The organism is Curtobacterium sp. APC 4022 (assembly GCF_030407555.1).
Classification (GTDB): Bacteria; Actinomycetota; Actinomycetes; order Actinomycetales; family Microbacteriaceae; genus Curtobacterium.
Window position 1 is genome coordinate 1 of the sequence record NZ_JASDDD010000016.1, and the last position, 56,980, is coordinate 56,980.

56 protein-coding genes (1 of these 56 cut by a window edge) are annotated in these 56,980 nt (G+C 71.3%); 10 read left to right on the forward strand and 46 right to left on the reverse strand.

Annotated elements, in window-relative coordinates:
* Positions 1–258 precede the first annotated feature (258 nt).
* Complete coding sequence (glgB, locus tag QL987_RS07175) at positions 259–2,382, forward strand: 1,4-alpha-glucan branching protein GlgB (RefSeq protein ID WP_290156975.1); 2,124 nt, start codon at positions 259–261, stop codon at positions 2,380–2,382.
* Positions 2,383–2,469: 87 nt separating this feature from the next.
* On the opposite strand, the gene QL987_RS07180 is transcribed toward glgB, so the two are convergent.
* Positions 2,470–3,492, reverse strand: coding sequence for a tetratricopeptide repeat protein (locus QL987_RS07180; RefSeq protein WP_290156941.1), 1,023 nt, complete (start codon positions 3,490–3,492; stop codon positions 2,470–2,472).
* On the reverse strand, positions 3,489–5,231 hold the full coding sequence (locus QL987_RS07185; RefSeq protein WP_221850123.1) for a hypothetical protein: 1,743 nt from the start codon (positions 5,229–5,231) through the stop codon (positions 3,489–3,491). The genes QL987_RS07180 and QL987_RS07185 overlap by 4 nt, the downstream gene beginning before the upstream one ends.
* A 183-nt stretch (positions 5,232–5,414) precedes the next feature.
* Here QL987_RS07185 and QL987_RS07190 point away from each other — a divergent pair, with 183 nt between their 5' ends.
* Positions 5,415–7,256, forward strand: coding sequence for a hypothetical protein (locus QL987_RS07190; RefSeq protein WP_290156944.1), 1,842 nt, complete (start codon positions 5,415–5,417; stop codon positions 7,254–7,256).
* A gap of 62 nt (positions 7,257–7,318) precedes the next feature.
* Here QL987_RS07190 and QL987_RS07195 read toward each other — a convergent pair whose 3' ends face one another.
* The 10 genes from QL987_RS07195 to QL987_RS07240 all read right to left on the reverse strand — a co-directional run bounded on the left by QL987_RS07195 (position 7,319) and on the right by QL987_RS07240 (position 16,119).
* Entirely contained in the window at positions 7,319–8,089 is a 771-nt protein-coding gene (locus QL987_RS07195; protein ID WP_290156945.1) for an alpha/beta family hydrolase, read from the reverse strand.
* Complete coding sequence (locus QL987_RS07200) at positions 8,086–8,391, reverse strand: hypothetical protein (protein ID WP_290156946.1); 306 nt, start codon at positions 8,389–8,391, stop codon at positions 8,086–8,088. The genes QL987_RS07195 and QL987_RS07200 overlap by 4 nt, the downstream gene beginning before the upstream one ends.
* A gap of 12 nt (positions 8,392–8,403) precedes the next feature.
* On the reverse strand, positions 8,404–9,249 hold the full coding sequence (locus QL987_RS07205; protein ID WP_258376751.1) for a lytic transglycosylase domain-containing protein: 846 nt from the start codon (positions 9,247–9,249) through the stop codon (positions 8,404–8,406).
* Between the two features lie 233 nt (positions 9,250–9,482).
* Positions 9,483–10,031: a DivIVA domain-containing protein gene (locus tag QL987_RS07210; RefSeq protein WP_290156948.1), complete on the reverse strand. Its 549-nt coding sequence runs from the start codon at positions 10,029–10,031 to the stop codon at positions 9,483–9,485.
* 103 nt (positions 10,032–10,134) lie between these two features.
* Positions 10,135–11,076, reverse strand: a complete 942-nt coding sequence (locus QL987_RS07215; protein ID WP_253463416.1) for a phosphatidate cytidylyltransferase — start codon at positions 11,074–11,076, stop codon at positions 10,135–10,137.
* 50 nt (positions 11,077–11,126) lie between these two features.
* A complete protein-coding gene (gene frr / locus QL987_RS07220; protein ID WP_111043857.1) occupies positions 11,127–11,681 on the reverse strand; it encodes a ribosome recycling factor in 555 nt (184 codons plus the stop codon).
* 54 nt (positions 11,682–11,735) lie between these two features.
* Complete coding sequence (pyrH, locus tag QL987_RS07225; protein WP_111075577.1) at positions 11,736–12,455, reverse strand: UMP kinase; 720 nt, start codon at positions 12,453–12,455, stop codon at positions 11,736–11,738.
* 105 nt (positions 12,456–12,560) lie between these two features.
* A complete protein-coding gene (gene tsf / locus QL987_RS07230) occupies positions 12,561–13,388 on the reverse strand; it encodes a translation elongation factor Ts (RefSeq protein ID WP_111075578.1) in 828 nt (275 codons plus the stop codon).
* Positions 13,389–13,478: 90 nt separating this feature from the next.
* A complete protein-coding gene (gene rpsB, locus QL987_RS07235) occupies positions 13,479–14,405 on the reverse strand; it encodes a 30S ribosomal protein S2 (protein ID WP_221852369.1) in 927 nt (308 codons plus the stop codon).
* A gap of 271 nt (positions 14,406–14,676) precedes the next feature.
* The gene (locus tag QL987_RS07240) at positions 14,677–16,119 is read right to left on the reverse strand and encodes a sugar porter family MFS transporter (RefSeq protein ID WP_356840205.1); all 1,443 of its coding nucleotides are present in this window, start codon (positions 16,117–16,119) and stop codon (positions 14,677–14,679) included.
* A 425-nt stretch (positions 16,120–16,544) separates the two neighbouring features.
* Here QL987_RS07240 and QL987_RS07245 point away from each other — a divergent pair, with 425 nt between their 5' ends.
* A complete protein-coding gene (locus QL987_RS07245; protein WP_290156977.1) occupies positions 16,545–17,132 on the forward strand; it encodes a M23 family metallopeptidase in 588 nt (195 codons plus the stop codon).
* On the opposite strand, the gene QL987_RS07250 is transcribed toward QL987_RS07245, so the two are convergent.
* From QL987_RS07250 to rplS, 9 genes are all read right to left on the reverse strand, one after another.
* Positions 17,117–18,106: a tyrosine recombinase XerC gene (locus QL987_RS07250; RefSeq protein ID WP_290156949.1), complete on the reverse strand. Its 990-nt coding sequence runs from the start codon at positions 18,104–18,106 to the stop codon at positions 17,117–17,119. The two genes, QL987_RS07245 and QL987_RS07250, sit on opposite strands and share 16 nt — an antisense overlap.
* Positions 18,107–18,122: 16 nt before the next feature.
* Positions 18,123–19,454, reverse strand: a complete 1,332-nt coding sequence (gene dprA, locus QL987_RS07255; RefSeq protein WP_290156950.1) for a DNA-processing protein DprA — start codon at positions 19,452–19,454, stop codon at positions 18,123–18,125.
* Entirely contained in the window at positions 19,451–20,974 is a 1,524-nt protein-coding gene (locus QL987_RS07260) for a YifB family Mg chelatase-like AAA ATPase (protein WP_290156952.1), read from the reverse strand. The genes dprA and QL987_RS07260 overlap by 4 nt, the downstream gene beginning before the upstream one ends.
* On the reverse strand, positions 20,971–21,375 hold the full coding sequence (locus QL987_RS07265) for a YraN family protein (protein ID WP_290156953.1): 405 nt from the start codon (positions 21,373–21,375) through the stop codon (positions 20,971–20,973). Before QL987_RS07265 ends, QL987_RS07260 begins: the two co-directional genes overlap by 4 nt.
* Positions 21,376–21,560: 185 nt before the next feature.
* A complete protein-coding gene (locus QL987_RS07270) occupies positions 21,561–21,911 on the reverse strand; it encodes an Lsr2 family protein (RefSeq protein ID WP_110902043.1) in 351 nt (116 codons plus the stop codon).
* 78 nt (positions 21,912–21,989) lie between these two features.
* Positions 21,990–22,313, reverse strand: coding sequence for a DUF2469 family protein (locus tag QL987_RS07275; protein WP_110826150.1), 324 nt, complete (start codon positions 22,311–22,313; stop codon positions 21,990–21,992).
* A 116-nt stretch (positions 22,314–22,429) separates the two neighbouring features.
* Entirely contained in the window at positions 22,430–23,125 is a 696-nt protein-coding gene (locus QL987_RS07280) for a ribonuclease HII (protein WP_290156954.1), read from the reverse strand.
* On the reverse strand, positions 23,122–23,871 hold the full coding sequence (gene lepB, locus QL987_RS07285; RefSeq protein WP_221852354.1) for a signal peptidase I: 750 nt from the start codon (positions 23,869–23,871) through the stop codon (positions 23,122–23,124). Before lepB ends, QL987_RS07280 begins: the two co-directional genes overlap by 4 nt.
* Positions 23,872–24,030: 159 nt before the next feature.
* A complete protein-coding gene (gene rplS / locus QL987_RS07290) occupies positions 24,031–24,384 on the reverse strand; it encodes a 50S ribosomal protein L19 (protein WP_110826147.1) in 354 nt (117 codons plus the stop codon).
* A 164-nt stretch (positions 24,385–24,548) separates the two neighbouring features.
* On the opposite strand from rplS, the gene map reads away from it, so the two are divergent.
* Positions 24,549–25,331 carry a type I methionyl aminopeptidase gene (gene map, locus QL987_RS07295; RefSeq protein WP_111075586.1) on the forward strand — a complete coding sequence of 261 codons (783 nt, stop codon included), beginning with the start codon at positions 24,549–24,551 and terminating at the stop codon, positions 25,329–25,331.
* Between the two features lie 91 nt (positions 25,332–25,422).
* Here the strand turns inward: map and trmD are convergent, their stop codons facing one another.
* The 5 genes from trmD to QL987_RS07320 form a co-directional block, all read right to left on the reverse strand.
* Entirely contained in the window at positions 25,423–26,109 is a 687-nt protein-coding gene (gene trmD, locus QL987_RS07300) for a tRNA (guanosine(37)-N1)-methyltransferase TrmD (RefSeq protein WP_290156955.1), read from the reverse strand.
* A 3-nt stretch (positions 26,110–26,112) separates the two neighbouring features.
* A complete protein-coding gene (gene rimM, locus QL987_RS07305) occupies positions 26,113–26,721 on the reverse strand; it encodes a ribosome maturation factor RimM (RefSeq protein WP_290156956.1) in 609 nt (202 codons plus the stop codon).
* Between the two features lie 19 nt (positions 26,722–26,740).
* Positions 26,741–26,977: an RNA-binding protein gene (locus QL987_RS07310; protein ID WP_111075589.1), complete on the reverse strand. Its 237-nt coding sequence runs from the start codon at positions 26,975–26,977 to the stop codon at positions 26,741–26,743.
* A 3-nt stretch (positions 26,978–26,980) separates the two neighbouring features.
* Entirely contained in the window at positions 26,981–27,391 is a 411-nt protein-coding gene (gene rpsP, locus QL987_RS07315; protein WP_111075590.1) for a 30S ribosomal protein S16, read from the reverse strand.
* A 184-nt stretch (positions 27,392–27,575) separates the two neighbouring features.
* A complete protein-coding gene (locus QL987_RS07320; protein ID WP_290156957.1) occupies positions 27,576–29,690 on the reverse strand; it encodes an FAD-dependent oxidoreductase in 2,115 nt (704 codons plus the stop codon).
* Positions 29,691–29,784: 94 nt separating this feature from the next.
* Here QL987_RS07320 and QL987_RS07325 point away from each other — a divergent pair, with 94 nt between their 5' ends.
* Positions 29,785–30,915, forward strand: a complete 1,131-nt coding sequence (locus tag QL987_RS07325; RefSeq protein WP_221852347.1) for a glutamate--cysteine ligase — start codon at positions 29,785–29,787, stop codon at positions 30,913–30,915.
* Positions 30,916–31,027: 112 nt separating this feature from the next.
* Here the strand turns inward: QL987_RS07325 and ffh are convergent, their stop codons facing one another.
* From ffh to ftsY, 5 genes are all read right to left on the reverse strand, one after another.
* On the reverse strand, positions 31,028–32,581 hold the full coding sequence (gene ffh / locus QL987_RS07330) for a signal recognition particle protein (protein ID WP_290156958.1): 1,554 nt from the start codon (positions 32,579–32,581) through the stop codon (positions 31,028–31,030).
* Positions 32,582–32,652: 71 nt separating this feature from the next.
* A complete protein-coding gene (locus QL987_RS07335) occupies positions 32,653–33,615 on the reverse strand; it encodes a hypothetical protein (protein WP_290156959.1) in 963 nt (320 codons plus the stop codon).
* Complete coding sequence (locus QL987_RS07340) at positions 33,612–33,983, reverse strand: PadR family transcriptional regulator (protein ID WP_221852341.1); 372 nt, start codon at positions 33,981–33,983, stop codon at positions 33,612–33,614. Before QL987_RS07340 ends, QL987_RS07335 begins: the two co-directional genes overlap by 4 nt.
* 112 nt (positions 33,984–34,095) lie before the next feature.
* Complete coding sequence (locus QL987_RS07345) at positions 34,096–34,263, reverse strand: hypothetical protein (protein ID WP_181439311.1); 168 nt, start codon at positions 34,261–34,263, stop codon at positions 34,096–34,098.
* A 59-nt stretch (positions 34,264–34,322) separates the two neighbouring features.
* The gene (ftsY, locus tag QL987_RS07350) at positions 34,323–35,192 is read right to left on the reverse strand and encodes a signal recognition particle-docking protein FtsY (RefSeq protein ID WP_290156960.1); all 870 of its coding nucleotides are present in this window, start codon (positions 35,190–35,192) and stop codon (positions 34,323–34,325) included.
* 275 nt (positions 35,193–35,467) lie between these two features.
* On the opposite strand from ftsY, the gene QL987_RS07355 reads away from it, so the two are divergent.
* Complete coding sequence (locus QL987_RS07355; protein ID WP_111075596.1) at positions 35,468–36,496, forward strand: TerC family protein; 1,029 nt, start codon at positions 35,468–35,470, stop codon at positions 36,494–36,496.
* A gap of 170 nt (positions 36,497–36,666) precedes the next feature.
* Here the strand turns inward: QL987_RS07355 and QL987_RS07360 are convergent, their stop codons facing one another.
* The 7 genes from QL987_RS07360 to QL987_RS07390 form a co-directional block, all read right to left on the reverse strand.
* The gene (locus tag QL987_RS07360; protein WP_290156961.1) at positions 36,667–40,404 is read right to left on the reverse strand and encodes an AAA family ATPase; all 3,738 of its coding nucleotides are present in this window, start codon (positions 40,402–40,404) and stop codon (positions 36,667–36,669) included.
* A 33-nt stretch (positions 40,405–40,437) separates the two neighbouring features.
* Positions 40,438–41,454, reverse strand: coding sequence for a bifunctional DNA-formamidopyrimidine glycosylase/DNA-(apurinic or apyrimidinic site) lyase (gene mutM, locus QL987_RS07365; RefSeq protein ID WP_290156962.1), 1,017 nt, complete (start codon positions 41,452–41,454; stop codon positions 40,438–40,440).
* 4 nt (positions 41,455–41,458) lie between these two features.
* On the reverse strand, positions 41,459–42,190 hold the full coding sequence (gene rnc, locus QL987_RS07370; RefSeq protein WP_111075599.1) for a ribonuclease III: 732 nt from the start codon (positions 42,188–42,190) through the stop codon (positions 41,459–41,461).
* Positions 42,191–42,203: 13 nt separating this feature from the next.
* Positions 42,204–42,407: a 50S ribosomal protein L32 gene (rpmF, locus tag QL987_RS07375; protein ID WP_110902027.1), complete on the reverse strand. Its 204-nt coding sequence runs from the start codon at positions 42,405–42,407 to the stop codon at positions 42,204–42,206.
* Positions 42,408–42,454: 47 nt separating this feature from the next.
* Complete coding sequence (locus tag QL987_RS07380) at positions 42,455–43,060, reverse strand: DUF177 domain-containing protein (RefSeq protein ID WP_356840250.1); 606 nt, start codon at positions 43,058–43,060, stop codon at positions 42,455–42,457.
* A 68-nt stretch (positions 43,061–43,128) separates the two neighbouring features.
* Positions 43,129–43,617, reverse strand: coding sequence for a pantetheine-phosphate adenylyltransferase (gene coaD / locus QL987_RS07385; RefSeq protein ID WP_290156963.1), 489 nt, complete (start codon positions 43,615–43,617; stop codon positions 43,129–43,131).
* An 81-nt stretch (positions 43,618–43,698) separates the two neighbouring features.
* Positions 43,699–45,900 carry an ATP-dependent DNA helicase RecG gene (locus tag QL987_RS07390; RefSeq protein ID WP_290156979.1) on the reverse strand — a complete coding sequence of 734 codons (2,202 nt, stop codon included), beginning with the start codon at positions 45,898–45,900 and terminating at the stop codon, positions 43,699–43,701.
* A gap of 177 nt (positions 45,901–46,077) precedes the next feature.
* Between QL987_RS07390 and QL987_RS07395 the strand changes: the two genes are divergently transcribed.
* The gene (locus QL987_RS07395; RefSeq protein ID WP_111075601.1) at positions 46,078–46,644 is read left to right on the forward strand and encodes an RsmD family RNA methyltransferase; all 567 of its coding nucleotides are present in this window, start codon (positions 46,078–46,080) and stop codon (positions 46,642–46,644) included.
* Between the two features lie 64 nt (positions 46,645–46,708).
* Here the strand turns inward: QL987_RS07395 and thiL are convergent, their stop codons facing one another.
* Positions 46,709–47,737, reverse strand: a complete 1,029-nt coding sequence (gene thiL, locus QL987_RS07400) for a thiamine-phosphate kinase (protein WP_290156964.1) — start codon at positions 47,735–47,737, stop codon at positions 46,709–46,711.
* A 24-nt stretch (positions 47,738–47,761) separates the two neighbouring features.
* Here thiL and QL987_RS07405 point away from each other — a divergent pair, with 24 nt between their 5' ends.
* A complete protein-coding gene (locus QL987_RS07405; RefSeq protein ID WP_111075602.1) occupies positions 47,762–48,286 on the forward strand; it encodes a DUF3515 domain-containing protein in 525 nt (174 codons plus the stop codon).
* 84 nt (positions 48,287–48,370) lie between these two features.
* Here the strand turns inward: QL987_RS07405 and QL987_RS07410 are convergent, their stop codons facing one another.
* From QL987_RS07410 to leuC, 6 genes are all read right to left on the reverse strand, one after another.
* A complete protein-coding gene (locus QL987_RS07410; protein ID WP_290156966.1) occupies positions 48,371–49,513 on the reverse strand; it encodes a D-alanine--D-alanine ligase family protein in 1,143 nt (380 codons plus the stop codon).
* A 31-nt stretch (positions 49,514–49,544) separates the two neighbouring features.
* Positions 49,545–50,558, reverse strand: a complete 1,014-nt coding sequence (locus QL987_RS07415; protein WP_111075634.1) for an NAD(P)H-dependent glycerol-3-phosphate dehydrogenase — start codon at positions 50,556–50,558, stop codon at positions 49,545–49,547.
* Between the two features lie 106 nt (positions 50,559–50,664).
* The gene (locus QL987_RS07420; protein ID WP_111075604.1) at positions 50,665–51,477 is read right to left on the reverse strand and encodes a lysophospholipid acyltransferase family protein; all 813 of its coding nucleotides are present in this window, start codon (positions 51,475–51,477) and stop codon (positions 50,665–50,667) included.
* Positions 51,474–52,841 (reverse strand): UDP-N-acetylglucosamine 1-carboxyvinyltransferase, encoded by a 1,368-nt coding sequence (gene murA, locus QL987_RS07425; protein ID WP_111075605.1) that lies wholly within the window; start codon positions 52,839–52,841, stop codon positions 51,474–51,476. Before murA ends, QL987_RS07420 begins: the two co-directional genes overlap by 4 nt.
* Positions 52,841–53,437, reverse strand: a complete 597-nt coding sequence (leuD, locus tag QL987_RS07430) for a 3-isopropylmalate dehydratase small subunit (protein WP_221852123.1) — start codon at positions 53,435–53,437, stop codon at positions 52,841–52,843. Before leuD ends, murA begins: the two co-directional genes overlap by 1 nt.
* Positions 53,437–54,888 carry a 3-isopropylmalate dehydratase large subunit gene (gene leuC, locus QL987_RS07435; RefSeq protein ID WP_221852121.1) on the reverse strand — a complete coding sequence of 484 codons (1,452 nt, stop codon included), beginning with the start codon at positions 54,886–54,888 and terminating at the stop codon, positions 53,437–53,439. Before leuC ends, leuD begins: the two co-directional genes overlap by 1 nt.
* Positions 54,889–55,035: 147 nt before the next feature.
* Between leuC and QL987_RS07440 the strand changes: the two genes are divergently transcribed.
* Positions 55,036–56,103 (forward strand): FUSC family protein, encoded by a 1,068-nt coding sequence (locus QL987_RS07440; protein ID WP_290156968.1) that lies wholly within the window; start codon positions 55,036–55,038, stop codon positions 56,101–56,103.
* 40 nt (positions 56,104–56,143) lie between these two features.
* On the forward strand, positions 56,144–56,566 hold the full coding sequence (locus QL987_RS07445; RefSeq protein WP_221852117.1) for a GNAT family N-acetyltransferase: 423 nt from the start codon (positions 56,144–56,146) through the stop codon (positions 56,564–56,566).
* A gap of 68 nt (positions 56,567–56,634) precedes the next feature.
* On the opposite strand, the gene QL987_RS07450 is transcribed toward QL987_RS07445, so the two are convergent.
* Positions 56,635–56,980, reverse strand: partial view of a histidine phosphatase family protein gene (locus QL987_RS07450; RefSeq protein ID WP_290156969.1) — the 3' portion only. Its footprint extends 257 nt past the window's final position; 346 of the gene's 603 nt are visible here — the last part of the coding sequence; its start codon lies beyond the right edge, outside the window; the stop codon is at positions 56,635–56,637.

The window sequence follows — 56,980 nt, forward strand, 5'->3', positions numbered from 1 at the left end:
AACACCTCGGCTCCCGGTGAGGACCTCCCGGGCGCACCGGTCGCCCCGCCCGAGTCCCGCTCCCGCGACGTGCCGGAGTCGGCCACGCTCGCCGGTGGACTGACGTCGGCGACGCCGGACGCGACGGACGAGGCGGAGGCACCCAGCGCCTCCCGGACGGAGGACGCGCCCGAAACGTCCGCGACGTCTGCGTCACCGACGTCTGACGGCACCGCCGTCGCGACGGCCGAGCCCGTCCCCGGCCCCGTCGACGAGTGGATCCGCCAGCAGGTCGCGGAGGGCCGCTGGTCCGAGCCGCACGACGTGCTCGGCCCGCACCCCGTCGCCGGTGGCACGAGCGTCCGTGTGGTCCGCCACCTGGCGACCGCGGTCCGCATCGTCCGACCCGACGGCGACGACGTCGAACTCCGTCACGAGGGCGAAGGCGTCTGGGCCGGCGCGACCGTCGGCGAGCTCGGCCGGTACCGCGTCGAGGCCGACTACGAGGACGACGAGACCTGGACCACCGACGACGCGTACCGGTTCCCGCCGACGCTCGGCGAGCTCGACCTGCACCTGTTCGGCGAGGGCCGCGACGAGCAGCTCTGGCACCACCTCGGCGCGCACGTGCAGACGGTCGACGGCGTCGACGGTGTGGCGTTCGCCGTCTGGGCGCCGCGTGCCACCGCCGTCCGCGTGATCGGCGACTTCGAGGGCTGGGAGGGCCGCACCACCGCGATGCGCCGCCTGAACGACCTCGGCGTGTGGGAGCTGTTCTGGCCGGGCGCCCTCGAGGGGCAGCGGTACAAGTTCCAGATCCTCACCGACAGCGGCTGGGTGGAGCGGGCCGACCCGTTCGCCCGCCGCACCGAGGTCCCGCCGCTCACCGCGTCCGTGATCACGAGCGCCCACCACACCTGGTCGGAGGGCGACGCCCGCTGGATGGCCGAGCGCGCCACCGCGACGACCCACGACGCGCCGATGAGCGTTTACGAGGTACACCTCGGCTCGTGGCGTCCGGGACTGAGCTACCGCGAGGTGGCCGACGACCTCATCGGGCACCTGCAGTACACCGGCTTCACCCACGTGCAGTTCCTGCCGCTCGCCGAGCACCCGTTCGGTGGCTCGTGGGGCTACCAGGTCACCGGGTACTACTCGCCGACCGCCCGCTTCGGCTCCCCCGACGACCTGCGGTACCTCATCGACCGGCTGCACTCAGCCGGTATCGGCGTGATCATGGACTGGGTCCCCGGGCACTTCCCGAAGGACGAGTGGGCGCTGGCGAAGTTCGACGGCTACGCCCTGTTCGAGCACCCGGACCCCCGCCGTGGCGAACAGCTCGACTGGGGCACCTACGTGTTCGACTTCGGGCAGCCGCAGGTCCGCAACTTCCTCGTCGCCAACGCGCTCTACTGGCTCGAGGAGTTCCACATCGACGGCCTCCGGGTCGACGCCGTGGCCTCGATGCTGTACCTGGACTACTCCCGCACCGAGTGGCTGCCGAACATCCACGGCGGTCGCGAGAACCTCGAGGCGATCTCGCTCCTGCAGGAGACGAACGCCACCGCGTACAAGCGCTACCCCGGCATCGTGATGATCGCCGAGGAGTCGACCTCGTGGCCCGGCGTCACGCAGCCGACCAGCGCCGGCGGCCTCGGGTTCGGCCAGAAGTGGAACATGGGCTGGATGCACGACACGCTGCAGTACGTCGAGCGTGACCCGGCGTACCGCTCGTACCACCACGACGAGATCACGTTCTCGTTCGTCTACGCGTTCAGCGAGCAGTTCACGCTGCCGATCAGTCACGACGAGGTCGTGCACGGCAAGGGCTCGCTCTACGGCAAGATGCCCGGCGACGAGTGGCAGAAGCTCGCCAACGTGCGTGCCTACCTGGCCTTCATGTGGGCACACCCCGGCAAGCAGCTGCTCTTCATGGGCCAGGAGTTCGCCCAGCCCTCCGAGTGGAGCGAGGCCAACGGTCTCGACTGGTGGCTGCTCGACGACCCGGGCCACCGCGGCGTGCAGGACCTGGTCGCCGAGCTGAACCGCGTGTACAAGGAGAACCCGGCGCTCTGGACGTTCGACTCCAGCGCCGAGGGCTTCGAGTGGCTCGAGAGCGGCGACGCACCGCACGCCACGCTCGGGTTCCTCCGCAAGGCGGGCGACGAGAAGCTGGCGGTCTTCGTCAACTTCTCCGGCGTCCCCGTCGAGCACCGCTTCGGCCTGCCGACGGCGGGCACCTGGAACGAGGTGCTCAACACCGACGCGTCGGCGTACGGCGGGTCCGGTGTCGGCAACCTCGGCTCGGTCCAGGCCGAGGACGTCCCCTGGGCCGGTCGCCCGGCCTCGGCGAACCTCGTGGTGCCCCCGCTGGGCGCCGTCTGGCTGCGCCTGGCCGAGTAGAACCCACGGGCACGACGGACGGGAGGCCCGGTACCAGCTGGTACCGGGCCTCCCGTCGTGCTCCGTGTCGCGTCGCGCGACCCGCGCTCAGTAGAGCGCGTTGGCGAGCCGCCGCCGGGCGGCGACGACGCGCGGGTCCTCGGCGCCGATCAGCTCGAAGTACTCGACGAGGCGTACGCGGAGCGCTTCGCGGTCGTCGCCGAACACCGTCGGGACGAGGTCGAGGAGGCGTCCGAAGGCGTCCTCGACGTGCCCGCCACTGATGTCGAGGTCGGCGACGGCGAGCTGGGCCGCGACGTCCGCCGGGCCGGCACCGGCCGCCGCGCGGATCTCGTCCGCGGTCTTTCCGGAGAGCCGGTCGAGCAACGACACCTGGGCCAGACCGGCCACGGCCATCTGGTCGTGCGGGTCCTGCAGGATCGCGGTGCGGTACTCGCTGATCGCGGTGGCGTAGTCCCCGGCCTCGATCGCGTCGTACGCGGCCTGGTGGTGCGGCGGCAGGGGCTCCGGTTCCGGCTCACCCTGCTCCGCGTCGTCGGCCTCGACGGCTCCGTCGACCTGGACCCGGCCGGCGACACCGTTCTGCTCCGCCGCCTGCAGGACCTGCTCGAAGACGTCGCGGACCTCGGCCTCGGGCAGGGCACCGACGAACAGCCCGAGCGGACGGCCGCCGATGACGGCCGCGACGGTCGGGATCGACTGTGCCTGGAACGCCTGGACGAGCTGCGGGTTCGTGTCGGCGTCGACCTTCGCCAGGACGATGCGTCCCGCGTACTCCTCGGTCAGCCGCTCGAGGACCGGCGACAGCTGCTTGCACGGACCGCACCACTCAGCCCAGATGTCCACGATGACCGGGACGACGGTGGAGAGCTGGACGATGTCCTGGAAGCTCTGGTCGGTGACGTCCATCACGAGGGACGGGACGCTCAGGACACCGTCCGTGGGCGCGGCACCGGCTGCCGGACCGGCCGTCGCGCCGGCGTTGCCCGGCGTGGCGGGGCTCCCCGCGGGGCCGGCGGCACCCTGCGGCGGACGCTGGGCCCGGTCGACGAGGGACGAGAGGTCGACTGCTCCGCGCAGGCTGGACGGGGTCGGGGGGACGTTGGTCATTGCACCTCACTCGCTGCGATCAGGCCCTGGGTGAACCCGAGGAGTTCTATCTTGTCGTCCGAACCCACCGGGGGCACGGAGAAGAGCAACTGGACGCCGTACGTGGCGGTCACGCCCTTGGTGCTCGAGTCGACGCCGGACAGTGCCTTGACGGCACCCTCGGGGTTGACCTCGGCACCGGCGGCCGTCGGGGTGACCTTCTCGATCTCGTTGAGGTCGACGGAGACGAGCGCACCGGCGGTGTTCGTGGCGAGGGCCAGGGCCGAGTCCTCGGGGACCTCGGACGAGTACTCGATCTTCGCGGTGTCCGGCAGCCCCTTCGCCTTCTCGTCCTTGTACGACTTGCCGATCCGCGAGCGCAGGTCGTCGCCGTCGCTGTCGAACAGGTCGGCGGACTCGCTCGCGGTGTCCTTCGACAGGATGTCGCCGTAGGCCGCGGCGACGGCGTTCGGGGCCAGCGCCAGGAGCTTCGTGTCCGGTGCGAGCTGGGCGGCACCGACGGAGGTCGGCGCGAGCGACGGCAGCTGGGCATCGGCCTCGAGCGAGACAGCGTACTCGACCTTGTAGTCCGAGCGGGCGTCCTGCTGCACGAGGGTCAACGCCTGCGGGGCCGTCTTCTTGTCGGTGCAGTCCGCAGCGACGACGGCGAAGACGGTGCGCGGCCAGGTGTCGGTCTGCTGCGGCAGCGCCACGCAGACGTCGTCGGCGGCCACGGCGGGCAGGGCCTGCGCCTTGGCGTCGCTGTCGCGGATCGTGTAGTTCGCCTTGCGGATCTCGAGCGCCGGTCCGGCGAAGCGGGTCGCGGCGAGACTGGCGTCCTTGTCGGCGTCGGCCTTCTCGGCGACCTCGGCCACGCGGGACACGATGCGGGCGATCTGTTGCTTCGTGGCGGCGGTCGAGGCGTCGGGGACCGCGGCGCCGGTGGCCGTGGCGGTCGGTGTCGGGGTCGCGTCCGCTCCGCTGCCGGTCGGCCAGTACTCCGACGAGCACCCGCTCAGCACGAGGGCGCCGGCGACGAGCACCGGGACGGCGATGATGGCGCGACGACCGCGACGGCTCCGTGCCGGCACCTGGGCACCGGCGGCGGCGGCGCGACGCGAGGCACGCACGCGCGGCGGGCGGCCACCACCGCTCCGACGGCGCGGACCACGGGAGCGGCGCTGGTGCAGGAAGGCCCAGACGAGCATGACCAGGCCACCGAGCACGAAGACCCCACCGGCCGTCAGCAGCGGCCCGACGGAGGGCGTCGCGGTGTCACGCGGCCACGTCACGGAGATGTCGGAGGGTGCGGCGTCCGAGCCGTCGCCCATCACCACGAGCGACACGTCGGCGGGCAGTCGGACGGTGAACTGACGGGCATCGTCGTACTCCTGGTACCAGAGGTCGCTGCCCTTCGGGTCGGGCAGGTCGGAGCCGGATCCGGTGGTGCGGGACTTCAGGGAGGCGTCCTCGGCGTCGTAGCGGAGGGTCGTGTGCTCGGTGTCACCGATCCAGGCGTCGACGTCGGACGTCTTGCCGTAGGCGGCGAACACCTTGCCCGTGCCCGACACGTTGACGCGCTGGTAGCCCGGGTTCGCGTTGAGCACGCTGCCGGGCAGCACGGTGACGGGAGCGGCGTTCGACCCGCTCGTCGCCGCGACGATCGAGGTGGGTGGCGCGAACACGGTCCGCTGCCCGACTCCCAGGCCGACGAGGAGCACCCCGATGACGAAGCTGACGATCGCCAGGACGAATCGCACGGATCTCTCTCCCTCCGCGCCGGGATGGGTGGATCGGCGCAGGACAACGGCCCAGGGTACCCAGGACAGCTGGGAGGCGCATCCCCGGGGTCACTGTCGGCCTCAGGAGCCGTCGCGGACGCACCACTACAATCGGGGTCCGGACTGCACGGGGTGGTCCGGGACGACCACAGGGAGCGACACGTGGCGAACGACGAGGCAGAGTTCGGGACCGAGCTGCGGGGCTACCGCAAGGACGAGGTCGAACGGGCTCTGAACGACCTCCGCCGCGAGCTGATCAAGTCGAACACCGACCGGGCCGAAGCCGCGAAGGAGATCCGTCTCCTGCAGTCCCGCGTCTCGGACCTGCAGGGCGAGCTGGACGAGGCCGGCACGCCGACCTACAGCGGCCTCGGCACGCGACTCGAGTCCACCCTCCGCGTGGCCGAGGAACAGTCCACGCGCCTGATCAGCCAGGCAGACATCGACGCCCAGCGTCTCCGGGCCAGCAGTCGCACCGAGGCCGAGCGCACCCTCCGCGAGGCCCGGGACGAAGCCCAGGTCACCCTCGAGGACGCCCGCACCCGTGCGACCAACGAGCTCTCCCGGGCCCGCGCCGAGTCCGCCGACACCGTCGAACGCGCCCGCTCCGAAGCCGGCATCCTCGTGCAGGACGCCCGCAACGAAGCCGCCGCCGTGCGCGGAGCCGCGGTCACCGAGGCCGCCGAGGTACGCTCGGTCGCCATCCGCGAGACCAACGCCCTCCGCGCCGAGGTCCAGCACGAGGTCGCCGAGCTGCGCGAGGTCGCCCAGCGGGAGTCCGCCGACGCCCGTCGCGCCGCCGCCGACCTCGACCGCGAGACCGAGCACCGTCGCAGCGTGTTCGAGGCCGACCAGGCACGCCGCCTGGAGGACCTCGACCGCGAGGAGAGCACCCGTCGCGAGCAGCTCGACCGCACGCTGGCCGAGGCCCGTACCGCGTGGGAGCGCGAGCACGGTGAAGCCCGCCGCGCTCTCGAACTCGAACTCGAGACCGGCCGCGCCGAACTCGCGGCCGAGGTCGAGCAGCGTCGTGCCGAACTGGCCGCCGAGATCGACGACCGCCGCAGTGCCCTCGACGAGGAACTCGCCGCCGCCCGCGCCGAGTGGGACCGTGAGCTCGCCGTCGCCCGTACCGACCTCGAGCAGGAGATCGCCGCAGCCCGTGCCCAGCTCCGCGTCGACACGGAGCAGACCGCGGCCGAGAACGCCCGGCGCGTGCAGGAGACCACCGACCGCATCGAGCGCGAGACCGCCGAGCACGCCGCCCGCATCGAGCGCGAGCGGGAGACCGCCGCTGCCGAGGCCGAGCGCGCCGCCCGCGAACACGAGAACGAACTCGCCGCACGCCGGGAGCGCGAGCACGCCGAGGTCGACACCGAGATCGCCGACCGTCGCACCGCCGAACTCGACGACCTGTTCGCCGAGCGCACGGCTCTCCGCCAGGAGATCGACACCGCGCGCGCCGGTCTCACCCAGGAGCGCGACGAGGTCCGCGCCGAGATCGCCCGCGAACGGGACGACGCACGTGCCGCTCTCGAGACCGAACTCGCCGCGCGTCGCGACGACGCCGAGCAGGAGTACCTCGACCGGCACCGAGCCACGGTCACCGAGACCCAGAAGTACCTGGACGAGGCGAACCTGCAGCTCGCCGAGGCCACGCGCCGCGCCACCACCGCCCGCGAGACCGCAGACCGCCTCGAGCGGGAAGCCGCCGACCTGGCACGCGAACAGGAGACGGCCGCCCAGGAGCACGCCGCCGACCTGGTGCGTGACGCACAGGAACGTGCGCACCGGCTCGTCGCGGACGCCGAGGACCGCACCGCGGAACTGCTCGCCGACGCCGAGGACCGACTCGGGGCCATCCGGACCGAGCGGGAGGCCGTCGCGGGGTACCTGGAGAACCTCCGGGGTGTCCTCAGCCACGCGGCGGGCGTCATCGACCAGCAGGCACCGGCGCCGGGCGACCCCGTGGACGCCGACGAACCGGACGCGACCGTCCGCTGAGGGGACGCCAGGCCGCTGAGGGCACCCACCCCGTCTCCGGACCGGGTGGCTGCCGGCTGCCGCTACGGTCGCTGGTCCGCCGCGGGCCAGTGCGTCGGCAGCGGCGCACTGCCCGGCACGACGAGGTCGACGATCGTGTCGAGCACGATGCGCACGTACTTCTCCCCCACCCAGAGGTGCTTCGCCCCGGCGACGGGGACGACCCGGACCGTCGGCGCGATGGCGAACCGTCGCGCTGCCTGGTCGGGCTGCAGGAAGTCGTCGTGCTCGGGGACGAGGGCGACGACCGGCACGTCGACCGCGGCCCAGCGGGCGAGCTCTTCGTCCGACGTCCGGTGCAGTGGCGGCGACAGGAGCACCACGCCGGCCACGTGTCCGGCCTCGACGTGCTCGAGGGCGTGTTTCAGGACGACCTCCGTCCCGAAGGACCACCCGACCAGCCACGGCGTGGGGAGCCCCCGGTCGACGACGTCCTGCACGGCGGCCCGGAGGTCGAACCCCTCGGACACCCCGTCACCGAAGAAACCCTCGGAAGTCCCCCGGGGTGAGGTCACCGACCGGAAGTTGAAGCGCAGCACCGCGATGTCGGCCAGGGCGGGCAGACGAGCCGCGGCCTTCTTGAGGACGTGCGAGTCCATGAAGCCCTGCGCCGTCGGCAGCGGGTGCAACGCCACGACGGTCCCCCGCGCGACCCGGTCGAGCGGCTCGGCGAGCTCCCCCACGAGCGTCAGGTGGTCGTCGGTGACCAGCTCGATGTCGGTCCGACGAGCGGGGAGCACGCTGCCCGACCGGATCTCGGCGCTGTCCCCGCCGGAGGTCGGCTCGGACGTCACGCGATGCTCCAGCAGTGGTGGTGCCAGTGACGGCGTGCCGCCAGGTCGGCGGCGTCGCCGAGGACGCCGTCGGCACGCCAGACCACGACGTGGGCGACGCCGGGTTCGATCGTCAGACCGCAGCCGGGGCAGACGTACTCCTTCTGCGCCGACGCAGCGGAGATCGGCTGCACCGACCACTCACGACCACGCCGGTGTTCGCTGCGGCGCCAGCCGTTGAGCACGCGGTCGAAACCGGAGTCCTCCGGTTCGACGTCATGGCCTCGGCCGCGTGGGTTCCGCGGCCGGTTGCTCCGCGGCACCCCGGACGCCGATCAGTACCAGTTGTACGAGACGCTGTGGGCCCAGGCGCCGCACGGGGTGCCGTAGACACCCGTGATGTAGTTGAGGCCCCAGGTGATCTGCGTGGCGGGGTTGGTCTGCCAGTCGGCACCGGCGGACGCCATCTTGCTGCCCGGCAGCGACTGCGGGATGCCGTAGGCACCGCTCGGGTTGTAGGCGTTGACCCGCCAGCCGGACTCCTTGTTCCACAGGGAGACGAGGCAGCTGTACTGGTCGTTGCCCCAGCCGCGGGCGGCGACCATCTGCTGGCCGATGGCCTGGGCGCTGCCCGGGTCCGGCGTCGCGACGGGCGCGACCGGCGTGCTCGCGACGGGCTGCTGGGCGGCGGTGGACGTCGCGGCTGCATCCGTGTCGGTCGCGTCGGCGTCCGGCGTCGCTGTGGGGGTCGGCGTCGGCGTGGGCTTCGGTGCCGGCTTCGTGACGTCGAAGCCGTCGCGGGCTGCGTCGAAGTCGCCGTAGGTGCCGTGGGCCGAGAACTGCTGCGGCACCGAGATCGGCGCCGGGGCCAGGACGGGCGCTGCCGAAGCGGCGTCCGTCTGCATCGGGTTGAAGAGCGACCCGCCGACGAACGCCGAAACGGCGAAGAACGAGAGGACGGGGATGGTCGAGCGCTGCCGCACGAAGCCCCCGAACGACCGCGGGGTCGTCGGCTTGACCGGAGCGAGCGCACGGGTGCGGGCGACGCGGACGACACGCGGCGACTCCGACGTCGGCGCGACCGCAGCGCGGGCCACCGCGGCGTCCGAGACCCGGTTCGCGGCGACGGACACCGGCGCGATGACGGGAGCAGCGTGCTGCTCCGCCTGCGGTGCAGTCACCGGACGGACGACCGTGGTCTCCGCCGTGTCGGTTCGGTTCTTCGCCGCGCGGCGCTCACTGACGATCTGGTGATCGTCCAGTGCGCGGGTTGCGCGGTCGGATCGCTGGTCTGCCGTGTGCCTGCCCATGAGTCTGACCAGGATAACGGAACGATCACGGAAAGCGAAGCACCTGGGGCAGGTGAGTCCGGTCCGTCCGGACGGGAGGCCCGGGTCGACCCCGGTACGGGTCCTCAGCGGACGGCGAGCATGACCTCGATGACGGCGTCGAGCAGGGCGTCCACCTGCGCTTCGCGGTACCCGCCGTGCTTCGGGCGGAACACCGCCGAGCGCACCTCGGTGAGGCTGAGCGGCTTGCCGTCCTTGAAGTACCCGTGCAGTCGACGGGAGAACGCGTCGACGTCTTTCGGGTGGTACCCGGTCGTCAGGAAGCTGACGCGCTGGAACCGCTGGGCGTCCGGACGACCGAGACGCGCGACGACGTCCGAGGCCTTGCCACGGGCCTCCGCGTACCAGGCCTTCTGTCCGACGTCGGCGATCTCGCGCTCGCGCTCCCGGGCGGCGAAGGCGTCCTCGAGACGCTCGAGCGCGGCGTCCACGTGCACCGTGGAGTAGCCGCCCTTCTTCATCGAGAACGCGGTCGCGCGGATCTTCGCGGCCTCGATCCCCGGGGCGCTGTCGTTCGCGGTGTAGGCGCGACGAGCGTCCTCGAGGAATCGATCGACCTCGTCGGAGTCGTAGCCGAGGACCGAGCGGGGGGCAGTCGGGAACGTCGATGGCACGGCGCCATTGTGCCAGGCTCCGACCAGTGCGCCACCTGGACGCGCGGACTCGGCACCTGAGTGCCCGGCGCCTGGTCACACCGGCCCGACCGGCCGAACGAGCTCAGTGGTTGACGACGAGGTACATCAGGTAGGCGATCGCGGCCGACGGCAGGATGCTGTCGATGCGGTCGAGCAGTCCGCCGTGCCCGGGCAGGAACGACGAGATGTCCTTGATGCCGAGGTCGCGCTTGATCATCGACTCGGTGAGGTCCCCGAGCGTCGCCGACCCGGAGATCAGCACGCCGAGGATGATCCCGGTCCACCAGGGCAGACCGAGCATCAGCCAGGTGACGAGGACGCCGACGATGATGCTCGCGCCGACCGACCCCCCGAAGCCCTCCCAGGTCTTCTTCGGGCTGATCTTCGGTGCCATCGGGTGCTTGCCGAGGTTGATCCCGGTGGCGTAGGCCCCGGTGTCGACTGCGACGACCACCAGGATGAACCCGACGACCCACAGCTGCCCCTGCGGCTGTGCTGACAGGAGCACCACGCAGGCGCCGAGGAGGGTCACGTAGGCCTGGACGAACAGCCCGTTCGTCAGGTCACGCGCCACGCTCGAGGCCGGTGGCTTCGTGCGCGACACGGCGACCTCGACCAGGCGCCAGAGCGAGATGAACACGACGCCGCCGAGCAACGTGAACAGCGCCCAGATCTGTCCACCGAGGAACGCGGCCGGCACCGTGGCGATCGCGACCGCGACACTCGGGATCCGGGGGACGTCCCGGCCGGCGAAGCGCATCGCACTCGCGAGCTCGTACACGCCGAGCCCGAGCAGGAACGCCGCCACGATCATGAACGACGGCGTGTACAGCAGCAGCGAGCCGAGCATGACCACCGCGAACGCCAGGGCGATCGCGATGGCCGCCGGCAGGTTGCGACCCGTCCGTGCGGTCAGTGCTTCGTTCCGGGCACCGAACTCTGCTCGGCGCTGCCGGATCTGCGCCTCGAAGTCGTTCCGGGCCGCCCTCGCCCGCGCATCGAAGTCCTGTCGGAACCCCGACATGCGGCGGTCATCAGATGTGGGGCGGTCGTCGCCCTGGTCGGGACGGCGCATCAGACCTCGAGGAGTTCGGCTTCCTTCTTCTTCAGCGCCTCGTCGATCTGGTCGACGTGCTTCTTGGTGAGCGCGTCGAGCTCCTTGTCGCTGCGGGCGATGTCGTCGTCGGACACCTCGCCCTTCAGCGCGTCGAGGTCGTCCTTCGCCTTGCGGCGGATGTTGCGCAGGACCACCTTGTGGTCTTCGCCCTTGCTCTTGACGATCTTCACGAACTCCTTGCGGCGCTCGGCCGACAGCTCGGGGATCGTCACGCGGACGATCTCGCCGTCGTTCGTCGGGCTGGCCCCGAGGTTCGGGAAGGTCGCGATGGCCCGCTCGATCTCCTTGAGCGCCGTCTTGTCGTACGGCGTCACGATCAGCGTGCGGGCTTCCGGCGTCTGCAGGGACGCGAGCTGCGCGAGGGGGGTCGGCGAACCGTAGTACTCGACCGGGATCTTCTGGAAGAGGGCGGCGTTGATGCGGCCGGTGCGCACGGTGCCGAAGTCGTCCTTCGCCACGTCGACGGCCTTGGCCATCTTCTCGGTCGCATCGGTCATGACGTCACTGATCACGGTGGTTCTCCTTCGGTACGGGTCGAGTCTAGTCAGTCGGCGACGAGGCGCCGGTCAGTTGCTGACCACGGTGCCGATGCGCTCACCCTGGATGGCGGCGCGGACGTTGCCCTCGCCCTCCATGCCGAAGACGTGCATCGGCATGCCGTTGTCCATGCAGAGCGAGAACGCGGTGGCGTCGACGACCTTGAGGCCCTTGAGCAGTGCGTCCTGGTAGGTCACGTGGTGCAGCTTCTCGGCGGTCGGGTCCTTCTTCGGGTCCGCGGAGTAGACGCCGTCGACGCCGTTCTTGGCGACGAGCACCTCGTCGGCACCGATCTCGAGCGCCCGCTGCGCCGCGACGGTGTCCGTCGAGAAGTACGGCAGGCCGGCACCCGCACCGAAGATGACGACGCGGCCCTTCTCGAGGTGGCGCTCGGCACGCCGCGGGATGTACGGCTCGGCGACCTGGGTCATGCTGATCGCCGACTGCACACGGGTGGCGGCACCGGCCTGCTCGAGGAAGTCCTGGAGCGCGAGCGCGTTCATGACCGTCCCGAGCATGCCCATGTAGTCGGCGCGTCCGCGGTCCATGCCGCGCTGCGAGAGCTCGGCGCCGCGGAAGAAGTTGCCACCGCCGACGACGATCGCGACCTCGACCTCGTGGGCGGCTGCGGCGATCTGCTTGGCGATGGTGCCGATGACGTCCGGGTTGACGCCCAGGGAACCGGCGCCGAACGCCTCTCCCGAGAGCTTCAGCAGGACTCGTCGGCGTCCGGTCTTCTCGTCGGTCATGTCGGGGCACCCTTCGTCGTGGTCTCGTGGAAATGTACTCGGTGCGCGGGGGCGCACGACAACGGGGCCAGGAACCGGTTGGTTCCTGGCCCCGTCATGGGTTCGTTACGCGCCGACCTTGACGCGGGCGAAGCCCTGGATCGTGATGCCGGCGTTCTCGGCGGCCTTCGCGACGGAGATCTTGTTGTCCTTCGCGTAGTCCTGGTCGAGGAGCGAGATGCCCTTGATGAAGGCGTTCACGCGGCCCTCGACGATCTTCGGGAGCGCAGCCTCCGGCTTGCCCTCTTCGCGCGTGATCGCCTCGACGGTCGCACGCTCCTTCTCGATGGCCTCGGTCGGGACCTCGTCGCGCGTCAGGTACGACGGGTTCGCGAACGCGACGTGCTGCGCGATCGAACGAGCCTCGGCGGCGTTGTCACCCTGGTAGGCGACGACGACGGCGATCTGCGGCGGCAGGTCCTGGCTGGTCTTGTGCAGGTAGATCTCGAAGGCCGAGCCCTCGACACGGCGGACCGTGCGGACCTCGAGCTTCTCGCCGAGTGCGGCGGCGTTCTCGTTGATGACCTCGAGCACCGTCTTGCCGTCGAGCGGCGCGGCGTTCGCGGAGGCGACGTCGGTGGCACCGGCTGCGGCGACCGCACCGAGCACCTTGTCGGCCAGGGTCGTGAACTTCTCGTTCTTGGCGACGAAGTCGGTCTCGCTGGCGAGCTCGACGACGGTCGCGGCGCCGTTGTCGGCGGTGGCGACGACGACACCCTCGGAGGTCGCGCGGTCGTCGCGCTTGGCGACGGCCTTCGCGCCCTTGATGCGGAGCAGCTCGACGGCCTTGTCGTAGTCGCCGTCAGCCTCGACGAGCGCGTTCTTCGCGTCCATCATGCCGGCCCCGAGGTCCTCGCGGAGCTTCTTCACGTCCTGTGCGGTGAAGTTTGCCATTGACAGGCGTCCTTTCTGGACTGTGCGTGTGTGGAGAGTGGGGAGCGAGGCAGGGGCGCCGGACCGATGCCGGTCCGGCGCCCCTGGTGATCACTCGGCGGGAGTGGTCTCCGCGGCCTTCTCGGCCTCGGCGGTCGGCTCGGCGTTCTTGTCGGCGTCGGCGATCGGCTCGCCGATCTCCTTCGCGGCGACCTGCGCGTCGGCGTCGTTCTCCTGGACGGTCGCGCCCTCCGGAGCGGCGTCGGCGGCCGGGGTCGCGCTGTCGCCACCGAGGAGCTCCTGCTCCCACTCGGCGAGCGGCTCGGTGGCCTCGTCGTCGTTGCCGCCGTTGTGGCGGGTCTTCAGGCCCTCGGCCGCGGCGTCGGCGACGATGCGCGTCAGGAGGCCGACGGAGCGGATCGCGTCGTCGTTGCCCGGGATCGGGTACGTGATCTCGTCCGGGTCGCAGTTGGTGTCGAGGATGCCGATGATCGGGATCCCGAGCTTCTGCGCCTCGTCGACGGCGAGGTGCTCCTTCTTGGTGTCGACGATCCAGAGCGCGCTCGGGGTCCGCGTGAGGTTGCGGATACCACCGAGGGTCTTGTGGAGCTTGTCCAGCTCGCGCTTCTTGATGAGGAGCTCCTTCTTGGTGAAGCCCTTCGTCGTGTCGTCGAAGTCGATCTCCTCGAGCTCCTTCATGCGCGCGAGGCGCTTGGAGACCGTCTGGAAGTTCGTGAGCAGACCGCCGAGCCAACGCTGGTTGACGTACGGCTGGCCGACGCGGGTCGCCTGCTCGGCGATGGAGCCCTGCGCCTGCTTCTTGGTGCCCACGAAGAGGATCGTGCCACCGTGCGCGACCGTCTCCTTGACGAAGTCGTACGCGCGGTCGATGAAGGCCAGCGACTGCTGCAGGTCGATGATGTGGATGCCCGAGCGCTCGGCGAGGATGAAGCGCTTCACCTTCGGGTTCCACCGACGGGTCTGGTGTCCGAAGTGGACGCCGCTGTCGAGCAGCTGGCGGATGGTGACGACGGCCATGTGCCGTCCTCCTTCTGTGTTCTCGGCGCACGGCATGGCCGTGCACCTGGTGCGGTTGTGTCGACCACGACCGGAGGTCGTGGTCCCTGGTGCCCTGACACACAGCCGCCCGCTCGCGAGAGCGGGACCGATGACCGTGTGTGCTGCGTGGACACGCGAAGTCAGCGCGCTCGGCGCGCTGCTGGAGAAATGCTAACAGAAGAGAGGCCCGGATCACGTGCGCCGATCGGCGATGGTGATCCGGGCCTCCCGTCCGGTACTGCGGAGGTGACTAGGCCTTGGCGGCGCTGGTCTCCCCCTCGGCGCTGATGCCCATCTCCTCGAGGGAGCGGCCCTTGGTCTCGGGGATCTTCGCGATGACGAAGAAGAACGAGATCAACGCGAACAGGGCGTAGATGCCGTACGTCACCGTGAGGTTGAAGCCGGACAGCACCGGGAACGAGATCGTGACGATGAAGTTGGCGATCCAGTTGGCTGCCGACCCGATGCCGAGCGCGGTGGCGCGGATGCGGTTCGGGAACATCTCGCCGAGGAGCACCCACATGAGCGGACCCCACGTGGCGCCGAACGACACGACGAAGAGGTTCGCGAAGATCAGCGCGATGATGCCCCAGGCACCCGGCAGGCTCGGCTCGCCGTCGACCATCACGGACTGCGAGAACGCGATCGCGACCATCGCCAACGAGACGAACATGCCCGCGGAACCGGCGACCAGGAGCGGCTTGCGGCCGACCTTGTCCACCAGGAAGATCGCGATGAACGTGACAGCGACGTTGACCACCGAGGTGATCGTCGAGATGAGGAACGAGTCGTTCTCCTTGAACCCGACGGCCTGCCAGAGGGTGGTCGAGTAGTAGAAGATCACGTTGATGCCGACGAACTGCTGCAGCACGGCGAGGATGATGCCGACCCAGACGATGGGCTGCAGACCGAAGCGGTTGCCGCGGATCGAGCCCTTCTTCTCGTTGGCTTCCTTGGTGATGCCGTCCTGGATCTCCTCCAGGCTCGTGTTCACGGTGTCACGCGGCACGATCTTCGTCATGACGTCGCGGGCGTCGTCCTTCCGGCCCTTGGTGAGCAGGTAGCGCGGCGACTCCGGCAGGGTGATCGCGAGGATGCCGTAGACGATCGACGGGATCACGCCGACCAGGAACATCCAGCGCCAGGCCGGCAGCCCGGCGACCTCGGCCGAGGCGCTGCCCGCGGTGACGGCGAAGAACTGGTCGGAGAGCAGCGCGGCGAAGATACCGAGCGTGATCGCGAGCTGCTGGAACGAGGCCAGCCGCCCACGGATCGCCTTCGGCGAGACCTCGGAGATGTACGCGGGGGCGATGACCGACGCGGTGCCGATGCCGAGACCGCCGATGAGGCGCCAGAGGACGAAGTCCCACGTGGCGAACGCGAACCCGGAACCGATCGACGAGACGAAGAACAGCACGGCGGCCCAGAACATCACCCGGGTGCGACCCCACCGGTCAGCGAGACGACCGGCGAAGTAGGCGCCGAAGGCACAGCCGATGAGGGCGGAGGCGACCGCGAAGCCGCTGGCGCCCTCGGACAGGTCGAACTCGCCCTTGATGGCCTCGACGGCGCCGTTGATGACGGACGAGTCGAAACCGAAGAGGAAGCCACCGACTGCCGCCGCGATGGCGAACAGTGTGACCTTCCCCTTGAACGCACGGTCTTCGCCGTGTCCGGTGGTCGTGTTCGACACGATGCTCCTGGATTCCCGCCGCCGTGCCGGGTGGTGCACGGTGCCCCGGCGGTCGGCTGGATCGCCGTCCGAGCGGCGTTGCGGTGTCCGGAGCGGCCCCGACAGTACCCCTTCTGCGGCTGGTCAGCACATCAGGTGTGGTCCAGCTGGGCCTGTCCTGCACCGGACGGGAGGCCCGGGGAACTGCCCACAGGTCGGCTCCGGCCCGCCTCGCGGCCGCGTCGGACACGGGAACGTGGGCCCGGGAGGACGGGATGTCGAACGGGTGGAAGTGGCGCGGGTGGACCGGGCGCGGGTGGATGCGCGGCCGGTGGAAGTGGGGCGGAGGGACGTGGGGCGGATCGACGTGGCGCGGTTCGCGACGGGCTCGCGTGCTGGCGTGGCGTGTGGCGGCCCGGGCGAGGCTGGTGCTCGCGATGGTCGTGATGCTGCCGGTCGTGGCGCTACCGGTTCGCGCGCTGCCAGGGCACGCGCTGCCGGTTCGCGCGCTGCCGACGACCGCGCTGTCGGGTTCCGTGCTGGCGGTGTCCGGCGCGCTGCCGGGCGCAACTTCCGCTCACGCCAGGCTCGCGGACACCGAGGCACCGGCGCGGTGGTCGTGGCCGACGTCTTCCCACGTCGTGCTCCGGCCGTGGCAGGCACCGGCGACCGACTACGGGCCGGGACACCGTGGGCTCGACGTGCCCGCCGGCCCCGGGACGCCGGTGACGGCTCCAGCGGACGGCACCGTCGCGTTCGCCGGGCAGGTCGGCGGACGTCCGGTCGTGACGATCGACCACGGCGGCGGATTGGTGAGCACCCTCGATCCGGTCCTACCGTCGGCGTCGGTGTCGGCGGGCACGCTCGTCCGACGAGGCGACCCGGTCGGGACGGTCGCCAGCGGACACTGTCGGGTGGCGGAGCCGTGCCTGCACCTCGGCGCCCGGGTCGACGGCCGGTACGTGGACCCGTTGCCGCTCCTGCCGAGACCCGCATGGCCGGTGCTGCTGCCGGACGCTCAGGCCCGGGGGTGAGCGGTGCGGTAGACCTCGCGGAGGCGTGCTGAGGACACGTGGGTGTAGATCTGCGTCGTGCCGAGGCTCGCGTGCCCGAGCAGCTCCTGGACCGCCCGGAGGTCCGCTCCCCCGTCGAGCAGGTGCGTCGCCGCGGTGTGCCGGAAGGTGTGCGGACCACTCGGGCCCTCGCCGGGCAGAGCCTCGAGCAGCCGGGCGACGATGCGGTACGCGCTCCGGGTGCCGAGTCGGGCACCGCGGTCGCCGAGGAACAGGGCCGCGCCGGCGGGACGCGCGGCAGTGACAGCGGCGGCGGCTCCCGGTCTCCCAGCTGCAGCCGCCGCGGCGAGCGCCGGCCGCCCACGGTTGAGCCACGCCTCGAGAGCGTCGTGCGCCGGGACGCCGAACGGCACCACGCGCTCCTTGCCGCCCTTGCCGAGCACGCGGACGGTCAGGCGGGTCCGGTCGACGTCGCCGAGGTCGAGTCCGACGAGTTCACTCACGCGGATGCCGGCGGCGTACAGCAGCTCGACCACCGCACGGTCGCGGAGCGCCGCCGGGTCGTCGCCGGCGGCGCGGACGGCGAGCCCGTCGAGCATCGACCGCACCTGGTCCTGCGCCACGACGCGGGGCAGGTGGGCGGCGCCCTTCGGAGCCCGGAGGCGCACCCCGGGGTCGACGGCCAGCACACCGGTCTCGCTCGCCCACCGGGTGAAGGCCCGGACCGACGCACTCCGGCGCGCGATGGTCGACCGGGCGAGACCGCGTTCGGTCGCCGCCCAGAGCCAGTCGCGGAGCACCTCGAGCGTGAGACCCGCGGCCGTGACGACCTGCCGCTCGGCGGCGAACGCCACGAGGTCGTCGAGGTCGGCACGGTAGGCCCGGACGGTCTGATCGCTGAGGCCGCGGCCGTGCCGACAGTGGTCGAGGAACACCGGGACGACGGCCGCGAGCGTCCCACCCGCGTGCTGCTGGTCGTCCTCGGTGTCGTGCATGACGCCAGGGTACGGCTCACGTGGTCGTCCATCCCCCGGGGCCCTGCTGGACCAACCCCTGCAGCTCCGCCAGCGCCAGGGCATCGGTGGTGTCGGCGAGTGAGAGCCCGGACCGCCGGGCGACCTCGTCGAGCGGGGTCGGGCGCCGCGCGGCCAGGGCGTCGACGACACGGAGCACCTCGGGGTCGGTCCGCGCGCCGGCGATCGGGACCTCGGCCCCGGCGACGATCCGCTCCCCCGCCCACAGTCGCACCGCCGTCTCGGCCGGGTCGCGCGGTTGCACCACGATCTCCGCCCGCCGGTCCGCGATCAACCGGTGACAGCCGACCGACGCCGACGACGAGTACGGCCCCGGGACGGCGAACACCGTCCGTCCCAGCTGACCGGCGTGGTTCGCGGTGTTGAGAGCCCCGGAGCGGGCACCCGCTTCGACGATGACGGTCGTGGTCGCGAGGGCGGCGATCAACCGGTTCCGGGCGAGGAACCGCCAGCGCGACGGTCGGGTCCCCGGTGGACACTCGGCGAGCAGGGCGCCGTGCTCGGCCACGGCGTGCAGCATCGCGGTGTTCGCGGCCGGGTAGAGCTGGTCGATCCCGCCGGCCAGCACGGCGACCGTCGGAGCGCCGGCGGCCATCGCGACCCGGTGCGCGACGGCGTCGATGCCGTGCGCGCCCCCGGAGACGACGACACAGCCGGCATCGGCGGCGGCGGAGGTGATCTCGGCGGCGGCCTCGGCACCGAGGACCGTGTTCGCCCGCGAACCGACGACCGCGACGGACGGACGTCCGGTGGTGCACGGTGCTCCGCGTCGCCAGAGGACCAGCGGCGCGTGTGGGCCGAGGTCGTCGATCCCCGCGGGCCAGTCCTGGTCGCCGGGCACGACGAGGGCACACCCGACCGCTGACGCTGCCGACAGCACTGCGTCGACGTCGAGCCGGAGCAGCCGGGGCCGCCACCGCGCGAGTGCCGGGACGAGTGCCGTGGCGGCGGACTCCACCAGACGCTGCCGGATCTCGTCCTCATCGCAGGCACCAACAGCAGCCCCCGTCGAACCCCGTACCCGCGCACCCGCACCCGCACCCGCACCCGCACCGACCAGCATCTCCGCCACCTCGAGCGGTCCGGTGTCGAGGGCATCGAGCACGGCCCGGATCGACCGCACCGCTCCGAGGCGCGCGACGAGGTGTCCCGCGTCCGAGTCCCCCGGCTCGACGACGGTCGACCACGCCACCCGCGCCAGGACCTCGTCGTGCTCGTCCCCACCGGTCGAACGGACCGCCGAGTCCCGCAGCCGTCCGAGGACAGTGTCTCGGTCCGACGGCGACCACCCGGCTCCGGTGGCGCTCACAGCGCGGTCCGCAACGCCAGCGCCCGTTCGACGTGCCGCCGCTCCGGTCGGTCGTCGCCGTCGAGGTCGGCCATCGTCCACGCAAGTCGCATCACCCGGTCCCACCCGCGCATGGTCAGTGTCCCGAGGTCGAGGCCGCGGTCGAGCAGGTCCGTCGCACCGTCGGCCGCGCGTCCGTCCTCGCGCAACCACGACCCGGTCACCTCGGCGTTCCGGCTCCACCCGGTCCCACGCAGGCGTGTGCTCATCCGCTGTCGGGCCTCGAGGACCGTCCGACGCGCGGCGGCGGTGGTGGGCGTCGCACCGCTGTCGGCCCGGAGCATGCCGGTCGTCACCCGCGGGACGGCGACCCGGATGTCGATGCGGTCGAGCAGCGGCCCGGACAGCCGACCGAGGTACCGCCGGACCGCACTCGGGACGCACGAGCACCCCGCGCCTCCGCTGGACCCGGCATTGCCGCACGGACACGGGTTCGCTGCCAGCACGAGCTGACAGCGTGCCGGGAACTCCGCAGATCCCCCCGCCCGGTGGACTGTGATGCGCCCGGCTTCGAGGGGCTGCCGGAGCGCGTCGAGCACCACCCGCGGGAACTCGGTCGCCTCGTCGAGGAACAGCACCCCGCGGGTCGCCCGTGACACCGCCCCCGGACGGAGTTGCCCGGTCCCACCGCCGATCAGGGCCGCGGCGGAGGCGGAGTGGTGCGGTGCCTCCCACGGAGGTCGGAGCGTCCACGAGCGCTCCCCGTGGCCGGCGACGGAGCGGACGGCCGCGACCTCGAGCGCGGCGTCCGGGTCGAGGTCCGGCAGCAGGGCCGGCAGGCGTTCGGCGAGCATCGTCTTGCCGGCGCCCGGCGGTCCGAGCAGCAGCACGTGGTGCCCGCCGGCCGCCGCGGCGATGACCGCACGCACCCCGATCGCGTTGCCGACGACGTCCGACAGCTCCAGCGACGGCAGGGTGTCGTCGGGCACGGGCGGCGGCAGGACCGGATCGGCGAAGCCCGCGGGCAGGTCGGCCCCCGCGTCGATCGCCGCGGAGCGGAGCGAGTCCACGGCGGTGAGCGCGATGTCCGGGACCGCCCGCGCTTCGGTGAGGTTGCCCACCGGCAGCACGACCCGTTCGATCCCGGCGGCCCGCGCGGCCAGGACCACGGGGATGATCCCCGGCACCGGTCGGACCCGCCCGTCGAGCCCGAGTTCCCCGACGTAGACGACCCCGCGATCGGCCCCGGGTGCGGTGCCGGCAGCGGCGAGCACGGCCATCGCGATCGCCAGGTCGAAGCCGGAGCCGCGCTTCGGCACACTCGCCGGGGTGAGGTTCACCGTGATGCGTCGCGCCGGCAGCGGACAGTCCGCCATCGCCGCGGCGGACCGGACCCGTTCGCGGGCTTCGCCGAGCGAGGTGTCCGGCAGCCCGATGATGCTGAACGTGGGCAGCTGGCTGGTGAGGTGCGCCTCGACCTCGACGAGGCTGCCCTGCACGCCGACCAGCGCGACCGCCGAGGTCCGTCCGATGTCGCTCACCCGAGCGCCTCGACGTGCTCGATCGCGACGTGGTCCGCGATCATCGTCACCGCGATGCAGTCGATCCGGATCGCATGCGCCGTCTGGTCGCGGTGTGCATGGAACCAGGCCGGCACGAGCTGCCGGATGCGTGCGAGCTTCCGGGGCGTCACCGCTTCGAGCGGATGTCCGGTCGTCTGCCCGGTGCGGGTCTTCACCTCGATGAAGACGATCGTGTCACCGTCCCGCGCGACGATGTCGACTTCGCCGCGGGCGCATCGCCAATTCCGGTCGATGATCGAGAAGCCGTGCCGCTCGAGCCATTCCACCGCGTGGTCTTCTCCGACATTGCCCGTCGTCCGGCGCGGATCACGTCGGGGAAGAGCGCCGCCGACGTCCGGTCGGTCTGCACGATTCGTCATGGAGCAACGATGAATCACCGAGCGAAACGACCGGGCCGGTACCCGCAATCTGGGGACAACAGGGCAGAACGACCGTCCTGTGCAGGAAAGGGCCGGAAATGTTGCCGCACATGACAAAAGCCGGACAATTCCTCACGGAATGTCCGGCTCGTGCCGTGACCAGCGCTGATGCGCCGGTCGGATGCTCAGTGTGCGGCTGCGTACGCTTCCTGCACCTGCGTGGAGATACGGCCGCGAGAAGAGACCTCGTAGCCGTTCTCCTTGGCCCACTCGCGGATCTTCCCGAGTTCCTCGGAGTTCCCCCGCTTCGGGGCGGACGGGCTCTTGCCCGTCGAACCGGTGCGACGACCGGCGGTCTTGCGCGCTGCGGCGATGTAGTCCGAGATCGCGTCCCGGAACTTGTCGACGTTGTCGTTCGACAGGTCGATCTCGTACGACGAACCGTCGAAAGCGAACTCGACCGTTCGGCCATCGCCAGCGGCGATCGGCGAATCGTCGAGATCGTCGACGAGCTGGACAGTGACCTTCTGCGCCATCGTGCACTCCTTCAGAGTCGTTATTGCAACTCAGAGTATCGCAGCACAATGCGGAACGGTCGAATCACCCGGCGCGCCTCATTCGTCGAGTGCGAGTTCCTTCGGCAGTTCGAGTTCACGCGCGGTGAGTTCTTCGACGTTCACGTCCTTGAACGTGAGCACCCGGACCGACTTCACGAAGCGGTCGGAACGGTAGACGTCCCAGACCCACACGTCGTTCATCGTCAATTCGAAGTAGAAGTCGTGCTCGGTGTCCCGGCGCACGAGTTCGACCTCGTTCGCCAGGTAGAACCGCCGCTCGGTCTCGACCACGTACCGGAACTGCCCCACGACGTCGCGGTACTCGCGGTACAGGGCCAGTTCGACCTCGCGGTCGTAGTCGTCGAATTCTTCGTCATCCATGGCCCGCTCAGTCTAGAGCGACCGACACTCCAGAGCGACCACGGCCTCCTGACCGTCCGACCGCGGAGAACCGCCGAGAACCGCCGAGAACAGGGGCGAACCGCGCAGGACCGCACTCACCCGCCGACGGCGTCCAGTCCCTCGAACCCGTCCAGGGCGACACTCGACGCCGCGTGCAGCCAGGTCTTCCGGTGCAGCTCGTGCGGTCCGACCGTGCGGATCGCGTCGTAGTGCGCGGTCGACCCGTAGCCCTTGTTCGACGCCCATGCGTAGTGCGGCGCGTCGTCGTGGGCGGCGATCATCAGGTCGTCTCGAGCGACCTTGGCGACGACCGAGGCCGCTGCGACCGACGCGCAGTCCCGGTCGGCCTTCACCCGCACCTGGACGTCGAGCGGCCGGTGTTCGGCCGGCAGTGCGCGGGTGAGCCAGTCGAACGACCCGTCGAGCACCACCACGGCACCCTCGAGTGCAACACCGCCCTGCACGAGTGTCCCGATCGCCCGGGCCCCGGCCAGTCCGAGCGCGGCGACGATGCCCTGTTCGTCGACGACCTGCGCCGACGCCATCCCCACCGCGGTGCGCGCCCAGCGGGTCACCACGGGGACCAGGGCCTCCCGCCGCGACTGGGTCAGGAGCTTCGAATCGGCGAGGCCCGGCGGCACCCGACGGACGTCGAGGGTGACGGCGGCGACACCGACCCCGACCGGGCCGGCGATCGCGCCACGGCCGACCTCGTCGACGCCGATCACGGTGACCCGCCCGGCGGCGAGCAGCGACTTCTCGAGCCGCAGTGAGGGCCGGACCGGGGTCACTTGTCCCGCTGCTCCACCCCGGCGAAGACCTCGGGGTGGTCGTCGAGCCAGGTCCAGCGGTTGGTCGGCCACGAGATCACGAAGGCCCGGCCGGTGACGTCGGACAGCGGCACGAAGCCCTTCGACGGGGTGTCACCGTTGTAGCGGGAGTCGCGCGAGTTGTCGCGGTTGTCACCCATCACCCAGATGGTGCCCTTCGGCACGGTGACGGAGAACGGTGTCTGCGACGCACGGGTGTCACCCGCGGGCAGCTTCAGGTACGGCTCGGTCAGCGGGACCCCGTTGACGGACATCTGTCCGAGGTCGTTGCAGCAGCTCACCTTGTCGCCCGGCAGGCCGATCACGCGCTTGATCAGGTGGTCGTCGCTGTCGCCGGTGCCGAGACCGACCTGGGTGAGCAGCCAGTCCGCGGCCTTGCCGATCGGCGTCGTCGGCTGGACGTTCGGCAGGGTCTCACCGGTGAGCCACCCGCCCGGGTCCTTGAAGACCACGACGTCGCCGCGCTTGAGCTTGACGGCGCCGGGGACGAGTTCGTTGACGATGACGCGGTCGTTCACCTGCAGGGTGTTCTGCATCGACTCGGACGGGATGTAGAACGAGCGGATCAGGAACGTCTTCACCAGGAACGACACCAGCAGCGCCGCGATGAAGATGATGACGAGGTCGCGCAGGAACGTCAGGACCCCGTTGCGCGGCTTCTTCGCCGTTCGTGGCCGACGGGCTTCACCCTCTGTCGTGTCCGTCATTTCCGCTCTCGTCGACCTGTTCCCGGAAGTGCTTCCGAGATGCTCCTGCCCCGGTGGCGACGGGCTCCAGGAACGGACGAGCCCCCCGCCGATGCACAACCGTACATGGACGAGGGGCTCGCAGAGGAACCAGCTTCCCGGCGCTCCCTGTGAAGACGATCAGTTGTCGCGCTTCTCCTTGATCTTGCGACGGGCTGCCTTGCCGCGGAGTTCGCGGAGGTAGTAGAGCTTCGCGCGACGGACGTCACCGCGGGTGACGATCTCGACGTGGTCGATGATCGGGGAGTGCACGGGGAACATGCGCTCGACACCGACCTGGAAGCTCACCTTGCGGACCGTGAAGGTCTCGCCGATGCCGTGGCCCTGGCGGCCGATGACGACGCCCTGGAAGACCTGGATACGCGAGCGCGTGCCTTCGACGATGTTGACGTGGACCTTGACGGTGTCGCCGGGGCGGAAGTCAGGGTGGTCGGTGCGCAGGGCACCGGCGGTCACGTGGTCGAGGAGCTGCATGATGGTGTCACTTCCTGCGGACGCACACGGGTCGCCGCGGATCGAATTCGGAAAGAACGAGACGTGCCCGGTGTCGGCGACTCCCCCGTGGCAGAGTCCAGCCAGGGCACGATCGATCATCATGCCACAACAAGTGCACTGCGGCCAACCGGCAGGATGGTCCCATGATCGAACTCCGCACCCCCGCCGAACTCGACGGACTGCGTGTCGCCGGCCGTTTCGTCGCTGACGTCCTGGACGCCCTGCTCGAGACCGTCGACGTCGGCGTGAACCTGCTCGACCTCGACCGCGTCGCCGCACGCATGATCGCCGAGCGCGGGGCGGAGAGCTGCTACGTCGACTACCACCCGTCGTTCGGCAAGTCCCCCTTCGGCAAGAACCTCTGTACCTCGGTGAACGACGCCGCCCTGCACGGGCTGCCGTACGACCTCGTCCTGCAGGACGGCGACCTGGTCAGCCTGGACTTCGCCGCGAGCGTCGACGGCTGGGTGGCGGACTCCGCCGTCACGGTCCAGGTCGGCACCCCGCGCGACGAGGACCAGCGCCTCATCGCGACCGTCGAGCAGTGCCTGGCCGCGGGCATCGCCCAGGCGGCTCCCGGCAACAAGCTCGGTGACGTCTCGGCCGCGATCGGCTCGGTCGCCCGTGGCGCCGGGTACGACGTGAACCTGCAGTTCGGTGGACACGGCGTCGGACACACGATGCACGGTGACCCGCACGTCCCGAACGACGGGCGCCCTGGCCGCGGTCTGAAGCTCCGCCCCGGACTGGTCGTCGCGATCGAGCCGTGGCTGATGCAGGGCACGGACGAGCTCTACCAGGACGAGGACGGGTGGACCCTCCGCAGCGTCGACGGCTCGCGCGCGGCGCACGTCGAGCACACGGTCGCGGTGACCGAGCAGGGCCCGGAGGTCCTCACCCTCCGCCGGGCGCAGCGCGACGCCTGAGACCGGCACGGCCGGCCACATGACGGACGGGAGGCCCGTCACCAGCTGGTGACGGGCCTCCCGTGACGTCAGTGGCGGGTCCGCGACCCGCTCAGTCCGGCAGCAGGTCCGGCCGGACGCGGCGCGTCCGCTCGACCTGCTGCTCGTGCCGCCAGCCGGCGATCCGCCCGTGGTGCCCACTGAGCAGGACGTCCGGCACGTCGAGGCCACGCCAGGAAGCCGGCTTCGTGTACGAGGGGTACTCGAGCAGGCCGTCCTCGTGGGACTCCTCGACGAGGGACTCGGGGTTGCCGACCACACCGGGGACCAGACGGCCGACGGCTTCGATCATGGCCATCGCCGCGACCTCGCCGCCGTTCAGGACGTAGTCGCCGAGCGAGAGCTCGACGACGGTGCTCCGGGTCGCGGCCCACTCGAACACCCGGGCGTCGATGCCCTCGTACCGCCCGCAGGCGAAGACGAGGTGCTCGTGCTCGGCGAGCGAGCGGGCGATGGTCTGCCGGAAGGGGGTGCCCGCGGGCGTCGGGACGACGAGGGTCGAGGAGCCGTCGGACCGCAGGATCGAGGCCAGCGCCTCGGCCCACGGTTCGGGCTTCATGACCATGCCGGCGCCGCCGCCGTACGGGGTGTCGTCGACGGTGCGGTGGCGGTCGGTCGTCCACGAGCGCAGGTCGTGCACGTGCAGGTCGAGCAGCCCGCCCTGCCGTGCCTTGCCGAGCAGGGAGACGTCGAGCACCCCGAAGAACTCCGGGAAGATCGTGACGATGTCGATCCGCACGGATCAGTCCTCGGAGTCGGGAGCCGACGTGTCGGGTGCCGACGACTCGTCAGCCGACGCGTCGGGAGCCGGCGTGACCGTCTCGGGACGGCTCATGTCCTCCGGGTCCTCGAACAGCCCCGTCGGCGGCGTCACCGTGACGGTGCCCGCCTCCAGGTCGACCGAGGGGACGATCGCCGCGACGAACGGCACGAGGACCTCGCCGCGGGACTCGGTGTCGACCACGAGCAGGTCCTGGGCCGGCATGTGGTCGACCCGGGCGACGGTGCCGACCTGCACACCGTCGCGGAGGACCGTCAGGCCGACCAGCTGGTGGTCGTACCAGGCATCGTCCTCGCCGGTCTCTTCCTCGGTGTCCTGTTCGACCCAGAGGATGGCGCGTGCGAGGGTCTCGGCGGCGCTCCGGTCGGCGATGCCCTCGAAGAAGGCGACCGGGTGGGAGTTGTACCAGCGCAGCTCGTCGAGTGCGATGGTCTTCCCCGACCAGGGAGAGTCGTCGGGGACCTGGAGCGTGAAGACCGCTCCTGGCGTGAACCGACGATCCGGGTCGTCGGTGTAGAGCTCGAGCTTGATGCCGCCCTTGAGCCCGTGCGCCTTCGTGATGCGACCCACCCGGAGCTGGGTCGTCTCCCTAGGAATCGCTGTCCACCACGTCGACCCGCACGCGCTTGCCGTCGGCCAGGGCCGTGACGAGCGTGCGGAGCGCCTTCGCGGTGCGACCGGCGCGACCGATCACGCGGCCGAGGTCCTCGGGGTGCACACGCACCTCGAGGACCTCGCCCCGCGGGGAGGTGGAGCTGGCGACGCGCACGTCGTCAGGGTGATCGACGATCCCCTTGACGAGGTGCGTCAGCGCGGATTCGAGCAAGGACTACGCCTCGGTCGTCTCGTCGGCGGTCTCGGCTGCGGCCGGAGCGGCGGGGGCCGTCTTCTCCGACTTGGGCTTGAGGACGGCCTTCTTGGAGCTGTCGACCGTGAAGGCCGGCTTCGGCTCGCGGACCTGGACCTTGGACGCGGTGTCCTTCTCGCCCTTGAACTTGGCCCAGTCACCGGTCAGCTTGAGGAGTGCGGCGACCTGCTCGGTCGGCTGCGCACCGACGCTGAGCCAGTACTGCGCACGCTCGGACTGCACCTCGATGAACGAGGGCTCCTCGGTGGGGTGGTACTTGCCGATCTCCTCGATGACACGACCATCGCGCTTGGTGCGCGAGTCGGCGACGACGATGCGGTAGTAGGGCGCTCGGATCTTGCCGAGGCGCTTGAGACGGATCTTGACAGCCACAATGACTCCTGTTGCGTACGTGTTGTGGTTGAACCGGAACCGCGGGCGTGGGGGCACACACGGTGGAAGCTCGATGAGATCGCAATCCGCTGGATAGAGGGTCGAGCGGACACGATTCGACCGTTCATTCTTGCAGATTCCGGAGCGGGAAGCGAGCCACGTCCCGCGGCGCGTCGGCGGCGCCCTACGGTGCCAGGCGTCGGACGGCCTCCAGGGCCTCGCTCGTCGCCCGGACGGCGTCGACACTGCGGGCGTCCCGGGCGCCGCCGACGACCGCGTACGGCACGTCTGCGGACTGGAGGCCCGTGGTCAACTCGTCCCGCGCCTCCTGTCCGGCACAGACCACGACGACGTCGGCCGGCACGGCGACCTCGTCCCCGGACTCGTCGCGGATCCAGAGGCGACCCGGCTCGATCCGCAGGTACTCCTGCACATCGCCGACCATCCGGACCCCGGCGTCCCGGAGCCGGCCGAGCGCGACCCACCGCGAGGTGAGGCCGATCCCCTGCCCGAACTTGCCCGACCGGCGGAGGACCGTGACCTGGTGCCCGGGCCGGACCGTGCGCTGCGCGGTCGGCTGGCGCTGCGGCAGGTCCCCGACGAGCTCGTCGGACACCGGCACCTGCCACCGCGCGCCGAACTCGGCGGCACGTACGGCCTCGTCCGGCGACTCGGTGAGGAACGCGGCGGTGTCGACGCCGATCCCGCCGCCGCCGATGACCGCCACCGTGCCGTCGGGCACACCGTCGCGGAGGGCCTGCTCGTACGTGAGCACGTGCGGCAGGTCCACCCCGGGGACGTCGACCACGCGCGGGGTCACCCCGGACGCGAGCACCACGGCGTCGCTGTCACGGAGGTCGGCGAGGGTGGCGGCACGACCCAGGTGCACGGTCGCACCGCGCTCCGCGAGTTCCGCGCGGGCTGCCTGCACGGGGCCGGCGTAGTCCTCCTTCCCGGGGATCTCGGCGGCGAGGCCGAACTGCCCGCCGAGCACGTCCGAGGCCTCCCAGAGCCGGACGTCGTGCCCACGTCGGGCGGCGTCGACCGCTGCGGCGAGACCGGCCGGTCCCCCGCCGACGACGTCCACGCGTTTCGGGGCCGCCGTCGGACGGAGCGGGAACCGCACCTCGCGGGCGGCGCGCGGGTTCACCAGGCACGACACCGGCGCGCCGACGACGGACCGGTCGAGGCAGGCCTGGTTGCAGCCGATGCACGTGTTCACCAGGTCGAAGCGGCCGGCCAGGGAGCGCTCGATGAGCTCCGCGTCCGCCAGGAAGGGTCGTGCCATCGCCACCGCGTCGATCCGGCCGTCGGCGAGGACCGCTTCGCCGTCGCGCAGGTCCGTCATCCGGTTCGACGCGATCACGCGCACGTCCGGGTGGTCGGAGGCCCGGACCACGTCGGCGATCCGGCTCGCCTGCTCGATCCACGCGCCGTGTGGCACGGACGCCTGGATCGTCGGGGTCCGGGACTCGTGCCAGCCGATGCCGACCGAGATCGCGTCGAGGCCGAGCGGCAGCAGTTCGCGCACCAGGGCGTCGACGTCCGCGTCCGTGGAGGACCCGGGCATCAGGTCGGCGCCGGAGAGCCGGATCGTGACGGCCAGCTCGGGGACGGCGGCACGGACGGCGCGGACGACCTCGACCGCGAAGCGACGGCGGCGCTCCGGGGTCCCGCCCCACTCGTCGTCGCGCAGGTTCGTCAGCGGCGACTGGAACTGGTTCACGAGGTACCCCTCGGACGCCATGATCTCCACACCGTCGAAGCCGATCGCCGCGGCCGTGCGGGCACCCCTGGCGAAGTCCTCGATCGTCCGGCGGACCTCGTCGGCGGTGAGTTCCTCGGGCAGCACCCCGCGCGCGGCCGCCCAGGGCAGCGCCGAGGGGGCCACTGCCCGCTGCGGTCGGCCGTCGCGGTCGGTCAGTCCCCCGACGAGTGCGTACCGGCCCGCGTGGAACAGCTGCGCCAGGACCGTACCGCCCTCGTCGTGCACCGCGGCGACCGCGCGGCGGAACCGTTCGTCGGCACCCCCGACACCGAACACCGCGAAGTCCGGGCCGCCGCGGGCCTCGTCGCTCACCGCGATGCCGCCGGTGATGATGCACGCGACACCGCCGGCAGCGCGCTCCCGGTAGAACTCGGCCATCGCGACACCGCTGTCGTCCAGGACCTCGAGCCCGGTGTGCATCGACCCCATCACCACCCGGTTCGACAGGCGCAGGGGGCCGAGCGTCCAGGGCGAGGCCACGGTACGGAGCTCGGCGGGCACGTCGGCAACGGGCGGAACGACAGCGGTCACGCAACGAACACTAGGCGAACGTGCCCGCTCGGCGGCAGAGCGGACACGCCGGACTCTCCGTCGTTCCGGTGGGACGGACGGGCAGGATGGCCCCATGGACATCCGGTTCTCCGAATCCGCTCCGTCGACGATCGGCGTCGAGTGGGAGCTGCCCCTCGTCGACCGCGCGACGGGTGACCTCACGCCCCGGGCCCCGGCGGTCCTCGCCGCCGTCCGCGAACGCCTGGACGATCCGGACCGGGTGACCGAGGAACTGCTCACCAACACGGTCGAGGTCGTCACCGGCGTCCACGACACCGTCGGCGGCGCCACCCGGGAGCTGTCCGGGATCATCGGCGAGGTCATCGACGCCGCCGAGCCCCTCGACGCGCAGGTGATGTGCTCCGGCACGCACCCGTTCGCGCAGTGGGACCAGCAGGAGATCACGCCCGACAGCGAGCACTACACGACCCTCATCGACCGCACCCGCTGGTGGGGCCGGCAGATGCTCATCTGGGGCGTGCACGTGCACGTCGGCATCGACGACCGCGACAAGGCCGTCCCGATCATGAACGCGATGCTCGGCTACGTCCCGCACCTGCAGGCGTTCACGGCCTCGAGCCCGTTCTGGGCGGGCACCGACACGGGCTACGCCTCGAACCGGGCCCTGATGTTCCAGCAGCTCCCGACCGGTGGACTCCCGCCGCAGCTCGGTGCGTGGGCGAACTTCGAGGAGGTCGTCGGCGACCTCGTGCACACCGGCGTCATCGACGGCGTGAAGGACCTGCGCTGGGACATCCGCCCCTCGCCGGGCTGGGGCACGATCGAGAACCGCGTGTCCGACGGCATCTCGACCCTGCACGAGGTGGGTGCGGTCACCGCGCTCGTGCAGTGTCTGGTCACCGAGAGCTCGGACCGGATCGACGCCGGCGAGACCCTGCAGGCGATGCAGCCGTGGTTCGTCCGCGAGAACAAGTGGCGAGCCGCCCGGTACGGCATGGACGCCGAGATCATCACGAACGTCGCCGGTGACGAGCGACTGGTCACGGACGAGGTGCACGACCTGGTGTCGCGCCTCGACCCGGTCGCGGAACGACTCGGTTGCCAGGAGGAACTGCACCACCTCGACACGATGATCGAGCGGGGCGCCTCGTACCAGCGGCAGCTCGCGGTCGCGCAGGAGAACGGTGGCGACCTCCGCGCGGTCGTACAGCACCTGGTCGGCGAGCTCCGCGACTCGCTCTGAGCACGCGTCCCACAGGGGAGGGTCGCGACGCGACCACGTGACGAACGGGAGGCCCGGTACCAGCTGGTACCGGGCCTCCCGTCCTCAGCGACGAACAGTCAGTGACACACGGTCAGCGACCGAGGAACTTCTGCAACGACGCGAGTTCTTCCTCGGACGGCGCGCCGCCGTTCTTCTCGGACCCCATGCCGAGCCCGAGGCCCGCACCCTTCGGCGCCTGCTGCGGAGCCGGAGCGGCACCGGAGGCGAGCGCCGCGCGCTTCGCCGGGTTGCCGACCTTCTTCTTCTTGCCCTGCGGCTGCTGCTTCTTGCCGCCGTGCATACCCGGGATCGGCCCCATACCCGGCATCTGCGGGACACCGCCGCGGGCGACGGTCTTCATCATCTTCGCGGCCTGCTCGAACCGGTTGACCAGGGCGTTCACCTCGGTCACCGTCGAGCCGGCACCGCGGGCGATCCGCAGGCGGCGCGAGCCGTTGAGGAGCTTGGGCAGTTCGCGCTCCTGCGGCGTCATCGACTGGATGATCGCCTCGGTGCGGACGATCTCGCGCTCGTCGAAGTTGTCGAGCGCTTCCCGCATGCCCTTCGCGCCGGGGAGCATGCCGAGCATGCCCTTGATCGAACCGGCCTTCCGGAGCTGCTGCATCTGCTGCAGGAAGTCGTTCAGGGTGAAGTTGTCGGTCGCGATCTTCTCGGCGACCTTGCGGGCCTCGTCCTCGTCGAAGGCGCCCTGTGCCTGCTCGATGAGCGACAGGATGTCGCCGAGGTCGAGGATGCGGCTCGCCATGCGGTCCGGGTGGAACGGCTCGAAGTCGTCGAGCCCCTCACCGGTCGACGCGAACATGATCGGGCGTCCGGTGATCGAGGCGACCGACAGGGCCGCACCACCGCGGGCGTCACCGTCGAGCTTGGACAGGACGACGCCGGTGAAGTCGACGCCCTCCTGGAAGGCACGGGCGGTCGTGACGGCGTCCTGACCGATCATCGCGTCGATGACGAAGAGGACCTCGTCCGGGTCGACGGCCTTGCGGATGTTCGCGGCCTGCTTCATCAGCTCGGCGTCCACACCCAGGCGGCCGGCGGTGTCCACGATCACGGTGTCGTACTGCTGGTCGACCGCGGCCTTGATGGCGTTCTTCGCGACCTTGACCGGGTCTCCGACGCCGTTGCCGGGCTCCGGGGCGAAGACGTGCACGCCGGCCTGCTCGCCGACGACCTGCAGCTGCTGGACCGCGTTCGGACGCTGGAGGTCCGCCGCGACGAGCATCGGGGTGTGGCCGTCCTTCTTGAGCCACTTGCCGAGCTTGCCCGCCAGCGTCGTCTTGCCGGCGCCCTGCAGGCCCGCGAGCATGATGACCGTCGGCGGCCGCTTGGCGAACTCGAGGCGTCGCTGCTGCCCGCCGAGGATGCCGACGAGCTCTTCGTTGACGATCTGGACGACCTGCTGCGCCGGGTTCAGCGCCTTGTTGACCTCGTCCGAGAGTGCCCGTTCACGCACCGAGGCGGTGAAGGACTTCACGACCTCGAGCGCGACGTCCGCGTCGAGCAGTGCCCGCCGGATCTCGCGGACGGTGCCGTCCACGTCGGACGGGGTCAGCCGTCCCTTGCTCCGCAGGTTGCGGAAGGTCTCGGTGAGCCGATCGGAGAGTGAACCGAATTGCGCCATGATCCGACCATCCTACCGTCCGTGGCGTGCGGCCCGGGAGGCGCGGCACCGGCCCGCCCCGCCGGTACGGTTCACGCGCGCTCGCGTCGGGACCCCTGTGGCACCCGACGTGCGATCACCAGGGCGGTGAGCGCCATCAGGGTCGAGCCCACCGCCATGAGGACCGATGCCCCGTCCTCGGCGGCGAAGTACCGGAGCGTGATGGTGCCGGCGACCGCCCACGGCATCCAGGCGACGGCGAGCGCCGCGGCAGGGACAGTGTGCCGACCGCGGACGAGTTGCCCGACCGCGACCAGCACGAGCACCCCGACCACGCCGAGGAGGGCCGGTGTGACCCCGGCTCCCCACCACGATCCGTCGGTGAACAGCATCGCCTCGAACGGGTGCCCGGTCGGCAGCTGCAGGCCGACGAAGAGCGCGAGTCCGGCCGTCACCACCCCGAACGCGGTGCCGAGGGCGCGGCGGTCCCGCGGCGCCCCGGTGTTCGCGACGACGACGAGCGCCGCCACCGTGACGAGCGTGGTCGTCCCCGGTCCGTTCCAGTTCTCGGTCGCCTGCACCGTGATGCGGGCGACGACGATGCCGAGCACAGCCAGGACACCGGCGAGGTGGGCGAGCATCCGCTGTCGGCCGAGTGCCGCGAGCGCGCCGAGCAGGATCGGGACAGCGAACAGCACGCCGGGGTTCCGGAACGGTCCGAACGCGGGCAGGTCGGGCCACGCCGTACCGGCCGGTGGACCCCACGGCACCCACGAGACCGCGAGCAGGTAGACCAGGGCGAACCCGGCGGCGGCCCCGGTGCCGATCGACGCCGCGAGCACCCGGACGTCCCCGGGGACGACGGCGTTCACGCGTTCGCGGAGGCCCTGCCACCGCAGTTCGGCGAGCTCGCCGTGCGCCGGTCGACTGCGGCCCTCACCGTCGGCGACGTCGAGCAGCGTGCCGAGCATCGCCGGGCCGTGCGTCCGTCGCCACCGCGTCGGGTACCACCCGAGCGCCCGGTCGTAGTCCTGTTCCAGTCTCGTGTTCGTCACGACGCTCCCCCCGGTCGGATGTGGATGCTGCGTGCGGCCGGGCTCGGCCGCCATGCCGTCAGCCGCGCCCGTGCGGCAGCGGCGTTGGCCTCGATGCGGCGGACCTCGGTGTCGAGGGCGTCGGCTCCGGCGTCGGTGAGTTCGAAGTAACGACGGAGTCGTCCGTCGACCACCTCTTCCCCCGCGCTGGCGACGAGCCCCTGGTCGAGGAGTCGGTCGAGGACGGCGTAGAGCGTGCCGACCTTGAGTCGGACCCGCCCGTCGGACAGTTCGGCGGCGTCGCCGATGAGGCCGTACCCGTGCTTGCGTCCCCCGGCCAGGGAGGTCAGCACGAGCAGGGTCGGTTCGCGCATCTCAGCGGTGCTCATGTGGCGAAGATACTCTGACCGACAGAGCATGGCAAGCGCGGGTGCGCCACAGACGGACGGGAGGCTCCCCACCAGCTGGTGGGGAGCCTCCCGTCGGTCGTCGTGCTGCGCGTCAGACGCGCGTCCCGCCACCGCGGACGCGGCGGAGGATCCAGCCGATCACGGCGAGGACGATGAGCACCAGGCCGATGAAGAGCAGGAACTTCAGCGCGGCGCTGACGATCCCGGTCACGAGCAGGACGATGCCGATGATGATGGCGATGAGGAGCAGTGCGGGCATGTGTGGACCCCTTCCGATGTACCTGGACGATCCGTGTACTGCCCAGACGGTACCCGGGCTCAGCCGACGAGGTTCTGCACGAAGACGTGCGGGGTGAAGCCGGTCAGGTCGTTGATGCCCTCGCCCTGCCCGATGAGCTTGATCGGGATGCCGGTCTTCTCCTGCACGCTGAGCACGAAGCCGGCCTTGGCCGACCCGTCGAGCTTCGTGATGACCAGGCCTGTGACGCCAGCGCCCTCGATGAACGCCTGCGCCTGCGCCAGGCCGTTCTGCCCGGTCGTCGCGTCGAGGACCAGCAGGACCTCGGCGATCTCGGTCTGCTTCTCGACGACGCGCTTGATCTTGCCGAGCTCGTCCATCAGTCCGGCCTTGGTGTGCAGTCGGCCGGCGGTGTCGATGACGACGATCTCGATCCCCGTCCGGATCGCCTGCTCGACGGTCTGGTAGGCGACCGAGGCCGGGTCCTGTCCGGGCTGCGACGGGCGGACGACGTCGACGCCGGCACGCTGCGCCCAGGTCGCGACCTGCTCGACGGCGGCGGCACGGAAGGTGTCGGCCGCGCCGACCAGGACCGTGCGGTCGTAGGTGCGGAGGAACTTGGCGAACTTGCCGATGGTGGTGGTCTTGCCGACGCCGTTCACGCCGACGACGAGCACGACGGCCGGCCGGGCGCTGAGCTTCAACGTCGTGTCGAGCTTCGACAGCCGCTCTTCGAGTACCTCGCGGAGCATCCGGTTGAGGTCGGCCGGGTCGGTCGTGCCGTAGCGCTCGACCCGGGCGCGGAGGTCCTCGATGATCTCCTCCGAGATGTCGGGACCGAAGTCGGCGCCGATGAGTGCGGTCTCGAGGTCCTCCCACGTCGTCTCGTCGATGGTCTTCCGCTGGAAGAGACCCCGGAGCCGGGAGGACAGTGACCAACTACTCGCCATGTTCCCAGCTTAGAGGGGCCCGGGTGAGCGCGACCTTCGGTAGTGTCGGAGACGCGAAGGGGAGTATTCCCTCTCGGCGACCCCGTCAGTACGGCCCGGAACGACCCGGACCCGGGGCGTCGGTCGCGGCCCAGTTCGGAATCGACCTCGTCGGACACCGATCAGGACCGCGGCGGAAGAGACCTTCAGGCTCTGGCGTACCCGTTTTCCGGACCACTTCCGTGGTCGGAGCTCGTCGACTGACGATGTGGTGCGCCCCTGACCTGGAGGTTCCAGTGGACGTTCCCCTGTACGTGTGGCTCATCACGATCGCAGGCATCCTCGCCTTGCTCGTGTTCGACTTCTTCTCGCACGTGCGCACCCCGCACGTGCCGCACATCCGCGAATCGGCCTTCTGGTCGGTCGTCTACATCGCCCTCGCGATCCTGTTCGGTGTCGGCGTCTGGGTGTTCGGCGGCGGACAGGCCGGCGGTGAGTACTTCGCCGGCTGGTTGACCGAGAAGGCCTTGTCCGTCGACAACCTCTTCGTCTTCCTCATCATCATGACGACCTTCGCGGTGCCGAAGGAGTTCCAGCAGAAGGTCCTGCTGGTCGGTGTCGCGATCGCCCTCGTCGCCCGCGGTGTCTTCATCGCCCTCGGTGTCACGATCATCGAGAACTTCTCGTGGGTCTTCTACCTGTTCGGCATCCTGCTGTTCTGGCTCGCCTGGTCGCAGGCCAAGGGCGGCGACGAGCACGGTGCCGAGGACGGCGACTCGAAGCTCATCCGTCTGCTCCGCCGCGTCATCCCGACCTCGGACCACTTCGACGGTGACCGCATGACCACCCGGGTGAACGGCAAGCGCCTCTTCACCCCGATGCTCCTCGTCATGGTCTCGATCGGTCTGACCGACGTCCTCTTCGCCCTCGACTCGATCCCCGCGATCTTCGGTCTCACCCAGGACGCGTTCATCGTGTTCACCGCGAACGCGTTCTCGCTGCTGGGTCTCCGTCAGCTGTACTTCCTGATCGCCGGGCTGCTCGAACGGCTCATCTACCTGGGTCAGGGTCTGGCCGTCATCCTCGCCTTCATCGGCGTGAAGCTCGTCTTCCACGCGCTGCACGTCAACGAGGTGCCGTTCATCAACGGCGGGCAGCACGTCGAGTGGGCCCCGGAGATCCCGATCTGGTTCTCGCTCGGGTTCATCCTGCTGACGATCACCGTCGCGACGGTCGCCAGCCTCGTGGTGTCGAAGCGTCGCCAGCAGCGCGGCCTCACCCCGGCGGGCGAGAAGCCGTCGGAGGTCCAGGCGGACGCGAAGTAGGCGTCCCCACACGACGGACGGGAGGCCCGGTACCAGCTGGTACCGGGCCTCCCGTCCGTCATGGGTGCGGCCGCGACAGCCGAGGCTCGGTCCGGCGGACAGATCACGCCGCCGCGACGGCACGAAGTGTCCGCCGAGCCGAGGCTCGCCCATCAGTCGCTCCGCGGCGGCTACGCGACCGCCGGCTCGGCCGGGGGCTCGGGCCGCTGCACCCGCTGGCCGACGACGGCCGAGACGCCGTCCTGCCGCATCGACACCCCGTACAGCGCGTCCGCGATCTCCATCGTCCGCTTCTGGTGCGTGATGACGATGAGCTGCGACGCCTCGCGCAGGCGGCCGAACACGGTGAGCAGGCGGCCGAGGTTGGCGTCGTCGAGGGCCGCTTCGACCTCGTCCATGATGTAGAACGGGCTCGGCCGCGCGGTGAAGATCGCCACCAGGAGCGCCACCGCCGCCAGGGACCGCTCGCCGCCGGACAGCAGCGTCAACCGGTCGATCTTCTTGCCGGCGGGCTTCACCTGCACGTCGATGCCCGTGGTGAGCATGTCGTCGGGGTTCGTCAGCGAGATCGAACCCGAACCGCCCGGGAACAGGATCGGGAACACGACGTCGAACGCCGCCTGCGTGTCCTCGAACGCCGACGCGAAGATCGTCTGCATCTTGCCGTCGAGTTCCTCGATGATCGTCAGCAGATCGGTGCGGGTCTGCTGCAGGTCCTCGAGCTGTTCGGACAGGAACGCGTGCCGCTGCTCGAGCGCCTGGAACTCCTCGAGCGCCAGCGGGTTCACCTTGCCGAGCCGGCCGAGGTCCCGCTCGGCGGCGGCCAGTCGGCGCTCCTGCTCCTCGCGGACGTAGGGGGTGGTCGGGACGGTTGCGGGATCGACGTCGGGCGCCTCGAACTCGGGCAGCGCCGGTCCGCCGGGCAGGGTCGACTCGGCGTCGACGAGCTCGGTGTCCGTGTCGGCATCGGCGTCGACGTCCGTCTCCGGGGTCGTGACCGCTGTCGTGTCCGCGGTCGTGTCGTCGCCGGTGACCGCTGCCGCCGCCCGTGCCGCTTCCCGGTGCCGTCGTGCCAGCACCCTCGGGTCGACCAGCACGTCGACCGGCACCGGGACGTCCGGCCCGTACTCCGCGACCAGGACGGACTCCCCCAGCCCGAGCTCGCTCTGCGCCCGGTCCAGGACCCCGGTGACGTGCAGCCGCTTCTCGTAGATCTCCATCTCGAGCGAGTGCACACCGTCGGTGAGGGTCTGCAACCGGTCGCGCAGCTCGCGCTCCTCGTTCCGGATCGTCTGCAGCTCGGTGTTGCGGCGGGACCGCTCGGACTCCTCCGACGCGAGCTGCACCCGTGCCTCGGCGAGGGACCGGTCGACCGCGGCCAGCACCACCGGCAGGTCCGCGAGCACCCCTTCGGCCGAGGCGATCTGGGCCCGGCGGATGACCGCGAGCCGGGCTGCTTCCTCGGCCGCGGCACGCTCGGCCTCGAGCTGCCGTTCCAGCTGGTCGGCGCGTCGGCGCTCGGCACGCGCGCGTTCCCGGGCGGTCTCGACCTGCAGCCGGTGCTCGATCTCGGCGGCCCGGGCGGCGTCGACCGCGTCCTGCGCCGCCGGTCGGGCCGACGCGTCGACGACGGGCTTCGGCCGGTCGGTGAACTGCCGGAGCGCGGTCTCCGCCTCGGCCAGCGCCGCGTCGGTCGCGGCCGTCGTGCCGTCGGTCTCGGCCAGGGCAGCACGCAGACGGTCGACCTCGGCCGCGGTGTTCTCGGCGCGGGCCCGGGCGGACGCACTGGCCCGGTCGTACTCGGCGCTCGCGCGGGCGTGCTCACGCGCGGCACGGTCGGCCTCGTCCACCGCCCGTCGTGCCGTCTCGACCGCGGTCCGTGCGGCCTGGAGGCCCGTGGCCGCCTCCTCCGCCTCGGTCACCACGGTCTGTCGTCGCGTCTCGGCGTCGTCCCGGTCGGCGACGAGCTCGATGCGGGACGTGGTCCGTGCTCCGCCGCCGGTCACCCGGGCGGCGCGGACCAGGTCGCCGGACCGCGTGACCACCGTGGCGTCGGGGGCGGCGGTGAGCACGGCCTCCAGGTCGACGTCGTCGTCCGCGACCAGCGTGTCGGCCAGCAGGGCGGTGAGGGCGGGCGGGCCCTGCACCAGGTCGAGCGCCCGGTGGACCGACGGCGGCAGCACGGCCGGCAGTCGGGAACCGGTGCCGGCGACGTCGGCGACGACCACGTCGATGCGGCCGAGGTCGGCCGAACGGGCGTGCTCGACGGCGCCGAGTGCGACCGCGCGGTCGTCGGCGAGGACGGCGTCGGCCAGGCCGTCGAGCGCCGTGGCGACGGCCGCCTCGAACCCGGGCGTCACCGTGAGGCGGTCGGCCAGGCGGCCGACGATGCCCGCACGACCGGCGTCGATGACGGCCTGGGAGCCGTCGCGCACGTCGATCGACAGCGCCAGGGCGGCGATCCGGGCGTCCAGCGCGTCCCGCTCACGCTCGAGCGTGTGCAGCCGGTCGCGGTGGGCGTCCCGGTCGGTCTGCGCGTGGTCGAGCTGCTCACGCGCGGTGGCGAGCGCCGCCGTGAGGGCGTCCTCGTCGGTGTCGAGAGCCGGGTCGCGGCCGACGTCCTCGAGCGCGGCGGCCGCCTGCTCGGCACGGGCGACGGCCTCGGTCAACGACCGCTCCCGCCGTTCCCGGTCGTTCGTGGCCGCGGAGCGCTTGGACCGGGCGACCTCCACCGCACTCGCCAGCCGCTGCCCGTCGAGGTCGTGCTGCGCGACCAGGGCGGCCTGCGCGGCGATCTGCTCGTCGAGGGCGTCGAGCGCGGCACGGGCGGCACGGACCTGCTCGGCGACGGTCGTCGTGCCGGCCTGCATGTCGCGAGCCCGGTCGTCGAGCCGGTCGGCCTCGGCACGGACACCGGCGACCCGCTCCGGGGTGATCGTCGGACCCTGCTGCGGCGCCTCGGCCTGCTGGGCCAGGAACATCAGCCGCTGGTTCGCGAGCATCGACAGGCTGCGGAGGCGCTCCTGCACGCTCTCGAGCCGGTGCACCACCGTCCGGGCGCGGTCCACGTCGTCGCCGACCATGCTCGCCTCGACCTGCTGCTGGCGCTGCCGGATCTGGTCGAGCCGCTCCTGCAGGACGCCGCGCTCGGACTTCCGGCCGGTCTCGACGGCCAGGTGGTCGCGGAGTTCGCGGCGGAGGCGCACCACGTCGTCCGCCAGGAGCCGCGCCTTCGCGTCCCGTGCGACCGCGGCGACGGACTGCGCCTTCCGGGCCACCTCGGCCTGCCGACCGAGCGGCTTCAGCTGCCGCCGGATCTCCCCCGCCAGGTCGGACAGCCGGGTGAGGTTCGTCTGCATCGCCTCGAGCTTGCGGAGCGTCTTCTCCTTGCGGCGACGGTGCTTGAGGATGCCGGCGGCCTCCTCGATGAAGCCGCGTCGGTCCTCCGGGGTGGCGTGCAGCACCTTGTCGAGCTGGCCCTGCCCGACGATGACGTGCATCTCACGACCGAGGCCGGTGTCGCTCAGCAGCTCCTGCACGTCGAGCAGCCGGCAGTTCTCGCCGTTGATGGCGTACTCGCTGCCGCCGTTGCGGAACAGCGTGCGGGCGATCGTCACCTCGGCGTACTCGATCGGCAGCAGCCCGTCCGCATTGTCGATCGTCAGCGTGACCTGTGCCCGACCGAGCGGCCCGCGGGTGGCGGTGCCGGCGAAGATGACGTCCTCCATCTTGCCGCCGCGCAGGGTCTTGGCACCCTGCTCCCCCATCACCCAGGCGAGGGCGTCGACCACGTTCGACTTGCCGGAGCCGTTCGGCCCGACGATGCACGTGACGCCGGGTTCGAACGCGAACGTCGTCGGCTGCGCGAAGGACTTGAACCCCTTGATGGTCAGGCTCTTCAGGTACATGCGGTCTCCGGGGTCCTCGGCGTCCGCGTCAGGCTAACGCAGGCGGACGCGCGGCCTCGGTTGGCACACGGGGCAACGGTGGCTGGAGCGGTTCATCCACGGCTCGCGCACGATCGGCGTGCCGCACCGCGGGCACGGCTCACCCTGCTGCCCGTACACCGCCAGGCGCTGCGAGAAGTAGCCGGACTGCCCGTTCACGTTGACGTACTGGTCGTCGAAGCTCGTGCCGCCGTCCTCCAGCGCGCGCCGCAGCACCGCTCGGACCTCGTCGAGCAGCCCGCGGAGGGTCGCACGCGGCAGCCGGTCGGCCGGGCGGTCGTGGTGGAGCTTCGCTGCCCAGAGTGACTCGTCGGCGTAGATGTTCCCGATGCCGCTGATGACACCCTGGTCGAGCAGGACCCGCTTGATGCCGCTCGACCGCTTGCGTGCCGCGGCCAGGAAGCGGTCGTCGTCGAACGCGGGGTCCAGCGGGTCGCGGGCGATGTGCGACACCTGGAACGGGATCCGGCGACGCCAGGCCGCGTCGGGGTCGATCGTGTCCACGGCGCCGGCCAGACCGGCGGGAGCGCCGTCGATCGTCGGCAGCATCCGGTCGATCGCCATCGACCCGAAGGTCCGCTGGTCGACGAACTCGAGCTGGACGGGTGTCTCCGGAGCACCGTCGCGGTCCGTGCCGGGCGGCTGGACGTCGAGGACGATGCGGCGGTGGCGGGCGGCGGGGCGGTCGCGGCCGAGCAGGATCTGGCCGCTCATGCCGAGGTGGGCGACGAGTGCCTCGGGCTGCGTGTCGTCGCTCTGCACTGCCTCGTCGCTCTGTGCTGCCTCGTCGCTCTGTGCTGCCTGGTCACTCAGCGGGAACCACATGAACTTGCCACGGCGGACGGCAGCGGCGATCGTCCGGCCGGTCAGGCGGTGCGCGAAGTCCTCGGCCGGACCGTCGTGCCGGGTGAGGGCACGCTCGTCGAGCACCTGCACGTGCAGGACCCGCGCACCGGTGACCGCGGGTTCGAGGCCCGCGCGGACGACCTCGACCTCGGGGAGTTCGGGCACCTGGTCAGGCCCCGGCGGTCCGCCCGGACAGGCGTGTCCAGGCGTCGAGCGCGGCCGACATCTCGGCGGTCTTCTTGCTCGTCCCGGTGCCGGTGGCGATGTCCTCGCCCTGCAGCACGACGGTGGCGTGGAAGGTCTTGTCGTGGTCCGGGCCGGCCTCGGTGATCCGGTAGGCCGGGTTGCCGAGCGTCAGCGCGGACGCGAGCTCCTGCAGGCTGGTCTTCGGGTCCATCGCGGCGCCGAAGCGTGCCGGATCGACGAGCAGCGGGGCGACGAGACCGAGCACCAGGTCGGTGGCGGAGTCAGCACCCGCGGACAGGTAGGTCGCACCGATCACGGCTTCGACGGTGTCGGCGAGGATCGAGGACTTGTCCCGACCACCGGTCTGCTCCTCGCCCTTGCCGAGCCGGAGGTACGCACCGAGGCCGATGTGCCGACCGATCTCCGCCAGGGCGACGGTCGACACCAGGCTCGCGCGCCGCTTGGCGAGCTCACCCTCGTCGAGCTCCGGGTAGTCCCGGAAGAGCTTGACGGTCACGGCCTGACCGAGGATGGAGTCGCCGAGGAACTCCAGCCGCTCGTTGTGCCGGATCCCGCCGTGCTCGTACGCGTACGAACGGTGGGTCAGCGCGAGCTGGAGGAGCTCGAGATCGACAGGGACCCCGAGGAGGTCACGAAGACGAACGACGTCCGGCCCCACGGGGCTGGACCCCGCGGCGCCGGACGTCGCAGTCATGAGTGCAGTCCGATCAGACGTCGGCGACCTTGCGGCCCTTGTACTCCATGTACAGGGGGGTGCCGGCCGAGTCCTCGACGACCTTCGCACGGTGCGGGAGGCTGTAGACGACCTTGCCGTTCTCGATCGTCTTCACGAGCTGGACCGGAGCGGCCTTCCACTGCGATCGACGGGCGTGCGTGTTCGCACGGGACTGCTTGCGCTTCGGAACGGCCATGGTGGTTCTCTTTCGTTTGGTCGGTGGTCAGTCGTGGATGGTGGCGGTCACTCGGCCTGGTCGGCCGGCGCCCGCTCCTCGTCCGCGGTGGTCTGGTCAGCGGCGTGGTGCCCGCTGGGGTCCTGGTGGTCGTTGCTGTCGAACTGGATCCCGCCGAGCGCCGCCCAACGGGGATCTGTGGCCGACGGGGCCGGTCGCTCACCGGCGTCCGCCAGGCGCTCACCCGTCACCGGGTCGAGTCCTGGACAGTCCGGTCGGCAGAGCGGGGTGAACGGCAGCGACAGCACCACTGCGTCTCGGACGACCGGTTCACAATCCACGTGCTCATCGTGAACCTGGTAGTCGAATTCCTCCGAGGCATCATACGCGAACAGTTCCGCGAATTCGACCTCGACGGGCTCGCTGATGTCGATGAGGCAGCGCGAGCACTCCCCCGTCGCCTCGGCCCGGGCGTGTCCGGAGACCAGGATGCCCTCGTGCAGGCCCTCGAGCTTGACGTCGAGGTGCATCTGGTCGCCCTCGCGCACGGCGATCAGCCCGGCGCCGAGCGTGCTCGGCACCGCGATGTCGAGCGAGACCTCGCGCATCTCGCCCGGCCGTTGCGCGAGTTCACGCACACGCAGGGCGTAGGGGCTGTTCACGGAGGAATACACGATCAACCAGCCTAGCGCGCCCGAGCCGAGGAGTCGAGCACCCGACGCGTGTCGGGGTGGTGCCGGTCTCAGTGCCGGGCGGCGAGTGCGCGCGCCACGACCTGCGGCACGTACGGCGTGACGTCGCCGCCCAGGCCCGAGACCTGTCGGATGAGCGAGCTCGACACGTGCGCCCGGGCAGCGTCCGGCAGCAGGAACACCGTCTCGACGCCGGCCAGGTGGCGGTTCATGATCGCCATCGGGGTCTCGTACGCCACGTCCTCGCCGGAGCGGACGCCCTTCACCAGGATCTTCGAGCCGACCTGTCGGCAGTAGTCGACCAGGAGCCCGGCGGTCCACTCCCCGACCACGACCGTGCCGGGCACGCCGACCTCGGTCAGGGACTCCTCGATGAGGCGGACCCGGTCGGCGGCGTCGAACAGCGCGGCCTTCTTGTCGGGGTTGTGGACGACGAGCACGTGGACCTCGTCGAACAGCTCCGCGGCACGGGCGATGACGTCGAGGTGCCCCAGCGTCACGGGATCGAAGGAACCGGGCACCACGGCGATCTTCGTCATGCAGGCGACCATACCGACCCGGTCCTGACCCGCTGCGGCGCCGTCCGGCTCCGTTCGGCTCCGTGCTCGATCGCCGCGTGCTCAGTTCTTGCCGAGGAACGCCGCGTCGGACTCGTCCAGTCGCCGTGCCAGGGCGTCCAGCAGCGCCGGGCTGCCGCTGAGGTCCGGGTCGCGCTCGAGGACCCGCTCGGCCTCTTCGCGGGCGTCGATGATGACGTCGGCGTGCTGCACCACCCGCAGCAGGGTGAGCGAGGACCGTCCGCCGGACTGGCGTTCACCGAGGACGTCGCCCTCGCGGCGGAGCTCCAGGTCCACCCGTGCCAGTTCGAACCCGTCGTCGGACGCCGCGACCGCGTCGACCCGCTCGCGCGACACCGTCTCGGCCTCGGCGTGGGTGACGAGCAGGCAGACGCCCGCGTACTGTCCGCGGCCGATGCGTCCGCGCAGCTGGTGCAGCTGCGAGACACCGAACCGGTCGGCGTCGAGCACCGCCATCATCGAGGCGTTCGGCACGTCGACCCCGACCTCGATCACCGTCGTGGCGACGAGCACGTCGACGGCCCCGTCGGCGAAGGACGTCATCACCCGGTCCTTCTCCTCTGCCGTCATGCGACCGTGCAGGACCTCCATCCGCCGACCGTCGAGCACCGGCATCGTGCGCATCCGCTCGGCGGTCGCCAGGACGGTCGCGGGCTTCCGCGTCGGCGTGCCCTCCGGGTCGCTGCCGTCGGCGGCGGGCTCGGGGGCGCCGTCGTCCTCGCCGTGGGCGTCGTCGATGGCGGGGCAGACGACGAACGCCTGCCGACCGTCCGCCAGTTCCTCGGCCATCCGGGTCCAGATCCGGGACTCCCACCCGGGGTGCTCGGCGAGCCCGACCGTGAAGGTCTCCACCCCGGCGCGACCGGAGGGCATGCCCTGGATGGTCGACACGTCGAGGTCGCCGAACACGGTCATCGCGACCGTGCGCGGGATCGGCGTCGCGGTCAACACCAGCACGTGCGGCGGGGTCGTGCCCTTCGTCCGCAGGGCTTCACGCTGCTCGACGCCGAACCGGTGCTGCTCGTCGACGACCACCAGACCGAGTTCGGCGAAGTCCACGCGGTCACCGAGGAGCGCGTGCGTACCGACGACGAGCCGGGAACCGCCGGAGGCCGCGGCGAGCAGTGCGCGTCGGCGTTCGTCGGTGGACTGCGACCCGGTCAGGATCACCGGTCGGAGCTCCGCGGCGAGGTCCGGGCCGAGGAACTTCACGATCGACCGGAGGTGCTGCGCCGCCAGGACCTCGGTCGGGGCGATCAGGGCCGACTGCCCGCCGGACTCCGCCACGGTGAGCATCGCCCGGATCGCCACGAGGGTCTTACCGGAACCGACCTCGCCCTGCACCAGGCGGTGCATCGGCCAGCTGCCGGCCATGTCCTGGGCGATCTCGGCACCGACCGATCGCTGGTCGTCGGTGAGCGTGAACGGCAGGGTCGCGTCGAACCGCTCGAGGATCCCGCCCGGCGCGGCGACGCGTGCCACCGAGGCCGTCGCGCGGGCCGCGATGCGACGCTGCACCAGGGCGGTCTGCAGCACGAACGCCTCGCGGTAACGCAGGGCGTCCTGCGCGCGCTTGAAGTCGGCGACCTTCTCGGGCCGGTGCAGCATCTCGAGCGCCTTCCGGAACGGCACCAGGTCGAGACGGGTCCGCACCGTGGTCGGGATCGGGTCGGCGACGTCCGGCAGGGTGTCCAGGACGATGCCCATCGCCTTCGCGATCTGCCACGACGACAGCGACGCCGTCGCCGGGTAGATCGGGATCGGCTGCCGCGACCACCGGATGGCCTCGTCCGACTCGGGGTCCGCCAGGGCACGCGGGTCGTCGCGGTCGAACAGCTCGTAGTCCGGGTGTGCCAGCTGCCGGGCACCGCGGTAGTCGCCGACCTTGCCGGCGAACACCCCGCGGGCACCCGGGACGAGGTCCTTCGTGCGCCAGCCCTGGTTGAAGAACGTCAGGGTCAGCAGGCCCTTGCCGTCCCCGATCTTCGCTTCGAGGATCGACCCGCGCCGCGCGCGCATCGTACGCTCGCGGACCTCGATCACCTCGGCGACGATCGTCACCGCTTCGCCGATCGCCAGGGAGTCCAGCGCGGTCAGCGCACCGCGTTCGGCGTAGCGCCGGGGGGCGTGCTCGAGGAACTCGCCGACGGTCCGGTGGCCGAAGGCCTTCTCGATCGCCTTCGCGGTCCGGCCGCCGAGGACGTTCGCCAGCTTCACGTCGAGCGGTGCCGGTCCCCACTGCACGTCGGGGGCTGCAGGCACGGACCCGTCGGGCGCGGAGCTGTCGGGCGTCGTCGGAGCGGAGTCGGCGCGGGAGGTGACCACAGGGCCACGGTACCCGGCACGACCGACCTGCCACGGGCCTCCCGGACGCCTGTGGAGAACGTCGGAGGGGCACCGGCTGCCCGCTACGGTGGCTGTATGACCCGCATCATCGCCGGTGCCGCCGGCTCCACGACGCTCCGGGTGCCGAAGTCCGGCACCCGGCCGACGAGCGACCGCGTGCGCGAAGCGCTCTTCTCGTCGCTCGAGTCGCGCGGGCTGATCGACGACACCTCGGTCGCCGACCTGTACGCGGGGACCGGTGCCCTGGGCCTCGAAGCGGCCTCGCGGGGTGCGGTCGAGGTGTCGCTCGTCGATCGGGCGGCACCCGCTGCGGCCGCCTGTCGTGAGAACGCGAAGGCGGTGCAGAAGCGTGTGCCGGGCGTCCGGGTCGCGGTGCACGCGCAGCCGGCCCTCGGCTACCTCCGCACCACGGCGAAGACGTTCGACCTGGTGTTCATCGACCCGCCGTACGAGGTCCCGGAGTCCGAGCTGACCGACGTCCTCGACGCCCTGGTGTCCCGACTGACGCCCGAAGCGGTCGTCGTCGTCGAACGGGGCACCCGCTCGCCGGAACCGACGTGGCCGGCCGGTCTGACGCCGTTCAGCAAGCGGTCCTGGGGCGACACCGTCGCGTGGGAAGCCCTGGCGGACGCCGCGGGCTGACCCGGTCAGACCGCGGGCTGAGCCGGCTCCACAGCGCGCTGCTGCTGCCGGACGTGCGGCGCGCTCAGCCTGCCGCGCCGTCCCAGTCGGCGTAGGGGTCCCAGCCCGTCGTCGGGACCGCGTCCCCGCCACGCACCAGGTCGACGCCGTGGTCCGCCGCGCGTGCGCGGACGACCCCGATCCGGCGGAACCCACCGGGCAGGCTCGCGCCGGGCCGGAACGTCGCCAGCAGCCCGTGGTCCTCGCCGCCGTGCAGCGCGACCGGGTCCAGTGCCGGTTCGACGTCGAGCTCCAGCGTCACCCCGCTCGCCCGCGCCAGCCGGCCGGCATCGATCGCCAGACCGTCGGACAGGTCGAGCATCGCGGTCGCTCCGGCTGCGGCGGCGAGCGGCCCGTCGGCGATCGGCGGCACCGGACGGCGCTGCCGGCCCACGTCGGGGTCGGTGTCCGCCCCGCTCGCCCGGACCCGGGCGGCGTCCGGCTCACCGGCGTCGTCGACCCCGTCGCGGAACAGGCGGGCGAGCCCCCGTGCGGCCGGCCCGAGCTCGCCCGAGACCGCCAGGACGTCACCCGGCTGCGCGCCCGAGCGGACGACGGGAGCACGGCCACCGAGGTCGCCGAACGCCGTCACGGTCAGCGAGAACGTCGCCGAGGTCGACAGGTCGCCGCCGACGACCCCGATGCCGGGTGCCAGGGCCTCGATCGCGAGTCGGAAGCCGTCGGCGATGCCCTCGAGCACGGTCACCGGCGTCTCCTGCGGGGCGGCCATCGCGACGACGAGGCCCGAGGGCACCGCGCCCATCGCGGCGACGTCGGAGAGGTTCGTGACGGCGGCCTTCCAGCCGACGTCCTCCGGCGAGGACCAGGCCCACCGGAAGTCCGGGCCGTGCACCATCATGTCCGTCGTCACGACGAAGCGTCCGTCGGGAGCGGCGACGACGGCGCAGTCGTCACCGGGGCCGAGCAGCGGCGAGCCGGACGGGAGGCGCCGGGTCACGCGGGCGAGCACGGCCAGTTCGCCGAGTGCCCCGACCGTCGCGTCTGCTGCTGTAAGGGGCCGGGTGCCGGGGTCCTGCTCGTCGGTCGCGTCCACACCAGAACGGTAGCCTGGACGCCGATGGACACCGCACCCCGCCGCCCCCGGATCGTCACCCGTCGCCCTCGGACGGTCACCCGTCGGCGCAGTGCCGTCGCGGGTCTCGTCCTGGCCGCGGCCGTCGTCGTGGGACTGACCGGGTGCACGAACGCCGTCGCGATGCAGGCCGCTCCCTCCGCGAACGCGGCCGCCTGCGCCGGAGCGCAGGTCCGACTCCCCGCGACGGTGAACAGCACGCTGCCGCTCCGCAACACCTCGGCGCAGGCGACCGCTGCGTGGGGGTCCCCCGCCGCCGTGCTCTACCACTGCGGTGTCGCCGTGCCGACGGTCTCCGACCTGCCGTGCTTCGCGCAGGGCTCGGTCGACTGGATCCGCGACGACCGCGGACAGAACGTCGTCTACACGACCTTCGGCCGCTCGCCCGCGGTGCAGGTCGTCATCGACACGAAGCGCGCGACGCCGGACGCTCTGCAGGACCTCGGCGACGCGGTGTCGACGCTGCCGAAGGACGGGCACCGCTGCCTCGATCCGCAGGACGTCGGATAGAGCGCTGCTCCGCCGGACGTCGGCCAGAGCGCTGGGCGCCCGCGGACGTCGGCCAGAGCGCTGGGCGCTCGGCGCCCGCAGAGATCAGCGGACCGCGACCCGCCCCAGCTCGATGAGCTCGGCGACCAGGTCCGGGTAGGCCATGCCCGACGCCGCCCAGCAGCGCGGGTACATCGAGAACGGCGTGAAGCCGGGCATCGTGTTGACCTCGTTGACCACGAAGCCGTCGTCGGTGAGGAAGCAGTCGACCCGTGCCAGTCCGGCGCCGCCGATCGCCTCGAACGCCCGGGCACCGATCGACCGGATCTCGTCGGTCTCGGACTCGGTGAGTGGGGCCGGGCAGAGCAGCTGCTCGTCACCACCCAGGTACTTGGCGCTGAAGTCGTAGAAGCCGTCCTCGGCGACGACGATCTCGCCGGGCAGACTCGTGCGCGGGGTGCCGTCACGGCCCTCCAGGACGGCGACCTCGACCTCGCGCCCGATCACGCGGGGCTCGACGATGACCTTGTTGTCGTGCTCGAAGGCCAGGTCCATCGCGGCACCGAGCTGTGCGGGGTCGTCGACGCGCGAGACGCCCATGCTCGAGCCGGCGCGGGCGGGCTTGACGAAGAGCGGGAAGCCGTGTGCGGCGACCGACTCGGCGACGTCCACCGGATCGGACTGCCACTGCCGACGGAGCACGGTCGTCCAGGGCGCGACGCGCAGGCCGGCGTGTTCGAGGACGGCCTTCGCGACGTGCTTGTCCATCGCAAGGGCACTGGCGAGCACGCCGTCGCCGACGTAGGGCAGGCCGGCGGTCTCCAGCAGGCCCTGGATCGTGCCGTCCTCGCCGAACGGACCGTGCAGGATCGGGAACACCACGTCGACCGAGCCGAGGGACTCCACCGAGCCGTCGGGCAGTTCCACGAACAGTTCGCGGGAGTCACCGGAGACCGGGAAGCGCACGCGGGTGCCGTTGTCCGGCACGGTGGGCAGCTCCTGGCCGCGGAGCGCCCAGTCCGACGGGTCGTCCGCCTGCAGGGTGAATGCGCCGTCCTTCGTGATGCCGATGGGCAGCAGGTCGTACCGGTCGCGGTCGACGACGTCCATGATCCCGCCGGCGGTCACGCAGCTGATCTCGTGCTCGCTCGACCGTCCGCCGAAGAGCACCGCGACGGTGGTCCGCTCGTCGGTCTCCGGGGCGAGCTCGGCGTCGGTCGGTTCGGGTGCGGGCGCGGTGCTGCTCATGGACGCTCCAAGCGGTGGGTACCGGGACCGGTCACTCGCCCTGGGGCTCGTCGGTCTCCGTGAGGTGCGGCGCGATGTTGCGCGGATCGAGCCTACCGGCGAGGACCTCGCCGACCTGCCCGACGATGGGCATGTCGACGCCGTTCGCCCGCGCCAGTTCGAGGATCGGCGCGACCGAGGCCAGGCCCTCCGCGGTCTGGTTCATCTGTCGGACGACCTCGTCGAAGCGGTACCCCTGGCCGAGCAGTCGACCGGCGGTGTTGTTCCGCGACAGGGGCGACTGGCACGTGGCGATGAGGTCACCGAGGCCGGCGAGGCCGGACAGCGTCGACGGCTGCGCGCCGAGCGACACCGCGAACTCCGTCATCTCGGCCAGACCACGGGTGATGATCGACGCCTTGGTGTTCTCGCCGTACCCGACGCCGTCGACGATGCCGATCGCCACCGCGATGAGGTTCTTGAGCACCCCGCCGAACTCGGTGCCGATCACGTCGGTGTTGATGAACGAGCGGAAGTAGGGGTTGGTCGCGACCGCGGCGACGGCGGTCGCGGTGTCGACGCTCGACGACGACACGACGGCGGCGGTGGGCTGCCGGCGGGCGATCTCGAGCGCCAGGTTCGGTCCGCTGGCCACGGCGATGCGGTCCTGGTCGATGCCGAGCCCCTCGAGCAGGACCTCGCTCATCCGCAGTCCGGTGGCCTTCTCGACGCCCTTCATGAGGCTGACCACCGGCACGTCCGCGGGCAGCAGCTCGCGGATCGCGGCGAGGTTCGAGCGGAGGGTCTGCGACGGCACCGAGACGTACACCTGCTCGGCGCCGGCGAGCACCGCGGCGAGGGACGTCGACGCGGTCAGCGTGCGCGGCAGGTTGATGCCGGGCAGGTAGTCCGAGTTGCGCTTGGTCTCGGTGATCTCGCGGGCGACCTCGGGACGGCGAGCCCAGACGACGGTCTCGGCACCGCCCTCGGCCAGGACCTTCGCGAAGGTGGTTCCCCAGCTGCCGGCCCCGATGACGGCGACGCGTGGCTTGTCGGTGGACTGCATCACGACACGGATCGCCGCGGTGTCGACCGCACCGCGTGCGGCGACGGAGGGGTCCGGGTGGTCGTCGTGCGGTCGGAGACCGGGTGCGGTCCCCCGGTCGGCTGCGTCACTCAAACTTGCCGGTCTCCTTCTGGCGGGCGGCGCTGGGGTCCCAGCGCTTCTCCGGGGCGCGTTCCCCACGGAGCTGTTCGACGAGCTTCGTGATCTCGGCCATCAGCGCGTCGGTGACCTCCTGCAGCAGCGCCTGGTCGATCGGCTTGCCCCGGTACGCCGACAGGTCCATCGGCTCGCCGAACAGGATGTCGACGTGGGCCTTCCGGAACAGGTTGAGGCGCTTCGAGTACCGCGGCAGGATCCGCTGCGTGCCCCAGTGGGCCATCGGGATGAGCGGCACGTCGTTCTCGAGGGCGATCCGCGCCGCGCCGGTCTTGCCGCGCATCGGCCACAGGTCGGGGTCGCGGGTGAGCGTGCCCTCCGGGTAGACGATGACGGCGCCGCCGTTCCGGACGAGGCCGCCACCGCCCTGCAGGGGGTTGCTGGACCGCGTCCGGCCCGACCGCTCGACCGGGATCTGCCCCATGCCGGTCATCAGCTTGCCGACGACGGGCACGTCGAAGATCGATGCCTTGGCCAGGAACAGCGGTGGTCGGCGGCTCACCCAGACGGCGGTGCCGACCACCAGCGGGTCGATGTTCGTGTAGTGGTTCGGCGCGAGCACGAACGCCCCATCTGCCGGCAGGCGGTTCGGGCCGTGCCACCGGTACGCCGCGACCCGACGGAACAACGGGATCACGAAGACCGAGGTGATCCGGAACGCGACGTTCAGGTCACCACGCTTCCAGCGCCTCCCGGGGTTCGGGAGGCCCGTGGTGACCTGGTCCACCGCACCGGCTCGGGCGTCGGCCGGCTCGGTGCTCATCCCGCGAAGTCGAAGTCCGCGCCGAGCTTGCGCAGCTTCGGGATGAAGTGCTCGTAGCCGCGGCTGATGATGCCGACGTTCGTGATGTGTGACTCGCCCTCGGCGGTGAGCGCCGCGATGAGGTGGCTGAACCCGCCCCGGAGGTCGGGGACACGGACGTTCGCACCGTGCAGCTTGGTCGGGCCGGTGACGACCGCGGCCTGCTCGAAGGGACGGCGGGCGACGCGGCGGTCGTGACCCGGCAGGCCCTCCTTGTGCACGACGATGTCGGCACCCATCTCGTTGAGCGCGTCGGTGAAGCCGAAGCGGTTCTCGTAGACCGTCTCGTGCACGACGCTCTGGCCCTCGGCCTGCGTCAGGGCCACGACGAGCGGCTGCTGCCAGTCGGTCATGAAGCCGGGGTGCACGTCGGTCTCGATGACGACGGGCTTGAGGACGTCGAGCTCACGGTAGAACCGGATGCCGTCCTCCTGGATGTCGAACCCGCCGCCGACCTTGCGGAAGACGTTGAGGAACGTCATGAGCTCCTGCTGCTTGGCGCCCTCGACGAAGATGTCGCCGTTGGTGGCCAGCGCGGCGGAGGCCCAGCTCGCGGCCTCGTTGCGGTCGTTGATCGCGCGGTGGGTGTACCCCCGGAGCGACTTGACGCCCTCGATGAAGATCGTGCGGCTGGGCTCGACCGTGACGATCGCGCCCATCTTCTGCAGGATCGCGATGAGGTCCATGATCTCGGGCTCGATCGCCGCGTTGCGGAGCTCGGTGGTGCCCTCGGCGAGCACGGACGAGAGCAGGACCTGCTCGGTCGCCCCGACGCTCGGGTAGGGCAGCTCGATGTTCGCGCCCTTGAGACCGTTCGGCGCCGTGATGTGGATGCCGGAGATCTGCTTGTCGACGACGGCACCCATGGCGCGCAGTGCGTCGAGGTGGAAGTCGATCGGACGGTCGCCGATGCGGCAGCCGCCGAGGTCGGGGATGAACGCCTCGCCCAGCTTGTGCAGCAGCGGGCCGCAGAACAGGATCGGGATGCGGCTCGACCCGGCGTGCGCGTCGATCTCGGCGAAGTGCGCGGACTCGACGCGGGACGGGTCGAGGATGAGCTCGCCACGGGCCGGGTCGGTCACGCGCACGCCGTGCACCTCGAGCAGGCCGCGGACGACCTTGACATCGGAGATGTCCGGGACGTCCTTGAGGATCGACGGGGTGTCTCCGAGGAGCGCGGCGACCATGGCCTTGGTCGCCAGGTTCTTCGCACCGCGGACCTCGATGCGTCCCACGAGGGGCTTGCCCCCGCGGATGACGATCTCGTCCGACTTCAACCCGACGCGCGCCCCTGCGGCTGCTGCGTCCTGTACGAGAGAGTTCACTACTTCACCGGCAATGTCTTCGGCCGCCAACTGGAGCGGCAGTGTTCGAACTCCGTGATCGAGGTCTCGTCACGGAGGGTGAGCCCGATGTCGTCGAGCCCTTCCATCAACCGCCAACGAGTGTAAGCGTCGATCTCGAAAGCCACGTCCACGTCGCCGATCGACACGCGCTGTGTCGCGAGGTCCACGGTCGCCTCGATGCCCGGCTGCGCGTCGATCGCGGCCCACATCCGCTCGATCTCGGGCTCGGACACCATCGCGGTGACCAGTCCCTGCTTGCCGGCGTTGCCCTTGAAGATGTCCGCGAAACGGGGGGACACGACCACACGGAAGCCGAAGTCGCGGAGCGCCCACACCGCGTGTTCGCGGGACGAGCCGGTGCCGAAGTCCGGTCCGGCGATCAGCACGCGGGCACCCTGGAAGGCGGGCTGGTTGAGCACGAACTCGGGGTCCTGCCGCCATCCGGAGAACAGCGCGTCCTCGAACCCGGTCTTCGTGACCCGCTTCAGGTAGACGGCGGGGATGATCTGGTCGGTGTCGACGTTCGACCGCTTCAGCGGTGCGGCGATCCCGGTGACGGTGCCGATCTTCTCCATCAGTGGTTCCCTCCAGCGGTCACCGGGACGGCCCGGCGTGCGTCGTCGTCTTCCAGGTCCCACGGGCTCGAGAGCGTTCCGCGGACAGCGGTCGCGGCCGCGACGAGCGGCGAGACCAGGTGCGTGCGGCCGCCCTTGCCCTGCCGGCCCTCGAAGTTGCGGTTCGAGGTGGAGGCGCAGCGCTCCCCCGGCGCGAGCTGGTCGGGGTTCATGCCGAGGCACATCGAGCAGCCGGCGAAGCGCCACTCGGCACCGAAGTCGGTGAAGACCTGGTCGAGCCCCTCGGCCTCGGCCTCGAGCCGGACTCGTGCAGATCCCGGCACGACCATCACGCGCACACCCGGCGCCTTTTCGCGGCCCTTGATCACGGAGGCGAAGGCGCGGAGGTCCTCGATGCGGGAGTTCGTGCAGGACCCCATGAAGACCGCGTCCACCGCGATGTCCTTCATCGGTGTTCCGGCCTGGATGTCCATGTACTCGAGCGCGCGGGAGGCCGCGGCGCGGTCGTTCGGGTCGGCGTAGCCGGCCGGATCCGGCACGGAGTCGGAGAGCGAGACGCCCTGGCCGGGGTTCGTGCCCCAGGTGACGAACGGCTCGAGCGTGTCGGCGTCGATGAAGACCTCAGCGTCGAACACCGCGTCGTCGTCGGTGGCCAGCGTGTCCCAGTACGCGACGGCGTCGTCCCAGTCCGAGCCGGTCGGGGCGTGGTCGCGGCCCTGCACGTAGTCGTACGTCGTCTGGTCGGGGGCCACCATGCCGGCGCGGGCGCCCGCTTCGATCGACATGTTGCAGATGGTCATCCGGCCCTCCATCGAGAGCGCCCGGATCGCCGACCCGCGGTACTCCAGGACGTAGCCCTGCCCACCCCCTGTGCCGATCTGCGCGATCACGGCCAGGATGATGTCCTTCGCCGTCACGCCCGGCCGCAGCGTGCCCTCGACCGTGACCGCCATCGTCTTGAAGGGCTTCAGGGGCAGGGTCTGCGTCGCCAGGACGTGCTCGACCTCGCTGGTGCCGATGCCGAACGCCATCGCGCCGAAGGCCCCGTGGGTCGAGGTGTGCGAGTCGCCGCACACCACGGTGATGCCGGGCATGGTCAGACCGAGCTGCGGACCGACGACGTGCACGATCCCCTGCTCCTTGTCGCCCAGGGAGTGCAGCCGGACGCCGAACTCCGCGCAGTTGCGGCGCAGGGTCTCGATCTGGGTGCGGCTCGTCGGGTCCGCGATCGGCCGGTCGATGGCGAGCGTCGGCGTGTTGTGGTCCTCGGTCGCGATCGTGAGGTCGAGGCGACGCACCGGGCGACCGGCCTGACGGAGGCCGTCGAAGGCCTGCGGGCTGGTCACCTCGTGCACGAGATGGAGGTCGATGTACAGGAGGTCGGGGTTGCCGTCCTCCCCCTTGACGACGACGTGGTCGTCCCACACCTTCTCGGCGAGCGTCCTGCCCATGCCCGTGCCTCCTCGCTTCGCGTTGCGACACCGCTGACACGGCGTCGTCCGAGCACTCTAGCAGCTTGGTATACCAATCGCGGGACGACAGCCGGGAGGCCCGCCACGAGTCGACGACACCCGTCGCGGTGAGAGGATGGCCAGGACATGACGACCGCTCCGCACTCGACCCGCACGACCAACCTCGAGGGCGCAGCGCGCGCCGCGATCGCGGGCGGTGTCCCGCTCGCGCTGCTCGTCGGACTCGGGATGCCGCAGTACGCCGCCTTCGCGCTGTTCGCCGGCTTCACCGCGATCTTCGGCGCGACCGAGCCGTACCGGCAGCGTGCGGTGACCACCGGGGTCGCCGGGTCCCTGCAGGTCGCGTGCATGGCCGCGGGCATCGCGGTGTCGCTGCTCGGGTCGCCGCTGTGGCTGCAGGGAACCGGCCTCGTCGTGGTGCTGGTCGTCGCGGTCGCCACGCTCAGCGCCCTCCGGACGATCCCCGCCCAACCGATCTTCCCGGTGTTCGCGTTCGTCGTCTCGGCCCTCGTGCCGGTGCACACCGGCGACCTGCCGCTCGTCGCCACGGTCATCCTCGGCTCGGTCGCCTGGGCGTGGCTCGTCGCGATGTCCGGCGCGGGCTTCCGCCGGGTCCTGCACCCGCACGTCCCGCACCGGTTCCGTCCGCTCGCGGCCCGGAAGCACCGGTCGCTGGCGGTCCTCCGGACCTCGGCGCTCTGGGAGACCATCGGCCTCAACGTCGTCGGCGCGCTCGCGGCCGGGGCGGTCGCCGAGTCCCTGCCGGGTCTCGGTCACCCGTACTGGGCCGTGATCGCCGTCGTGTCGACGCTGCCGGCGCTCCGGCAGCGACACACGGTCTCGCGCGCCGTCCAGCGCGTCGTCGGCACCGTCGGCGGGACGGTCGTCGCGGTCGGGATCCTGCTGCTCGAACCCTCGGCGTGGTGGATCGTCGTCATCGCCGTCGTCGGGCAGTTCATGGCCGAGGTCTTCGTCGCGCGGAACTACGCCGTCTGCCTGCTGTTCCTCACGCCGCTGGCCCTGGCGGTGTCGTGGCTGAGCCTGCCGGAGGCCCCGGGGCTCCTGGCGCTCGACCGGATCGTGCAGACGCTGCTCGGCGCCGTCGTCAGCGTGGCGCTCCTGGCGGTCGGACGCGTCGTCGAACGGCGCCGTGGTCGGGCACTGGGGGCGACCAGCAGCATCCGCACGGTCTGACCGCACCGCCCCCGACGCCGGCATCGGGCAGGCTGGGGACATGGACACCGCCGACTACACGCTGATGCCGACCGCCCCGCCGCTCCAGGACTACCTGCGGCTCCGGCGTGACTCCGGGCTGACCCCGGTGACGGCCGAGCAGGGTGCGCCGGCGATCGCGGGTGCCTGGTCGGCCTGCCACGTCGTCGACGCCGACGGCACACCGGTCGCGATGGGCCGCGTGATCGGCGACGGCGGCTGGTACTTCCACGTCGTCGACGTCGCCACCGACCCGGCACACCAGCGGCAGGGGCTCGGCCGAGCGGTCGTCGAGTGGCTGGTGGCGGATATCCGCGACCGGGCTCCCGAGGGGCCCTACGTGTCGCTCATCGGGGACCCGCCGGGGCAGCGCCTGTACCGCTCGCTCGGGTTCGAGGACGTCACCCCGAGCCTCGGCATGGGGATCGTGCTCAGCGCCGACTGACCGCGGACGCCGGGCCGGACGGCGGCGGGCGGCGGGGATCGTCACCGCCGCCCGTGCCGTTCGTCACCTCAGGACGGGGTGATGTTCCAGGCGTCGATGACCGGTCGGCCGTGCTCGTACCCGAGCGTGCTGACCGTCGCCGTGCCGAGCTTGAGCACCGCGCCGTCCTGCGGCGCGAGACGGATCCAGGCGGCGCCGAGGGCACGGAGCACGTGGCCGTGCGCGACGAAGATCGCGTCCTGGCCCTCGGCGAGGACCGGGCGCGCGCGGTTGATGACCCGCTCGACCCGGACCCGGACCTCAGCGGCGTTCTCGCCGGGCGTGTCACCGGCGGGGACGCCGTCGGTCCAGAGGTCCCACGGGCCGTGCCGCTGGACCTTGATCTGCGGCGTCGTCAGGCCCTCGTACGCGCCG

Coding starts and splice junctions, on each gene's coding strand:
- QL987_RS07180 (WP_290156941.1), bottom strand. CDS start 3,492: ATGACCAACGTCCCCCCGACCCCGTCCAGCCTGCGCGGAGCAGTCGAC.
- QL987_RS07265 (WP_290156953.1), bottom strand. CDS start 21,375: ATGACGAATCGTGCAGACCGACCGGACGTCGGCGGCGCTCTTCCCCGA.
- lepB (WP_221852354.1), bottom strand. CDS start 23,871: ATGACGGACACGACAGAGGGTGAAGCCCGTCGGCCACGAACGGCGAAG.
- ffh (WP_290156958.1), bottom strand. CDS start 32,581: ATGGCGCAATTCGGTTCACTCTCCGATCGGCTCACCGAGACCTTCCGC.
- QL987_RS07360 (WP_290156961.1), bottom strand. CDS start 40,404: ATGTACCTGAAGAGCCTGACCATCAAGGGGTTCAAGTCCTTCGCGCAG.
- leuD (WP_221852123.1), bottom strand. CDS start 53,437: ATGGAGAAGATCGGCACCGTCACCGGGATCGCCGCACCGCTGAAGCGG.
- leuC (WP_221852121.1), bottom strand. CDS start 54,888: ATGGGCAGGACGCTCGCCGAGAAGGTGTGGGACGACCACGTCGTCGTC.
- QL987_RS07340 (WP_221852341.1), bottom strand. CDS start 33,983: ATGAGCACCGCTGAGATGCGCGAACCGACCCTGCTCGTGCTGACCTCC.
- QL987_RS07270 (WP_110902043.1), bottom strand. CDS start 21,911: ATGGCGCAGAAGGTCACTGTCCAGCTCGTCGACGATCTCGACGATTCG.
- QL987_RS07410 (WP_290156966.1), bottom strand. CDS start 49,513: ATGAGCAGCACCGCGCCCGCACCCGAACCGACCGACGCCGAGCTCGCC.
- rpsB (WP_221852369.1), bottom strand. CDS start 14,405: ATGGCCGTCGTCACCATCCGCCAGCTGCTCGACAGCGGCGTCCACTTC.
- QL987_RS07250 (WP_290156949.1), bottom strand. CDS start 18,106: ATGCACGACACCGAGGACGACCAGCAGCACGCGGGTGGGACGCTCGCG.
- QL987_RS07440 (WP_290156968.1), top strand. CDS start 55,036: ATGACGACCGCTCCGCACTCGACCCGCACGACCAACCTCGAGGGCGCA.
- QL987_RS07445 (WP_221852117.1), top strand. CDS start 56,144: ATGGACACCGCCGACTACACGCTGATGCCGACCGCCCCGCCGCTCCAG.
- coaD (WP_290156963.1), bottom strand. CDS start 43,617: ATGACGAAGATCGCCGTGGTGCCCGGTTCCTTCGATCCCGTGACGCTG.
- ftsY (WP_290156960.1), bottom strand. CDS start 35,192: ATGGCGAGTAGTTGGTCACTGTCCTCCCGGCTCCGGGGTCTCTTCCAG.
- QL987_RS07245 (WP_290156977.1), top strand. CDS start 16,545: ATGCTGCCGGTCGTGGCGCTACCGGTTCGCGCGCTGCCAGGGCACGCG.
- QL987_RS07215 (WP_253463416.1), bottom strand. CDS start 11,076: ATGTCGGGGTTCCGACAGGACTTCGATGCGCGGGCGAGGGCGGCCCGG.
- map (WP_111075586.1), top strand. CDS start 24,549: ATGATCGAACTCCGCACCCCCGCCGAACTCGACGGACTGCGTGTCGCC.
- QL987_RS07325 (WP_221852347.1), top strand. CDS start 29,785: ATGGACATCCGGTTCTCCGAATCCGCTCCGTCGACGATCGGCGTCGAG.
- pyrH (WP_111075577.1), bottom strand. CDS start 12,455: ATGACCGACGAGAAGACCGGACGCCGACGAGTCCTGCTGAAGCTCTCG.
- QL987_RS07405 (WP_111075602.1), top strand. CDS start 47,762: ATGGACACCGCACCCCGCCGCCCCCGGATCGTCACCCGTCGCCCTCGG.
- rnc (WP_111075599.1), bottom strand. CDS start 42,190: ATGACTGCGACGTCCGGCGCCGCGGGGTCCAGCCCCGTGGGGCCGGAC.
- QL987_RS07415 (WP_111075634.1), bottom strand. CDS start 50,558: ATGCAGTCCACCGACAAGCCACGCGTCGCCGTCATCGGGGCCGGCAGC.
- QL987_RS07420 (WP_111075604.1), bottom strand. CDS start 51,477: ATGAGCACCGAGCCGGCCGACGCCCGAGCCGGTGCGGTGGACCAGGTC.
- rplS (WP_110826147.1), bottom strand. CDS start 24,384: ATGCAGCTCCTCGACCACGTGACCGCCGGTGCCCTGCGCACCGACCAC.
- rpmF (WP_110902027.1), bottom strand. CDS start 42,407: ATGGCCGTTCCGAAGCGCAAGCAGTCCCGTGCGAACACGCACGCCCGT.
- tsf (WP_111075578.1), bottom strand. CDS start 13,388: ATGGCAAACTTCACCGCACAGGACGTGAAGAAGCTCCGCGAGGACCTC.
- QL987_RS07275 (WP_110826150.1), bottom strand. CDS start 22,313: ATGGATGACGAAGAATTCGACGACTACGACCGCGAGGTCGAACTGGCC.
- QL987_RS07345 (WP_181439311.1), bottom strand. CDS start 34,263: ATGCCCGCACTGCTCCTCATCGCCATCATCATCGGCATCGTCCTGCTC.
- QL987_RS07395 (WP_111075601.1), top strand. CDS start 46,078: ATGACCCGCATCATCGCCGGTGCCGCCGGCTCCACGACGCTCCGGGTG.